General features: G+C 71.3%; 52 protein-coding genes and 2 pseudogenes (1 of these 54 running past the window's edge). 25 read left to right on the top strand and 29 right to left on the bottom strand.

Annotated features, from left to right (window positions below):
• Both ACFXAE_RS24870 and metG read left to right on the top strand, forming a co-directional pair.
• Positions 1–1,472: VWA domain-containing protein (locus ACFXAE_RS24870; RefSeq protein WP_384718591.1), on the top strand; the 1,472-nt coding region annotated here is incomplete at its 5' end.
• Positions 1,473–1,571: 99 nt separating this feature from the next.
• The gene (metG, locus tag ACFXAE_RS24875; RefSeq protein WP_384718593.1) at positions 1,572–3,188 is read left to right on the top strand and encodes a methionine--tRNA ligase; all 1,617 of its coding nucleotides are present in this window, start codon (positions 1,572–1,574) and stop codon (positions 3,186–3,188) included.
• Between the two features lie 66 nt (positions 3,189–3,254).
• Here metG and ACFXAE_RS24880 read toward each other — a convergent pair whose 3' ends face one another.
• On the bottom strand, positions 3,255–3,464 hold the full coding sequence (locus ACFXAE_RS24880; RefSeq protein WP_384718595.1) for a DUF397 domain-containing protein: 210 nt from the start codon (positions 3,462–3,464) through the stop codon (positions 3,255–3,257).
• Positions 3,461–4,341, bottom strand: a pseudogene (locus ACFXAE_RS24885) (helix-turn-helix domain-containing protein). The gene ACFXAE_RS24880 and the pseudogene ACFXAE_RS24885 overlap by 4 nt, the downstream one beginning before the upstream one ends.
• A gap of 157 nt (positions 4,342–4,498) precedes the next feature.
• Here ACFXAE_RS24885 and ACFXAE_RS24890 point away from each other — a divergent pair.
• From ACFXAE_RS24890 to ACFXAE_RS24910, 5 genes and pseudogenes are all read left to right on the top strand, one after another.
• Positions 4,499–4,729, top strand: a pseudogene (locus tag ACFXAE_RS24890) (ATP-binding protein); the annotation flags it as partial.
• 74 nt (positions 4,730–4,803) lie between these two features.
• Positions 4,804–5,253 carry a hypothetical protein gene (locus tag ACFXAE_RS24895; RefSeq protein WP_384718700.1) on the top strand — a complete coding sequence of 150 codons (450 nt, stop codon included), beginning with the start codon at positions 4,804–4,806 and terminating at the stop codon, positions 5,251–5,253.
• Between the two features lie 89 nt (positions 5,254–5,342).
• Positions 5,343–5,690: a hypothetical protein gene (locus ACFXAE_RS24900; protein WP_384718597.1), complete on the top strand. Its 348-nt coding sequence runs from the start codon at positions 5,343–5,345 to the stop codon at positions 5,688–5,690.
• Positions 5,687–5,944: a hypothetical protein gene (locus tag ACFXAE_RS24905; protein WP_384718599.1), complete on the top strand. Its 258-nt coding sequence runs from the start codon at positions 5,687–5,689 to the stop codon at positions 5,942–5,944. The genes ACFXAE_RS24900 and ACFXAE_RS24905 overlap by 4 nt, the downstream gene beginning before the upstream one ends.
• Before the next feature lie 5 nt (positions 5,945–5,949).
• A complete protein-coding gene (locus ACFXAE_RS24910; protein WP_384718601.1) occupies positions 5,950–6,303 on the top strand; it encodes a hypothetical protein in 354 nt (117 codons plus the stop codon).
• 190 nt (positions 6,304–6,493) lie between these two features.
• Here ACFXAE_RS24910 and ACFXAE_RS24915 read toward each other — a convergent pair whose 3' ends face one another.
• A complete protein-coding gene (locus ACFXAE_RS24915; protein WP_384718603.1) occupies positions 6,494–7,837 on the bottom strand; it encodes a polysaccharide lyase family 1 protein in 1,344 nt (447 codons plus the stop codon).
• Between the two features lie 442 nt (positions 7,838–8,279).
• Between ACFXAE_RS24915 and ACFXAE_RS24920 the strand changes: the two genes are divergently transcribed.
• Positions 8,280–8,645: a PH domain-containing protein gene (locus tag ACFXAE_RS24920; RefSeq protein ID WP_384718605.1), complete on the top strand. Its 366-nt coding sequence runs from the start codon at positions 8,280–8,282 to the stop codon at positions 8,643–8,645.
• Positions 8,646–8,710: 65 nt separating this feature from the next.
• Positions 8,711–9,625, top strand: a complete 915-nt coding sequence (locus ACFXAE_RS24925; RefSeq protein WP_384718607.1) for a hypothetical protein — start codon at positions 8,711–8,713, stop codon at positions 9,623–9,625.
• Positions 9,626–9,695: 70 nt separating this feature from the next.
• Here ACFXAE_RS24925 and aspS read toward each other — a convergent pair whose 3' ends face one another.
• On the bottom strand, positions 9,696–11,459 hold the full coding sequence (gene aspS / locus ACFXAE_RS24930; protein WP_384718609.1) for an aspartate--tRNA ligase: 1,764 nt from the start codon (positions 11,457–11,459) through the stop codon (positions 9,696–9,698).
• A gap of 144 nt (positions 11,460–11,603) precedes the next feature.
• Between aspS and ACFXAE_RS24935 the strand changes: the two genes are divergently transcribed.
• Entirely contained in the window at positions 11,604–13,727 is a 2,124-nt protein-coding gene (locus ACFXAE_RS24935; RefSeq protein WP_384718611.1) for a SpoIIE family protein phosphatase, read from the top strand.
• Positions 13,728–13,747: 20 nt separating this feature from the next.
• Here ACFXAE_RS24935 and ACFXAE_RS24940 read toward each other — a convergent pair whose 3' ends face one another.
• From ACFXAE_RS24940 to ACFXAE_RS24950, 3 genes are all read right to left on the bottom strand, one after another.
• Complete coding sequence (locus tag ACFXAE_RS24940) at positions 13,748–14,383, bottom strand: hypothetical protein (RefSeq protein WP_384718613.1); 636 nt, start codon at positions 14,381–14,383, stop codon at positions 13,748–13,750.
• Between the two features lie 91 nt (positions 14,384–14,474).
• Positions 14,475–15,467, bottom strand: coding sequence for a pirin family protein (locus ACFXAE_RS24945; RefSeq protein WP_384718615.1), 993 nt, complete (start codon positions 15,465–15,467; stop codon positions 14,475–14,477).
• Between the two features lie 115 nt (positions 15,468–15,582).
• Positions 15,583–16,047, bottom strand: coding sequence for an SseB family protein (locus ACFXAE_RS24950; protein ID WP_189557349.1), 465 nt, complete (start codon positions 16,045–16,047; stop codon positions 15,583–15,585).
• 163 nt (positions 16,048–16,210) lie between these two features.
• On the opposite strand from ACFXAE_RS24950, the gene ACFXAE_RS24955 reads away from it, so the two are divergent.
• From ACFXAE_RS24955 to ACFXAE_RS24965, 3 genes are all read left to right on the top strand, one after another.
• Complete coding sequence (locus ACFXAE_RS24955) at positions 16,211–18,037, top strand: acyl-CoA dehydrogenase (RefSeq protein ID WP_384718693.1); 1,827 nt, start codon at positions 16,211–16,213, stop codon at positions 18,035–18,037.
• Between the two features lie 128 nt (positions 18,038–18,165).
• On the top strand, positions 18,166–19,464 hold the full coding sequence (locus ACFXAE_RS24960; RefSeq protein WP_384718617.1) for a M18 family aminopeptidase: 1,299 nt from the start codon (positions 18,166–18,168) through the stop codon (positions 19,462–19,464).
• 81 nt (positions 19,465–19,545) lie between these two features.
• A complete protein-coding gene (locus ACFXAE_RS24965) occupies positions 19,546–19,797 on the top strand; it encodes a DUF6458 family protein (protein WP_384718619.1) in 252 nt (83 codons plus the stop codon).
• Positions 19,798–19,882: 85 nt separating this feature from the next.
• Here the strand turns inward: ACFXAE_RS24965 and ACFXAE_RS24970 are convergent, their stop codons facing one another.
• Positions 19,883–20,275, bottom strand: a complete 393-nt coding sequence (locus ACFXAE_RS24970; protein WP_384718621.1) for a cupin domain-containing protein — start codon at positions 20,273–20,275, stop codon at positions 19,883–19,885.
• A gap of 51 nt (positions 20,276–20,326) precedes the next feature.
• On the opposite strand from ACFXAE_RS24970, the gene ACFXAE_RS24975 reads away from it, so the two are divergent.
• Together ACFXAE_RS24975 and ACFXAE_RS24980 are read left to right on the top strand one after the other, a co-directional pair.
• Positions 20,327–21,331: a GlxA family transcriptional regulator gene (locus tag ACFXAE_RS24975; protein ID WP_384718623.1), complete on the top strand. Its 1,005-nt coding sequence runs from the start codon at positions 20,327–20,329 to the stop codon at positions 21,329–21,331.
• Positions 21,328–21,822 (top strand): LURP-one-related/scramblase family protein, encoded by a 495-nt coding sequence (locus ACFXAE_RS24980; protein ID WP_384718625.1) that lies wholly within the window; start codon positions 21,328–21,330, stop codon positions 21,820–21,822. The genes ACFXAE_RS24975 and ACFXAE_RS24980 overlap by 4 nt, the downstream gene beginning before the upstream one ends.
• A 7-nt stretch (positions 21,823–21,829) precedes the next feature.
• On the opposite strand, the gene ACFXAE_RS24985 is transcribed toward ACFXAE_RS24980, so the two are convergent.
• Entirely contained in the window at positions 21,830–22,624 is a 795-nt protein-coding gene (locus ACFXAE_RS24985; protein ID WP_384718627.1) for a carbon-nitrogen family hydrolase, read from the bottom strand.
• A 221-nt stretch (positions 22,625–22,845) separates the two neighbouring features.
• Between ACFXAE_RS24985 and ACFXAE_RS24990 the strand changes: the two genes are divergently transcribed.
• A complete protein-coding gene (locus tag ACFXAE_RS24990; protein ID WP_384718629.1) occupies positions 22,846–23,670 on the top strand; it encodes a maleylpyruvate isomerase family mycothiol-dependent enzyme in 825 nt (274 codons plus the stop codon).
• Between the two features lie 139 nt (positions 23,671–23,809).
• Here ACFXAE_RS24990 and ACFXAE_RS24995 read toward each other — a convergent pair whose 3' ends face one another.
• Together ACFXAE_RS24995 and ACFXAE_RS25000 are read right to left on the bottom strand one after the other, a co-directional pair.
• On the bottom strand, positions 23,810–25,123 hold the full coding sequence (locus ACFXAE_RS24995; RefSeq protein WP_384718631.1) for a nitrate/nitrite transporter: 1,314 nt from the start codon (positions 25,121–25,123) through the stop codon (positions 23,810–23,812).
• Positions 25,120–25,773, bottom strand: a complete 654-nt coding sequence (locus tag ACFXAE_RS25000; protein WP_384718633.1) for a GntR family transcriptional regulator — start codon at positions 25,771–25,773, stop codon at positions 25,120–25,122. The genes ACFXAE_RS24995 and ACFXAE_RS25000 overlap by 4 nt, the downstream gene beginning before the upstream one ends.
• A 244-nt stretch (positions 25,774–26,017) precedes the next feature.
• Here ACFXAE_RS25000 and ACFXAE_RS25005 point away from each other — a divergent pair, with 244 nt between their 5' ends.
• Both ACFXAE_RS25005 and ACFXAE_RS25010 read left to right on the top strand, forming a co-directional pair.
• Positions 26,018–26,866, top strand: a complete 849-nt coding sequence (locus ACFXAE_RS25005; protein WP_384718694.1) for a D-alanyl-D-alanine carboxypeptidase family protein — start codon at positions 26,018–26,020, stop codon at positions 26,864–26,866.
• 201 nt (positions 26,867–27,067) lie between these two features.
• The gene (locus ACFXAE_RS25010; protein ID WP_384718635.1) at positions 27,068–28,051 is read left to right on the top strand and encodes a Bro-N domain-containing protein; all 984 of its coding nucleotides are present in this window, start codon (positions 27,068–27,070) and stop codon (positions 28,049–28,051) included.
• Between the two features lie 95 nt (positions 28,052–28,146).
• Here ACFXAE_RS25010 and ACFXAE_RS25015 read toward each other — a convergent pair whose 3' ends face one another.
• Together ACFXAE_RS25015 and ACFXAE_RS25020 are read right to left on the bottom strand one after the other, a co-directional pair.
• Positions 28,147–28,410 carry a hypothetical protein gene (locus ACFXAE_RS25015; protein WP_384718637.1) on the bottom strand — a complete coding sequence of 88 codons (264 nt, stop codon included), beginning with the start codon at positions 28,408–28,410 and terminating at the stop codon, positions 28,147–28,149.
• Between the two features lie 130 nt (positions 28,411–28,540).
• On the bottom strand, positions 28,541–29,044 hold the full coding sequence (locus ACFXAE_RS25020; RefSeq protein ID WP_384718639.1) for a CGNR zinc finger domain-containing protein: 504 nt from the start codon (positions 29,042–29,044) through the stop codon (positions 28,541–28,543).
• Between the two features lie 107 nt (positions 29,045–29,151).
• On the opposite strand from ACFXAE_RS25020, the gene ACFXAE_RS25025 reads away from it, so the two are divergent.
• Positions 29,152–30,033, top strand: a complete 882-nt coding sequence (locus tag ACFXAE_RS25025; protein ID WP_384718641.1) for an alpha/beta fold hydrolase — start codon at positions 29,152–29,154, stop codon at positions 30,031–30,033.
• A gap of 96 nt (positions 30,034–30,129) precedes the next feature.
• On the opposite strand, the gene ACFXAE_RS25030 is transcribed toward ACFXAE_RS25025, so the two are convergent.
• From ACFXAE_RS25030 to ACFXAE_RS25045, 4 genes are all read right to left on the bottom strand, one after another.
• On the bottom strand, positions 30,130–31,527 hold the full coding sequence (locus ACFXAE_RS25030) for a dihydrolipoamide acetyltransferase family protein (RefSeq protein ID WP_384718643.1): 1,398 nt from the start codon (positions 31,525–31,527) through the stop codon (positions 30,130–30,132).
• 11 nt (positions 31,528–31,538) lie between these two features.
• A complete protein-coding gene (locus tag ACFXAE_RS25035; protein WP_384718645.1) occupies positions 31,539–32,531 on the bottom strand; it encodes an alpha-ketoacid dehydrogenase subunit beta in 993 nt (330 codons plus the stop codon).
• Between the two features lies 1 nt (position 32,532).
• Positions 32,533–33,735 (bottom strand): pyruvate dehydrogenase (acetyl-transferring) E1 component subunit alpha, encoded by a 1,203-nt coding sequence (pdhA, locus tag ACFXAE_RS25040; RefSeq protein WP_384718647.1) that lies wholly within the window; start codon positions 33,733–33,735, stop codon positions 32,533–32,535.
• 354 nt (positions 33,736–34,089) lie between these two features.
• A complete protein-coding gene (locus tag ACFXAE_RS25045) occupies positions 34,090–35,733 on the bottom strand; it encodes a protein kinase (protein WP_384718649.1) in 1,644 nt (547 codons plus the stop codon).
• Between the two features lie 349 nt (positions 35,734–36,082).
• Between ACFXAE_RS25045 and ACFXAE_RS25050 the strand changes: the two genes are divergently transcribed.
• Positions 36,083–37,723, top strand: coding sequence for a protein kinase (locus tag ACFXAE_RS25050; RefSeq protein ID WP_384718651.1), 1,641 nt, complete (start codon positions 36,083–36,085; stop codon positions 37,721–37,723).
• Between the two features lie 102 nt (positions 37,724–37,825).
• On the opposite strand, the gene ACFXAE_RS25055 is transcribed toward ACFXAE_RS25050, so the two are convergent.
• Positions 37,826–38,371 carry a bacterial proteasome activator family protein gene (locus tag ACFXAE_RS25055; RefSeq protein ID WP_384718653.1) on the bottom strand — a complete coding sequence of 182 codons (546 nt, stop codon included), beginning with the start codon at positions 38,369–38,371 and terminating at the stop codon, positions 37,826–37,828.
• Between the two features lie 431 nt (positions 38,372–38,802).
• Here ACFXAE_RS25055 and ACFXAE_RS25060 point away from each other — a divergent pair, with 431 nt between their 5' ends.
• Complete coding sequence (locus tag ACFXAE_RS25060; protein ID WP_384718655.1) at positions 38,803–39,204, top strand: hypothetical protein; 402 nt, start codon at positions 38,803–38,805, stop codon at positions 39,202–39,204.
• A gap of 186 nt (positions 39,205–39,390) precedes the next feature.
• Here the strand turns inward: ACFXAE_RS25060 and ACFXAE_RS25065 are convergent, their stop codons facing one another.
• The gene (locus tag ACFXAE_RS25065; RefSeq protein WP_384718657.1) at positions 39,391–40,374 is read right to left on the bottom strand and encodes an NAD(P)H-quinone oxidoreductase; all 984 of its coding nucleotides are present in this window, start codon (positions 40,372–40,374) and stop codon (positions 39,391–39,393) included.
• Positions 40,375–40,651: 277 nt separating this feature from the next.
• Between ACFXAE_RS25065 and ACFXAE_RS25070 the strand changes: the two genes are divergently transcribed.
• Entirely contained in the window at positions 40,652–41,674 is a 1,023-nt protein-coding gene (locus ACFXAE_RS25070; RefSeq protein ID WP_384718659.1) for an ATP-binding cassette domain-containing protein, read from the top strand.
• A complete protein-coding gene (locus tag ACFXAE_RS25075) occupies positions 41,671–42,519 on the top strand; it encodes an ABC transporter permease (RefSeq protein ID WP_384718661.1) in 849 nt (282 codons plus the stop codon). The genes ACFXAE_RS25070 and ACFXAE_RS25075 overlap by 4 nt, the downstream gene beginning before the upstream one ends.
• Positions 42,520–42,541: 22 nt before the next feature.
• On the opposite strand, the gene ACFXAE_RS25080 is transcribed toward ACFXAE_RS25075, so the two are convergent.
• The 6 genes from ACFXAE_RS25080 to pdhA (ACFXAE_RS25105) form a co-directional block, all read right to left on the bottom strand.
• Entirely contained in the window at positions 42,542–43,636 is a 1,095-nt protein-coding gene (locus ACFXAE_RS25080; protein WP_384718695.1) for a potassium channel family protein, read from the bottom strand.
• Complete coding sequence (locus ACFXAE_RS25085) at positions 43,633–44,991, bottom strand: molybdopterin molybdotransferase MoeA (RefSeq protein WP_384718663.1); 1,359 nt, start codon at positions 44,989–44,991, stop codon at positions 43,633–43,635. The genes ACFXAE_RS25080 and ACFXAE_RS25085 overlap by 4 nt, the downstream gene beginning before the upstream one ends.
• The gene (locus ACFXAE_RS25090; protein ID WP_384718696.1) at positions 44,991–45,926 is read right to left on the bottom strand and encodes a DUF6457 domain-containing protein; all 936 of its coding nucleotides are present in this window, start codon (positions 45,924–45,926) and stop codon (positions 44,991–44,993) included. Before ACFXAE_RS25090 ends, ACFXAE_RS25085 begins: the two co-directional genes overlap by 1 nt.
• A 231-nt stretch (positions 45,927–46,157) precedes the next feature.
• Positions 46,158–47,594 carry a dihydrolipoamide acetyltransferase family protein gene (locus ACFXAE_RS25095; protein ID WP_384718665.1) on the bottom strand — a complete coding sequence of 479 codons (1,437 nt, stop codon included), beginning with the start codon at positions 47,592–47,594 and terminating at the stop codon, positions 46,158–46,160.
• Positions 47,594–48,598, bottom strand: coding sequence for an alpha-ketoacid dehydrogenase subunit beta (locus ACFXAE_RS25100; protein WP_384718667.1), 1,005 nt, complete (start codon positions 48,596–48,598; stop codon positions 47,594–47,596). The genes ACFXAE_RS25095 and ACFXAE_RS25100 overlap by 1 nt, the downstream gene beginning before the upstream one ends.
• Positions 48,595–49,737, bottom strand: a complete 1,143-nt coding sequence (gene pdhA / locus ACFXAE_RS25105; RefSeq protein ID WP_384718669.1) for a pyruvate dehydrogenase (acetyl-transferring) E1 component subunit alpha — start codon at positions 49,735–49,737, stop codon at positions 48,595–48,597. The genes ACFXAE_RS25100 and pdhA (ACFXAE_RS25105) overlap by 4 nt, the downstream gene beginning before the upstream one ends.
• Positions 49,738–49,922: 185 nt before the next feature.
• Here pdhA (ACFXAE_RS25105) and ACFXAE_RS25110 point away from each other — a divergent pair, with 185 nt between their 5' ends.
• The gene (locus tag ACFXAE_RS25110) at positions 49,923–50,408 is read left to right on the top strand and encodes an Lrp/AsnC family transcriptional regulator (protein ID WP_384718698.1); all 486 of its coding nucleotides are present in this window, start codon (positions 49,923–49,925) and stop codon (positions 50,406–50,408) included.
• Positions 50,409–50,440: 32 nt separating this feature from the next.
• On the opposite strand, the gene ACFXAE_RS25115 is transcribed toward ACFXAE_RS25110, so the two are convergent.
• Together ACFXAE_RS25115 and ACFXAE_RS25120 are read right to left on the bottom strand one after the other, a co-directional pair.
• A complete protein-coding gene (locus ACFXAE_RS25115; protein ID WP_384718671.1) occupies positions 50,441–51,031 on the bottom strand; it encodes a TetR/AcrR family transcriptional regulator in 591 nt (196 codons plus the stop codon).
• Positions 51,028–52,542, bottom strand: coding sequence for a 3-hydroxyacyl-CoA dehydrogenase (locus ACFXAE_RS25120; RefSeq protein ID WP_384718673.1), 1,515 nt, complete (start codon positions 52,540–52,542; stop codon positions 51,028–51,030). Before ACFXAE_RS25120 ends, ACFXAE_RS25115 begins: the two co-directional genes overlap by 4 nt.
• A 159-nt stretch (positions 52,543–52,701) precedes the next feature.
• On the opposite strand from ACFXAE_RS25120, the gene paaN reads away from it, so the two are divergent.
• Entirely contained in the window at positions 52,702–54,393 is a 1,692-nt protein-coding gene (gene paaN / locus ACFXAE_RS25125; protein WP_384718675.1) for a phenylacetic acid degradation protein PaaN, read from the top strand.
• Here paaN and ACFXAE_RS25130 read toward each other — a convergent pair.
• Both ACFXAE_RS25130 and ACFXAE_RS25135 read right to left on the bottom strand, forming a co-directional pair.
• Positions 54,390–55,169 carry a TrmH family RNA methyltransferase gene (locus tag ACFXAE_RS25130; protein WP_384718677.1) on the bottom strand — a complete coding sequence of 260 codons (780 nt, stop codon included), beginning with the start codon at positions 55,167–55,169 and terminating at the stop codon, positions 54,390–54,392. The genes paaN and ACFXAE_RS25130 overlap by 4 nt on opposite strands.
• Positions 55,170–55,179: 10 nt before the next feature.
• Positions 55,180–55,508, bottom strand: the 3' portion of a protein-coding gene (locus ACFXAE_RS25135) for an HTTM domain-containing protein (protein WP_384718679.1). It continues 913 nt past the right edge of the window; the window shows 329 of its 1,242 coding nt (coding positions 914–1,242); its start codon lies off the right edge, out of view; it ends in the stop codon at positions 55,180–55,182.

Here is a 55,508-nt window from a genome sequence, read left to right on the forward strand (position 1 = left end):
CGGAGCCGGTGGCCGAAGCGGAAGCCGAGCCGGAGGCCGCCGTCGAACCCGAAGCGAAGCCCGAGTCCGCCGAGGCGGAGCCGGCGGCCGAGGTCGAGGCGGAGACCAAGCCCGAGCCGGTGGCCGAAGCGGAAGCCGAGCCGGAGGCCGCCGTCGAGGTCGAGCCGGAAGCGAAGCCCGAGGCTGCCACCAAGGCCGAAGCGGAGCCGGTGGCCGAAACGGAAGCCGAGCCGGAGGCCGCCGTCGAGGTCGAGCCGGAAGCGAAGCCCGAGGCTGCCACCAAGGCCGAAGCGGAGCCGGTGGCCGAAGCGGAAGCCGAGCCGGAGGCCGCCGTCGAACCCGAAGCGAAGCCCGAGTCCGCCGAGGCGGAGCCGGCGGCCGAGGTCAAGGCGGAGGCCAAGCCGGAGCCGGTGGCCGACGTCGAAGAGAAGTCCGACGCTGCCGCCGAGGGCGAAGCGGAGCCGGAAGCCGAGCCCGAGGCCACGGTCGAACCGAAGACCGAGCCCGAAGCGAAGCCCGAGGCTGCCACCAAGGCCGAAGCGGAGCCGGTGGCCGAAACGGAAGCCGAGCCGGAGGCCGCCGTCGAACCGAAGACCGAGCCCGAGGCCGCCGAGGCGGAGCCGGTGGCCGAGGTCGAGGCGGAGGCCAAGCCGGAGCCGGTGGCCGACGTCGAAGAGAAGTCCGACGCTGCCGCCGAGGCCGAGGTCGAGGCCGAGCCCGCAGCCGCCGACGGCGAGGACGCCCCGCAGGGGCCACCCGCAGCCGACGACGAGAGCCGCACGGGTGGTGCGGGTGGGAACGGATCCCCGGCCGAAGGCGACGCCGAGGCCGAAGCACCTGCAATCCCCACCACCCTCACCACCGCCTACAACGCCGCCGGTACCGCCCTCGCGCAAAAAACCCTCACCGGCACCCGCGCCAAGGTCTACCTCGTCCTCGACCGCTCCGCGAGCATGCGCCCGTACTACAAGGACGGCTCCGCCCAGGCCCTCGCCGAGCAGACCCTCGCCCTCGCCGCCCACCTCGACACCGAGGCCACCCTCCACGTCACGTTCTTCTCCACCGAACTGGACGGCACCGGCGAACTGACCCTCACCGATCACGAGAACAAGATCGACGAGCTGCACGCCGGCCTCGGCCGCATGGGCCGTACCAGCTACCACGCGGCCGTCGAGGCCGTCCTCGCACGACACGCCGACGAGCCGGCCGGCACCCCCGCCCTGGTGGTCTTCCAGACGGACGGCGCCCCCGACGCCAAGACCCCCGCCACCCAGGCCCTCACCGACGCCGCGAAGAACCACCCCACCGTGTTCTTCTCCTTCGTCGCCTTCGGTGAGCACGACAACAAGGCCTTCGACTACCTCCGCAAGCTGAAGACGGAGAACACCTCCTTCTTCCACGCGGGCCCCACCCCCCGCGAGCTCACCGACAGGGAGCTCTACGAGGGCGTCCTGGCGGCCTGGCGCCCGTAGCCGCCGCCTCGGCACTCCCCCCGGGGGGCGGACGGGATTCCCGTCCGCCCCCCGGAACGCAGGTGAGCCGACCTCTCCGGGGCCAGTAGGATTTCGACCATGGCGGCCACTGGATCCGAGAAGCAGGGGGCGAAGGCGTACTACGTCTCGACCCCCATCTACTACGTCAACGACGCTCCTCACCTGGGCCACGCCTACACGACCGTCGCAGGCGACGTGCTCACCCGCTGGCACCGCCAGCGCGGCGAGAAGGTGTGGTACCTCACCGGCACGGACGAGCACGGTCAGAAGATCATGCGCACGGCCGAGGCGAACGGGGTCACCCCGCAGGCCTGGGCCGACAAGCTCGTCACCGAGGCCTGGAAGCCCCTGTGGGAGCACCTCGACGTCGCGAACGACGACTTCATCCGCACCACGCAGAAGCGGCACACCGACCGCGTCCAGGAGTTCGTGCAGGACCTGTACGACAAGGGCGAGATCTACAAGGGCGGCTACGAGGGCCCGTACTGCGTGGGCTGCGAGGAGTACAAGCTCCCCGGCGAGCTGCTCGACGGCGAGGGCGAGTACGCGGGCCAGAAGCTGTGCCCGATCCACAAGAAGCCGGTGGAGATCCTCAGCGAGGAGAACTACTTCTTCAAGCTCAGCGAGTACGGCGAGAAGCTCCTCGACCACTACGAGGCCAACCCGGGCTTCATCCAGCCCGAGTCCGCGCGCAACGAGGTCGTGAACTTCGTCCGCCAGGGCCTGCAGGACCTCTCCATCTCCCGCTCGACGTTCGACTGGGGCATCCCGATCCCCTGGGACGAGAAGCACGTCATCTACGTGTGGGTCGACGCTCTGCTGAACTACGCCACAGCGGTCGGTTACAACGAGAACCCGGAGAAGTTCGAGGCCACCTTCCCCGCCGACGTGCACCTGGTCGGCAAGGACATCCTCCGCTTCCACGCGATCATCTGGCCGGCCATGCTGATGGCGCAGGGCCTCCCGCTGCCCGGGAAGGTCGCCGCGAACGGCTGGCTGATGGTCGGCGGCGAGAAGATGTCGAAGTCCAACCTGACCGGCATCAAGCCGCAGGACCTGACCTCGCACTTCGGCGTGGACGCGTACCGCTGGTACTTCCTGCGGGCGATCGCCTTCGGCCAGGACGGCAGCTTCTCGTGGGAGGACTTCTCCGCCCGCTACACCAGCGAGCTGGCGAACGACTACGGCAACCTCGCCTCCCGCGTCGCGGCGATGGTCGGCAAGTACTTCGGCGGCGAGCTGCCGGCGTCGACGGCCGACGGCGAGGCGGAGCAGGCGATCCACGACGGTCTGGCGAAGGCCGTCACGGAGGCGGACCGCCGCATCGGCGAGGAGCTGGACTTCCAGGGCGGCATCCTGGCGGTCTTCGACTTCGTGAAGCAGGTCAACGGCTACATCACGGAGCAGGAGCCGTGGAAGGTCGCGAAGGACGACTCGCCGGAGGGCAAGGCCCGCCTGGCGACGATCCTCTACACGGCCGCGGAGTCCCTGCGCGCGGTGGCTGTCCTGCTCAACCCGATCATGCCGGAGACCTCCCAGAAGCTCTGGGACTCCCTCGGCGCGGAGGCCGGCCTCGGCGCCCTGGCGGACCAGAAGGTCCAGGAGTCCGGCACCTGGGGCCTGCTCCCCGCCGGCTCCACGGTCACCAAGGGCGCGGTCCTCTTCCCGCGTCTCGAGGAGAAGCCGACCGCGTAGCACACACTGACGTACGCCCAGAGGCCCGGAAACGACTTGTTTCCGGGCCTCGGCACAATTGAAGGTTCAGCTTCCCGACGCGTGTGTCGCAAAGTCGGCCCATGCCCGGCGCGTAAGCGCAAGCTGGGGGCCACCTATGTTCTTGGAATCGCGGACGCGCACCACATCAGGGTCCGTGGCGATCTCGATGCAGTCGTTGCCGTCGCCGCTGCTGCTGTAGCTGCTCTTGAACCAGACCAGCGCAGAAGCGTCGTGGCCGGTGGAGGTGCTGGTCATGTCTCTCCAAGCATCTGCTCGATGAGGGCCCGCGACTCTCGGGGCGTGAGAGCCTGCGCCCGGATCATGCCATAGCGCAGTTCAAGGATCCTGAGCTGCTTCGGCTCGGACACCGGGCGACCGCTGGACGCCCCCTCGGTGCGCCCCACCGCCGTGCCGTCCGGGAACTTGAGCACCTCGATCAGTCCGCCCGTGCCGAAGTGATCCTCGCAGTCGGTCGGCATCACCTGAATCGAGACGTTCCTCAACTGCCCGAGCTCCAAAAGGCGTTCGAGCTGCCGCCGCCAAACCATTCCGCCCCCGACCGGGCGCCGCAGCGTCACCTCTTCCTGGACAAAACTCAGCGTCGGTGCCGGTGACCGCTCGAAGATCGAACGACGGGCCATCCGCGCGGCCACCATGCACTCCGTTTCCTCATCCGAGTAGGCAGGAAGCCACGCTTCGAAGAGCGCCCGCATATGCTCCTCGGTCTGCAACAAACCGTGGATGTTGTGGTTGCTGTACAACGCAGCCTCAACCGCCTGCGCCTCCAACTTCCCCAGCGCCCGAACACTCTTCGGGTACCGGACCTTCCTCACGTCCTCCCACGCCGCCGCGATGAGCCCGCCCGCGCCCAACACCTCGTCGGCCCTGCACAGATACTCCTGCTGGGGAATCCGCTTCCCACCCTCGACTTTGCAGACCAGGTCGTCCCCGTACCTGACCGCCGCCGCGAAGTCGACGACCCGCATGCCCATCGCCTCCCGCCGCAGCCTCAACTGACGCCCCACGGTGGTGAGAACGGCCACCCCCACTCGTCCTCCGGGTCCACCTCCCACCCCGGCTCGTCCTCCTCGGCCTCGGTCCGGAGCCGTACCGCCTCGCCGTCCACCGACATGCCGCACCCCTCTGTCGTACCGCCGTGCTGTGCAACGCCCGTACTCGTAGGCCGGTTTTTCCGACGACTCGGACAGCGGCCGACAAGCTCCGACAGTCACCCTACGTATCGGTACTGTCACTGTTCACGGTAAGCACGTCCGGCCACGCTCGGTCCCGTGAACAGCGAAAAGTCCACCCAACTTCTGTCACCCGCCGACCACTTCAGCGTGCTCCTGTCACCCACACCCCGCGGCGCCCGCCTCGCCCGACTGCTCGCCACGGACTGGATGCGCGGCCGGGACCTGCCCCACCGCACCACCGAGGCCGCCGAGCACCTCGTCGCCGAACTCGCCGCGAACGCGGCCACCCACGGCCGGCTCGCCGGACGCGACTTCCGCCTCGCCCTCCGGCCCGCCCCCCGACCCGCCGCGCGGCCACCGCCCCGCATCAGGAACCCGCCCGCCGCCGCGCCCTCCCCGCCGTGCCGAAGCCCGCGTACACCTCCCCCGACCTCCTCCGGGCGGCCACCGACGTCCTCGCCGGCCTCCGTCGCGAGGACCCCCGCCTGCTGCTCTCCGCCGCCGACGCCGAACACCTCGCCCCCGGCGTCGTCGCCTGGCTGGAGCGCGACCTCACCCCCACCGCCGTACGCAAGGCCCTGGCCGACGACCTGCCGATGGAGCCCCTGATCCGGCCCGCCGCCTTCCTGGCCCACCGCCTGACGGCCAAACTGCCGCCCCTCCCGCCGTACCGCGCACCCGAACAGCCCTCACCCGTCCGGCACCCCCTGCGCAACTGCGACACCTGCGACCACGCCTACCGCGGTCCCGACCCCCACCACTGCCCGGGCTGCGCCTCAGCCGGTGTCGGTTCCGGTGCCCCCGACACCGGAACCGACAAGCCGTCCCTCGCTGAACAGGGCCGACCGTGACAGGCCGCTCGCGGCCTGCCCGGTTCCCGGTCCGGCTTCTCCGCGGCCCCGTCCGGATACCCTGGCCGGGGCACCCTGTGGAGGACACCATGAGCACTCAGGCCGATCACGGACACGAGCTGATCCCACGTCCCGAGCAGACTCCTGACGCCCTGCGCACGGCTCTCGCCTTGGTCGATCCGGGGCGCTTGGACGAGATGCAGGCCACAAAGGACGACGCCTTCTCCAAAGCCGTGGAGTGGCAGTCCTTGAGCCCTGTGCGGAGCTGGGTCCTCACCTGGGCCCGAGACATCGAGATCGCCCGGCGCCCTGCTCTGTCCTCCCGCTTCGCGCAGGCACAGAGCAGGCTGGAGCACGAAAATCCCGCCATCGCCGGGGAGGCTTTGCGGGAGCTGAGCGCCGTCCTGGACGAAGCCATGAAAGCAGTGCGCGCTTGAGCTGGAAGTGGGAGTACGCCTTCGGTGCGGAGGAAACCGCCCGCACCGCACCCGCAGCCTTCCTCGCCGGTGTGAAGAGGAAGGCGGACGAGCTGGTCAGAGCCGCCGAAGCCGTCCACATTCACGGCCGGGCCCACGAGGACATCGACCCGAAGGGGGGCGACGTCATCGTCCCCGGCGGCATGTTCAGATACCAGGTCGTCGTACGCAGCGAACGTGTCTACGTCGTCCAGATCACCTACCTGGGGTACTGAGATCCATGACGACCGTTCTGCGGGACACCCCGCAGAACATCGCCGGCCCGATCATCGAACTCATCGCACAAGGCCTGGGCAAGCACCCGGCCGCACAACTGTGGAGGAAACCGGTGGCCGTGGACCTCTCCTTTTACAAGTCACCCCTCTCCGAGGAGATCCGCGACGAGGGCCGGGCCGAAGGCGAGGCGCGCCGCGCCGCCGAGGACATCCTGGACATCCTGGAAGTGCGCGGCATCGACATCCCCGAAGCGGCCCGGGAACGCATCACCGGTTGCGGCGACCCCGAGATCCTGCGCCGGTGGCACCGCCGTGCCGTCACGGCCCCGACGGCGGTGGAGATCTTCGAGGACGAGTAGTCACGGCTGCCGGAGGGAGCTCCCCGCGCCGCCTGCCGGGGATGCGCGTCCTCGGACTGCCCGGCGGACGCCGTGAGGGGCCCGGAAACGCGTCCCCGGCCCCGCACGGTCCGCGGCGCGGCGGGCCGCGCGGTGTGGGTGCGCGAGGGCCGGGGGCTCGTGGTCTCCCGGCCCTCGCGCGTCTCGGGTGCTACTTGAGCACGCCCGCCCCCGTCGTCGTCGCCAGCGACGTCGGCAGGTTGCCCGCCGAGGCCTCCAGGCCCGCCGTGAGGGACGGGGTCCAGTTGACCGTGGTCTTCAGGTCCTTGGACGAGGCGGCGTTGTAGGCGGCGACGAGGTCGGTCACCGTGCCGTTGACGAGGTTGCCGGAGCCCTTGACCGAGCCGGTGCCGTCACCACTGAGGAGCTTGGCGGCCTTCACGCCGGACGGCAGCTTCCAGTAGTTGTTCTCCGCGACGACCTGGGCCTTGGCACGGGAGTTGATGCTGTACTGCGGCGCGTACCCGTTGAGGGGCGTGACGTCGTAGTAGTTGTTGTAGATGTGGATCTGGCCGATGCGGGCCAGCGGGGCGCGCTGCATGATGCCCTTCCACACGTTGTGGTGGAGGGAGACGCGCAGCTTGCCGACGCTGTCGGTGTCGCTGCCGCCGATCAGCATCGTCTTGTCGTGGTGGGTGAACTGGTTGCGCGAGACGGTCACCAGGTCGGAGCCCTTGGTGATGTCGAGTGCCCCGTCGTGGATCTGGTACTCGCGGCCGAAGTACTCCGGGTTGGCGCTGTCGAAGTGCGGCGCGTCGGTGAACGTGTTGTGGTCCGCCCACACGTGGGTCGCGCCGCGCAGGGACACCGAGTCGTAGTCGGAGTTCCAGTTGCCGTCGTCGCCGTCGGTCGGGTCCCACTGCGGGAAGCAGTCCTCGGTGGCGGCGAAGGTCAGGTTGCGGACGATGACGTTGTCCACGTTCTGGATCTGGAGCATGGCCCCGGTGAGGCCGGCGTTCGTGCCGGGCACGCCCACGATCGTCGTGTTGGCGGGGACCTTGAGGACGATGTTCTTGCCCTGCTCGGCCTGGGCGGCGGCGCGCGCCGTCTCCTGGGTGCCGGAGGGCAGCTTGGAGCGGCCGTAGGTGGCCGGGTCGTAGGCCTTGAGGTAGGCCGACAGCGAGTAGCCGGTGCCGGAGGCGTAGTCGGCGCAGGTCAGCTTCTTTCCGCTGTCGTCGGTGTTGGCGTCGATCATGCCGTTGACCTTGATGATGCGGGGCGTGGTGTCGGACACCGAGCCCAGTGCCTTCACGAGCTGCGCGCGGGTGGAGACGGTGAAGGTGTGGGCGGCGTCGGCCTTCGCGCCGCCGGTGGTTCCCGTACCGGAGGACGCCCAGCCGTCCTTCGCGGCGAGCGTCTGGTGGTACAGGTCGACGGTCCCGGCGTTGGCGTTCATCACGAAGACACCGGCACCGACGCCCGCGGCCGCGACGGCCGCGCAGACGACGGCGGCACGACGGGAGCGGAGGGACCTGCGGTGGGAACGAGCAGCCACGGGGCTTCCTTACGCGGGAGGAGCGGGGTTACGCCCTGTCAGTGGCCGCCGCGCGGTGAAGGGTTGCCGCGTGCGGGGATTTTTCTCTCCCCGCCTCTCGCCCGCCGTCGGGCCCTGGGCGTCGCCGTCGAGCGGGAAGGCGTTGGTCCCGCCGGTACCGGGCTCGTCGGCAGGAGCATGACGACGCGGTTCCACGCCGGGCGCGCCCGGCGGCCGGAAGGGCCAGGAGGCCGGCGCCCGGGGCGTCCTGCCCGCCGGTTCGACGGTCACCAAGGGCGCGGTCCTCCTCCCACGTCTCGAAGAGAAGCCGACCGCGTAACGCGCTCGCCACAGCAGGGGCCCAGGGCGGGGGAAAACCTTCTCCCGAGCCCTTCCGTTTGCGAAGATCACGTGAAGGCGGCCGGGGTCCGGCCGTCACCGCTCACGTGGGGGGATTTCGTCCATGGCACTCTTCGGCAACGCGCACACCGTCGACCCGGCCCAGGCGCAGCAGGACTACGCCCGTCTGCTGGGCCACGGCGAGCAGGTGCACGCCGCGTTCCTGCTGATCCGCGACACCATGCTGTTCACCGACCGCCGCCTGATCATGGTCGACAAGCAGGGCATCACCGGCAAGAAGGTGGAGTACCACTCCATTCCCTACCGCAGCATCACCCACTTCGCGGTGGAGACGGCCGGTACCTTCGACCTCGACGCCGAGCTGAAGATCTGGATATCCGGTTCCCCGACCCCCGTCGAGAAGACCTTCACCAAGGGCGTCGACATCTACGAGGTCCAGGCGATTCTCACCCAGTTCGTGGCCCGCTGACCCGATCGGGTGAATGCGTCACATATGCCCGGCGCATAGACCATGAGCGCACCAGGCTTGCGCTCATGGTCACAGCAACACACGAGGCCTCCCACCGGCTCTTCCAGGAGCACCCGGAGGCCCTCGCCCCCGTCTTCGAGGCACTGGGCCTGCCGCCGCCCGTGAAGACGGACTTCCACGAGCTCTCCACCGACGTCACCGAGATCCGTCCGGTCGAGCGCCGCGCGGACACGGTCCTCATGTTCGAGCCCGACATGGGTGAGCACTTCGTCCTGGCCGTGGAGGCCCAGACGAAGAAGGACCCGGACAAGGCGAAGAGCTGGTCGTACTACGTCGCGTACCTGCACGCCAAGTACGACCTGCCCGTACTGCTGGTCGTGGTCTGCCGCGACCGGTCCACCGCGTCCTGGGCGATGGGCCCCTTCGCATGCACCGCCGGTCCCTGGACGACCCAGGTCACCCGCCCGTTCGTGCTCGGCCCGCAGACCGTGCCGGTGATGGCCGACGAGGCGGTGGTGGCCCGGCAACCGGCCCTGGCGGCACTCTCGGCCATCGTTCACAGCCAGAGCCGGAGGGCGGAGGCCATACTGGAGACGGTCGCCCGCGGGCTCGTCTCCTTTGAGCCCGACGTCACGAAGTACTGGTTCGAAGTGGTGGAAGTCGGTCTGGAGTCCACGCCGAGCAGGGAAAACTGGAGGAAGCTGATGCAGAACGTCGTCACCCACTTCCCGGGACACAGGACTCTCTTCGAGGAGAAGTACCTGAAGGGCGTAGCCGAGGGCAAGGCTGAGGGCAAGGCCGAAGGCAAGGCAGAGGACATCCTGCGCGTCCTGTCGGTACGCGGGCTCACGGTCTCCGACGACGCCCGCGAACGCATCACCACCTGCACCGACCTCGAGGCGCTCACCACCTGGTTCGACCGCTCCCTGACGGCCACCGCGACCGAGGACCTCTTCGCCGAGGAGCAGTCGGCTTCCTGAGCAGCACCACGGTGAAGGGGCCTGGAACCGGTGTCGACACCGGTTCCAGGCCCCTTCACCACTGCCGGGGCTACTTCGGCTGCGGCTTGCGCACCGTCAGGTGGAGCTCCTTCAGGCGGGTCTCCTCCAGCTCCGTCGGCGCGCCCATCATCAGGTCCTGGGCGTTGCCGTTGAGCGGGAAGGCGATGGTCTCGCGGATGTTGGGCTCGTCGGCGAGGAGCATGACGATCCGGTCGACGCCGGGCGCGATGCCGCCGTGCGGCGGGGCGCCGAAGCGGAACGCGCGGAGCATGCCGGCGAACTTCTCCTCGACCGTCTCGCGGTCGTAGCCCGCGATCTCGAACGCCTTGAGCATGATCTCCGGCTCGTGGTTCCGGATCGCGCCGGAGGACAGCTCGACGCCGTTGCAGACGATGTCGTACTGCCAGCCGAGGATGTCCAGCGGGTCCTGGGTCTCCAGGGCCTCCAGGCCGCCCTGCGGCATCGAGAAGGGGTTGTGCGAGAAGTCGATCGCGCCGGTCTCCTCGTCCTTCTCGTACATCGGGAAGTCGACGATCCAGCAGAAGCGGAAGACGTTCTCCTCGAAGTGACCGGCGCGCTTGGCGGCCTCGACCCGCACCGCGCCCATGATCTTGGAGACCTCGTCGAACTCGCCCGCGCCGAAGAACACCGCGTGGCCGGAGGCCAGGGAGAGCCGCTTGGTCAGCTCGGCGACGTTCTCCTCGGTGAGGAACTTCGCGATCGGGCCGCTCAGCGAGCCGTCCTCGCCGACGCGCACCCACGCCAGGCCCTTCGCGCCCTGGGAGACCGCGTAGTCGCCGAGCTGGTCGAAGAACTTGCGGGGCTGCCCGGACACGTCCGGCACCGGCAGCGCGCGCACGTGCTTGCCGGCGAAGGCCTTGAACTCCGAGCCCTCGAAGATGTCGGTGATGTCGACGAGCTCCAGCTGGGCACGCAGGTCCGGCTTGTCGGAGCCGTACTTCAGCATCGCCTCGCGGAACGGGATGCGCGGGAACGGGGACGTCACGTGACGGCCGTTGCCGAACTCCTCGAACAGCTCGGTCATGAGCTTCTCGATCGGCCGGAAGACGTCCTCCTGCTCGACGAAGCTCATCTCGACGTCGAGCTGGTAGAACTCGCCCGGCGAACGGTCCGCGCGGGCGTCCTCGTCACGGAAGCAGGGCGCGATCTGGAAGTAGCGGTCGAAGCCGGAGATCATCAGCAGCTGCTTGAACTGCTGCGGCGCCTGCGGCAGCGCGTAGAACCTGCCCGGGTTCAGGCGCGAGGGGACGACGAAGTCACGGGCGCCCTCCGGGGAGGTGGCGCTCAGGATCGGCGTCGCCATCTCGTTGAAGCCCAGCGCCGTCATCTTCTGGCGGATCGCCGAGATGACCGACGTACGCAGCAGGATGTTGCGGTGCATGCGCTCGCGACGCAGGTCCAGGAAGCGGTACTCCAGGCGCCGCTCCTCGTTGACACCGTCCTCGGCGTTGATGGTGAAGGGGAGCGGGGCGGCGGCGCCCAGCACCTCGACCGCGGAGACCTCGACCTCGACCTCACCGGTCGGCAGCTCGGCGTTGACGTTCTCCGTACCGCGCGAGACGACCTTGCCGTCGACGCGGACCACGGTCTCCTTGGAGAGCTTGTCCAGCGCCTCGTACGCCTCGGTGCCCGGACGGGCCACGAGCTGCGTGATGCCGTAGTGATCGCGCAGATCGATGAAGAGGATGCCGCCCAGGTCGCGCCGATTGTGCAGCCAGCCACTCAGCCGGACGTCGGTGCCGACGTCAGAGGCGCGGAGCTCGCCGCAGGTGTGGGACCTGTACCGATGCATCGTCGTTCATCCAGCCTTCGCGGATCGGGGTCGTTGTTTCACGTGAAACTCCCCCAAGCCTACCGGCCGGCCCGAGATCGCTTCTCCGTCCTTACCGGTCGGGCGCAGTGGCAGTTTTCGGCACCCTCTTCCTAAAGTGGTGCAATGCGCACTGGTGAGCCCCTGCCCGCCCTGGGGGACGTCCTCGCCGCCCTCGACACCGGCCTGTGGCACTGGGACACCGCGTCCGGACTGGTCACGGTCGACGCCGTGGCGGCACGGCTGCTCGGGCTGCCCGCCGAACAGGTCACCCTCACGGAGGCCCAGGTCCGCGCCCGGCTGCACCCCGTCGACTGGAACGAGATCACCGGAGTGGTCCAGCTCGCCGTCACCGAGGGCACCCTCGCCGAGGTGCGGATCCGGATCATGGACGACCGGAACCGGGTCACCCGGGTGGTGCGCAGCCGCTCCAAGCCCTCCTTCGACCGCACCCGCAAGGCGTACGTCCTCACCGGCACCCTCCAGGAGGTCGCCGAGCCCCGGCCGGGAACACCCGCCGCGCGCAGCGCGGTCACCGGCGACTGGCGGCGCTCCCGCGAGGCGTTCCTGCTGGACGCCGGCCGGGCGCTGGCGGAGGCCCGGTCGACGCAGGAGGTGCTGCGGGTCGCGGCCAACCTGTCGATGCCGGGCTTCTCGCCGGACGGCCTGGCCGTGTTCGGCGTGGAGGGCGACCACCTCACGATCATCGGCCACCACGGACACGAGTCCGGTTCCGACCCCCCGTTCACCTACATGCCGCTGGACACCGACTACCCGGCCACCGAGGTGGTGCGCACGGGCCGCGCGGTCTACCTCTCCTCCCCGGAGCAGTACCAGGCCCGCTACCCGCTCACCTGGCCGCTCGCCCAGCGCTTCGGACGGCAGTCCTGGGCCTTCCTGCCGCTGACCGCGTCCGGCCGCACGATGGGCGCCTGGCTGGCGGCCTTCTCCTACCCGGTCGCCTTCACCCCCGACGAGCGGTCCGTGCTGACCACGGTGGCCCGGATGCTGGCCCAGGCGCTGTCCCGCGCGGGCACCGCCGAGAGCGAGCGGGCGCTGAGCGAGGGACTGCAGCGCACGATGCTGCCGAAGCTCGGCTCCGGCATTCCGGGCATGAGCCTCGCCGCCCGCTACGTCCCCACCGGCGGCGGCCTGCAGGTCGGCGGCGACTGGTACGACGTGATCCCGCTGCCCTGCGGACGGTTCGCGCTGGTCATCGGGGACGTCCAGGGCCACGACGTGCGGGCGGCGGGGCTGATGGGCCAGCTGCGGATAGCCCTGCGGGCGTACGCCTCGGAGGGGCACCCCCCCGACGCCGTCCTGTCCCGCGCCTCCCGCTTCCTGCACGGGATCGGCGAGGCGGACCCCGCCGAGCTCCGCTTCGCGACCTGTCTGTACATCGAGGTCGACCCGGTGAGCGGGGTGCTGGAGGCCGCCCGCGCCGGGCACCCGGAACCGGTGATCCGCATGGCCGACGGGACGGTGCTGGCCCGGCCGACGGCGGGCGGGCCGCCGCTGGGCGTCGACCCGGACGCCGACTACCCGACCATCCGGTTCGTCCTGGAGTCCGGCGAGACGATGCTGATCTGCACGGACGGGCTGATCGAGACCGGCGGCCACGACCTGGAGACCGGCTGGCGGCGGCTGCGCGGCATCCTCGAGGACCACAAGGGCACCCAGGAGGAACTGGCCGACGCCCTGGTGCAGGCGGTGCACGGCCCCTCCTCGCACCACACCACCGGCCCGCTCGCCGACCGCCGCGAGGACGACATCGCCATGATGCTGCTGTCCCGGCAGGGCGAGGGCTGCGGCTGCGGCGCGGAGACGGACGCGCCGGCACCGCCGATGCGCCGCACGGCGCTGACGGTGGCGCAGGCCGAGCCCGAGCGGATCTCGGTGGCCCGGCAGCAACTGCGCGAGCTGCTGCACGACTGGTCCTCGCCGGACCAGGTGGACTCGGCGGTGCTGCTGCTGTCGGAGACGCTCACCAACGTCCTCGTGCACACCGACACCGACGCCCTGCTGCTCGCCGAGGTCACCGACGGGCGGGACGGCCGCCGGATGCGCATCGAGGTCACCGACTCCGGCGACGACCTGCCGCACCTGCGCAGACCGGGCGAGCTGGCGTCCTCCGGACGCGGCCTGGTCCTGATCGAACTCCTCGCCCACGCCTGGGGCGTCGCCCCGCGCGGCACGGGCAAGAGCATCTGGTTCGAGCTGTACGAGACGGAGGAGGCCGACCCCCGCTGAACGGGGAACGGGCCGGTGGTTCAGCCGGCGAGGGGGTTCCCGTGCCCGGGAAGCCGGCCGCCCGCCGGCAGGTACCGCACCCGGCCCTGCCGGTCGGTCACCGGCGTGAAGCCGGCGGCCCGGAGGATGGCGGTGTACCTGGCCTTGTAGCGCCGGTTGGCGGCGAGCCCGAGGGGGAGGAAAGCCATCATCGCGGCCCAGAAGACGCCGGTGAGGACGGCGGCCGAGGCGCCCGAGCCGATCAGCAGGCCGAGAGGCAGGGCCAGCGGCACGGCGGCGATGCCGGTGAGCAGGATCAGCTGCTTGTCGGTGTACATCGTGGCGATGTCGAACGTGATGCGGGCCTTGAGGAGCTCGACCGCCTCGGGCGCGATGCGCGGCAGCTCGCCGCCGTCGGCGGCCCTCGGATACCGTGCCCGGTTCCGCTCGGCCCGCGCACGGGCCTCGGGGGAGGGGTCGGGCACGATCACTATCAGGTACCCGTCGCCCCGGGGACCGCCGCCCTGTCGCACATCCGCGTACTCGTATCCGAACCGCTGGGCCACGGCGCCGAGCCGGGCGAGCCTCGTCGTGGTCGCCAGGGCGCGCGAGACCCGGACGGGCTCCCCGCTCTCCATCCGCCGCAGCATCTTCCGTACAACCCGGCGCTCACCCATCGGTACCCCGCCCTCTCCTCAGCGATCCGGCCGCGTACGGACATCATCACGTCCGTACGCGGCCGGGATCACTGCCGGAGCCGGGCAGTCTTCAGACGCCGTCGTTGCCGACCGCGGGTCCGCCCTCGGACATGCCGTGCACGGCCGGAACCGTTCCGAGCCGGCCCTTCTGGAAGTCCTCGAAGGCCTGCTGGAGCTCGTCGCGGGTGTTCATCACGAACGGGCCGTAGTGCGCCATCGGCTCACGGATCGGCTTGCCGCCCAGCAGCACGACCTCCAGGTCCGGGGTGTGCGCATCCTGCTTCTCGTCCGCGCGGACGGTCAGCGAGGAGCCCGCGCCGAAGACCGCGGTCTGGCCCAGGTGGACCGGACGCCGCTCGGCGCCGACCGACCCGCGCCCGGCCATGACGTACGCCAGGCCGTTGAACTCCTCCCGCCAGGGCAGGGTGATCTCCGCGCCCGGCGCCAGCGTCGCGTGGACCATCGTGATCGGGGTGTGCGTGATGCCGGGACCCTCGTGACCGTCCAGCTCACCGGCGATGACGCGCAGCAGCGCGCCGCCGTCGGGGGAGGTGAGCAGCTGGACGCTGCCGCCGCGGATGTCCTGGTAGCGCGGGGCCATCATCTTGTCCTTGGCGGGGAGGTTCACCCACAGCTGGAGCCCGTGGAAGAGGCCGCCGGACATGACGAGCTGCTCCGGCGGCGCCTCGATGTGGAGCAGCCCGCTGCCGGCCGTCATCCACTGGGTGTCGCCGTTGGTGATCGTGCCACCACCGCCATTGGAGTCCTGGTGGTCGAAGATCCCGTCGATGATGTAGGTGACGGTCTCGAAGCCGCGGTGGGGGTGCCAGGGCGTTCCCTTCGGCTCTCCGGGGGCGTACTCCACCTCACCCATCTGGTCCATCATGATGAACGGGTCGAGATGGCGGTAGTTGATCCCGGCGAACGCCCGGCGCACCGGGAAGCCCTCGCCCTCGAAACCGCTCGGCGCGGTCGTGACGGTGAGCACGGGGCGTGCCACGGCGTCGGCGGGCGCGGTCACGCGGGGCAGCGTCAACGGGTTCTCGACGGTCACTGCAGGCATGTCGGTACCTCCTCGGGTACGCCCACTTTAGTTGAGCGTTGAACTTCTTTCCACTCCGAACGAAGAAAGCCCGGAGGACATTCCCTCCGGGCCCGGCGTTCAGGAGTGGCAGGGGTCAGCCGTACATACGACGCATCGCGAACTCGACCATCTGCTCCACGGCCTTCGCGTCGAACACCATCCGGTGCTCGCCCTCCATGTCGAGCACGAAGCCGTACCCCGTGGGCAGCAGGTCGATCACCTCGGCGCCGGTGATCACGAAGTACTTGGACTCCTTGCCCGCGTACCGCCGCAGCTCCTTGAGCGAGGTGAACATCGGGATCACCGGCTGCTGGGTGTTGTGCAGGGCGAGGAATCCGGGGTTGTCGCCGCGCGGGCAGTAGACCTTGGACGTGGCGAAGACCTGCTGGAAGTCCTCGGCCGCCAGCTGCCCGGTGGTGAACGCGCGCACCGCGTCGGCGAGCGAGGGCGCGGACGGCTCCGGATACAGCGGCGCCTGCTGCCCGTACCCGCCCGGCATCTGCTGCTGCGGCGGGACGTAACCCTGCTGCGTCCCCGCGCTCTGGTCGTAGCCGTACATGCCGCACAGACTACTGACCCGGCGGGAGGGCTGGGTCACAGATGTCCGGATCGGGGTTGCTTCTTATTACCGACGGGTAGCATCATCGGAGCTACTTGCCGGTACGTGAATCAGTTGCGAGGAGTCAGTGCCTCGCCGATACCTCTCCAACGGAGCCGTCGCCATGGGGCACTACAAGTCGAATCTCCGCGACATCGAGTTCAACCTCTTCGAAGTACTCGGGCGCGACAAGCTGTACGGCACGGGCCCGTTCGAGGAGATGGACGTCGACACCGCGAAGAGCGTCCTCGACGAGCTGACCCGGCTCGCGGAGAACGAGCTGGCCGAGTCCTTCACGGACGCCGACCGCAATCCGCCGGTGTTCGACCCCGGGACCAACACCGCGCCGGTCCCGGCGTCCTTCAAGAAGAGCTACCAGGCCTTCATGGACTCCGAGTACTGGCGCCTGGGCCTGCCCGAGGGAATCGGCGGCACCACGGCTCCCCCGTCGCTGATCTGGGCGTACGCGGAGCTGATCCTGGGCGCCAACCCGGCCGTGTGGATGTACTCCTCCGGTCCGGCCTTCGCCGGGATCCTGCACGACGAGGGCAACGAGACGCAGAAGAGGATCGCGCGGATCGCCGTCGAGAAGCAGTGGGGCTCCACCATGGTCCTCACCGAGCCGGACGCCGGCTCGGACGTGGGCGCCGGCCGCACCAAGGCCGTGCAGCAGGAGGACGGCTCCTGGCACATCGAGGGCGTGAAGCGGTTCATCACGTCCGGTGAGCACGACATGTCGGAGAACATCCTCCACTACGTGCTCGCGCGCCCCGAGGGCGCCGGACCCGGCACCAAGGGCCTGTCCCTCTTCCTCGTCCCGAAGTACCTCTTCGACGTCGAGACCGGCGAGCTGGGCGAGCGCAACGGCGTCTACGCCACCAACGTCGAGCACAAGATGGGCCTGAAGGCGTCCAACACCTGCGAGATGACCTTCGGCGACCGGCACCCCGCCAAGGGCTGGCTGATCGGCGACAAGCACGACGGCATCCGCCAGATGTTCCGCATCATCGAGTTCGCCCGCATGATGGTCGGCACGAAGGCGATCTCCACGCTGTCGACGGGCTACCTCAACGCGCTGGAGTACGCCAAGGAGCGCGTCCAGGGCCCCGACCTGGCGAACTTCATGGACAAGAGCGCGCCCAAGGTCACCATCACCCACCACCCCGACGTGCGCCGTTCGCTGATGACGCAGAAGGCGTACGCGGAGGGCATGCGCGCGCTGGTGCTGTACACGGCGTCGGTGCAGGACGCGATCGCGGTGAAGGAGGCGGCGGGCGAGGACGCGAAGTCCGAGCACGCCCTCAACGACCTCCTCCTGCCGATCGTCAAGGGCTACGGCTCCGAGAAGGGCTACGAGCAGCTCGCCCAGTCGCTGCAGACCTTCGGCGGCTCCGGCTTCCTCCAGGAGTACCCGATCGAGCAGTACATCCGGGACTCCAAGATCGACACCCTGTACGAGGGCACCACCGCGATCCAGGGCCAGGACTTCTTCTTCCGGAAGATCGTCCGCAACCAGGGCGCGGCGCTGAACTCGCTGGCCGAGGACATCAAGAAGTTCCTGGCGCTCGGCGAGGGCGGCGAGGAGCTCGGCACGGCCCGCGAGCACCTGGCCGAGGCGGCCGTCGAGCTGGAGGCCATCGTCGGCCTGATGCTCACCGACCTCGCGGCCACCGAGCAGGACGTCAAGAACATCTACAAGGTGGGCCTGAACACCACCCGCCTGCTGATGGCCTCCGGTGACGTGATCGTCGGCCACCTGCTCCTCAAGGGCGCCGCGGTCGCCGCCGAGAAGCTCCCGACGGCCTCCGCCAAGGACAAGGCCTTCTACACCGGCAAGATCGCGGCGGCGAAGTTCTTCGCGGCCAACGTCCTGCCCGGCGTCGCCCTGGCCCGCAAGGTCGCCGAGGGCGTCGAGCTGGACCTGATGGAACTGGACGAGGCGGCGTTCTAGCCCCTTTCGGGACCTCCCGGGCCCCTCCCGGACCTCCCCGGACAGACCCCACGAGATCCAGCCGGACCCCCGCGAGGGCCCGCTCCCATACACGGGAGCGGGCCCTCGCCCTCGTTAAGGTGAACCCCATGAGCGAACCCCCCCGCTTCGACCGCGGCCACACCGACGACCTGATGTCCTTCCTGGCGGCGAGTCCCACGCCGTACCACGCCGTGGCGAACGCCGCCGAGCGGCTGGAGAAGGCGGGCTTCCGGCAGGTCGCGGAGACGGACGCCTGGGACGGGTCGTCGGGCGGCAAGTACGTGCTGCGCGGCGGCGCGATCATCGCCTGGTACGTCCCCGAGGGCGCAGGCGCGCACACCCCCTTCCGGATCGTCGGCGCCCACACCGACTCCCCCAACCTGCGCGTCAAGCCCCGGCCCGACAGCGGGGCGCACGGCTGGCGCCAGGTGGCCGTGGAGATCTACGGCGGGCCGCTGCTCAACTCCTGGCTCGACCGCGACCTGGGCCTGGCCGGCCGGCTGTCGCTGCGGGACGGCTCCACCCGCCTGGTCAACGTCGACCGTCCCCTGCTGCGGGTCCCCCAGCTCGCCATCCACCTGGACCGCTCGGTCAACTCCGACGGCCTCAAGCTCGACAAGCAGCGGCACATGCAGCCGGTCTGGGGCATGGGCGACGACGTCCGCGACGGCGACCTCATCGCCTTCCTGGAGGAGACCGCCGGGCTCCCGTCCGGCGAGGTCACCGGCTGGGACCTGATGGTCCACTCCGTCGAAGCACCCGCCTACCTGGGCCGCGACCGCGAGCTGGTGGCGGGCCCGCGCATGGACAACCTGCTCTCCGTGCACGCCGGCACGGCCGCGCTCGTCGCCGTGGCGGGCAAGGGCTCCGGCCTCTCCTGCATCCCCGTCCTCGCCGCCTTCGACCACGAGGAGAACGGCTCCCAGTCCGACACCGGCGCGGACGGACCGCTGCTCGGCGGCGTCCTGGAGCGTTCGGTGTTCGCGCGCGGAGGGTCGTACGAGGACCGGGCCCGCGCCTTCGCCGGCACCGTCTGCCTCTCCTCCGACACCGGTCACGCCGTCCACCCCAACTACGCGGAGCGGCACGACCCGACGCACCACCCGCGCGTCGACGGCGGCCCCATCCTCAAGGTCAACGTCAACAACCGCTACGCCACGGACGGTTCCGGCCGGGCGGTCTTCGCGGCGGCCTGCGAGAAGGCGGGCGTCCCCTTCCAGTCCTTCGTCTCCAACAACGCGGTGCCGTGCGGCACCACCATCGGCCCGATCACCGCGGCCCGGCACGGCATCCGGACCGTGGACATCGGCGTGGCCATCCTGTCGATGCACAGCGCACGCGAACTGTGCGGCGCGAAGGACCCGTTCCTGCTGGCGAACGCCCTCGTCGCGTTCCTCGACGGCTAGTCAACTGCCGTACGGCGCATGGGTGGCGCCCGCCCGGGTACCCGGTTCGGACCGGAAACACCGGACAGGGAGGCGACACTCATGGGCCTCGGCGGATGCATCATCCTCATCGCCGCGGGAGCAATCCTCACGTTCGCGACCGACTGGGACATGCAGGGTGTCAACCTTGACCTGGTCGGCGTCATCTTCATGATCGTCGGTCTGATCGGCGTCGCGACGTTCAGCAGCATCGCCCGGCGTCGGCGGGTCGTCGTACCCCCCGCCACCCCGGTCGTCGACGACACCACCCGCCCGCGCACCCGTGACGGCTACAGCGACGGGTACGGGGTCTGACCGGACATCTGCCACACCGAAGGGCGCGGGAGAGGACTCCCGCGCCCTTCTCTTCCTCGCTGTGCCGTCGTGGTGCCTCCGGCCGTCAGCCGAGCGCGTGTCCCGTCGTCGTGTCCACGTGGGCCGGAACCTCGTCGTGACGGTCGCCGGTGGTGAGGGTGCCGGTGGGCTCGAGGAGGAGGATCGCGGTGGGGACGGGGGCGTAGGGCTTGTGCTCGGTGCCGCGGGGGACCGTGAAGACGGAGCCCTTCGGCAGGACGACCGTCCGCTCGCCGCCCGCCTCGCGCAGGGCGATGCGCAGTTCGCCGTCGAGGACGAGGAAGAACTCGTCGGTGTGGTCGTGCGCGTGCCAGACGTGCTCGCCCTCCACCCTGGCGATGCGCACGTCGTAGTCGTTGACGGTGGTGACGATACGGGGGCTCCACCGCTCCGTGAAGGAGGCGAGGGCCCGGTCGAGGGAGAGGGGTTCCTGTGCCATGCCGTCAGCGTCGGTGATGCGCCGGCACCGGGCCAGTGCTAGAAATCGCGTATGCCGCAAGGATCCTCTCAGCCCTCGCGCACCCACCGCGTCGCCGTGATCGTCGACGAGGGCACCAACCCGTTCGAGGTCGGCGTGGCCACCGAGCTGTTCGGGCTGCCCCGGCCCGAACTGGGGATGCCGTGCGCGCCGTACCGGGTGACGCTGTGCACGCCCACGCCCGAGGTGCCCATGAACCACGGGTTCTTCACGATGACCGGCGTGGCGGGGCTGGACGCCGTGGACGAGGCGGACACCCTCGTCGTGCCCGGACGGCCGGACAACGTCGTACCGCGCGCAGAGGCGGTCCTCGACGCGATCTCGCGCACCCACGCGCGGGGCGCCCGTCTCGTCAGCTTCTGCACCGGCGCCTTCGCGCTCGCCGAGGCGGGTCTGCTCGACGGGTGCCGCGCCACGACGCACTGGATGTGGGTGGACGCCTTCCGCGAACTGCATCCGAAGGTGCTGCTGGAGCCGGACGTGCTGTTCGTGGACGACGGGAACGTCCTCACCGCCGCGGGCAGCTCCGCCGCGCTGGATCTGGGACTGCACCTGTGGCGCCGGGACCACGGGGCCGATGTCGCCAACGCGGTCTCCCGGCGTCTGGTGTTCGCCGCCCACCGGGACGGCGGGCAGCGGCAGTTCGTGGAGCGTCCGGTCCCTCCGGTGCCGGACGAGTCGCTGGGTCCGCTGCTGGCCTGGGCGCAGGAGCGCCTGGACGAACCGCTGACGGTGGCGGACCTCGCGTCCCGCGCCGCGGTCAGCCCGGCGACCCTGCACCGGCGGTTCCGCGCGCAGCTCGGTGCGACACCGCTCGCGTGGCTGACCGGGGAGCGGGTCGCGCTGGCGTGCCGGCTCATCGAGCGGGGCGAGGTACGGCTGGACGTCGTGGCCGCGCGCAGCGGCCTGGGGACGGCGGCGAACCTGCGGGCGCGGCTGCGGCGCGAGACGGGACTCAGCCCGTCGGCCTACCGGCGGCGTTTCGGAACGCCCGGCGGGGAAGCCCTCGTGTCATGAGATTCCTTGTGCGGGACCGGATCCTCGGGATCGGGGACGACTACTGGATCGAGGACGACCGCGGGAACAAGGTCTTCCTCGTCGACGGCAAGGCGATGCGGCTGCGGGACACCTTCGAGCTGAAGGACACCGGGGGGCGCGTCCTCGTCGACATCCGGCAGAAGATGTTCGCCCTGCGGGACACGATGGTGATCGAGCGCGGCGGGGAGCCGCTGGCCACGGTCCGGCGCAAGCGGCTGTCACTGCTGCGCAACCACTACCGGGTGGCGCTGGCGGACGGCGGCACCGAGCTGGACGTCAGCGGCCGGATCCTCGACCGGGAGTTCGCCGTCGAGTACGACGGCGAACTGCTCGCCGTGATCTCCCGGCGTCTGCTGACCGTACGGGACACCTACGCCGTCGACGTCGTGCGCGAGGACGCGGACCCGGCGCTGCTGATCGCGGTGGCGGTGTGCGTGATCCACCTGGCGGAGAAGGAACGGGAGGAGTAGGCCCTGGTCAGTGCCGGGGGCGGTCCAGGCCCAGGACGCGGTCCTTGAGGGCCGGGAAGCGTTCGCGGGTGCCCGCCACCGTGGCCGGGTCGAAGTCGACGGTGAGGACCTCCTCGCCGGGGCCCGCCTCCGCCAGGACCTCGCCCCAGGGATCGACCACGATCGAGTGACCCGCCTGCGGAACTCCGGCGTGCGTCCCGGCCGTTCCACACGCGAGGACGAACGCCTGGTTCTCCACCGCCCGTGCCCTGGCCAGGAGCGTCCAGTGGGACCGGCGGCGCTCCGGCCAGCCCGCCGGGACGACGAAGGTCTCGGCGCCGGCGTCGACGAGGCCGCGGAAGAGTTCGGGGAAACGGAGGTCGTAGCAGGTCGCCACACCGACGACGGTGTGCGGCAGGCGGACCGTCACCAGTGCGTCACCCGCCCCCATCAGCACGGCCTCGCCCTTGTCGAAGCCGAAGCGGTGGATCTTGCGGTAGGCGGCGGCCAGGTCACCGGAGGGGGAGAAGACGAGCGAGGTGTTGTAGAGAGGGCCGTCCGGGTCACGCTCCGGGACGGACCCCGCGTGCAGCCACACGCCCGCGTCACTCGCGGCCTTCGCCATCGCCTCGAAGGTCGGCCCTTCGAGCGGTTCCGCCTCGCCGGAGAACTCCTCGTACGCGAACGCGCCCGTGGTCCACAGCTCCGGAAGCACGACCAGGTCGGCCCCGGCCTGTTCCCGTACCATCCCGGCGACCCGGCGCCGACGCGATTCGACCGATTCGCCCTCGTTCACGGCGACTTGGAGCAAGGAAGCGCGCACACTACCACCGTCCTGGCATTCGACCCGCGCACACGGGCCTACGATCGTCACACGAAAGCACTGCCGGGGTGCCTCACAGCAGCGTAACTTGGGGGTCCCCCCTGTTCGAGCGCAGCCGAGAACCTGGGGGAGTCCCGAGACACCCGCCGAGTGCAGCCACCGCCCACTGGCACCGCCGCCACAACCTGCCCGTGTACCGACCGCCGAGGGGTCCCGTTTCCGTGAGTCTGCATCCCACCCTCCAGCCCTACGCCGACGCCTGGACCCACTCCATCGAGGCGATATCCGAGCTGGTGCAGCCGCTCCCGGAGGCCGACTGGAACCGGCGGACACCGTGCCCGGGCTGGTCGGTCCGTGACATCGTCTCGCACGTCATCGGCCTGGACTCCGAGATGTACGGCGACCCCCGCCCCATCCACACGCTGCCGCGCGACCTGTTCCACGTCACCAACGACCACCAGCGGTACATGGAGATGCAGGTCGACGTGCGCCGCCACCACACGGCGCCGGAGATGACCTCCGAGCTGGAACTCATGATCATCCGCCGCAACCGCCAGCTGCGGAACGAGAACCGCGAGCCCGGCACCGCGGTGCGCGGCCCGCTCGGCACGGAGCTGACGCTGGAGGAGTCCATGCGCCGGCACGCCTTCGCCGTGTGGGCGCACGAGCAGGACCTGCGCACGGCCCTCGGCCGCCCCGGCAACCTCGACTCCCCGGGCGCGCACGTCGCCCGTGACGTGCTGCTCGACGAGCTGCCGCGCGTGGTCGCCGAGCTCGCGCAGGCGCCGCGCAGCTCGGCCATTGTCATCGACGTCCACGGTCCGGTGGAGTTCCTGCGCACGATCCGCGTCGACATCCAGGGCCGGGGCACCCTGGAAACGGCCCCGGCCCTCGGCCCGGCCGCCTCCCTCACCCTCGACTGGGAGACCTACGTCCGCCTGGCCTGCGGCCGGGTGACGGCGGAAGCGGTGCCGGACCGGGTGAAGACGGAGGGCGACCTGGACCTGGCGGCGGCGATCCTGCGCCACTTCGCGGTCACCCCGTAGCGACCGCGGGCAGTCGTGCCGCGGGGGCGATGGGGCCCCCGCTCGAGCGAAACCGAGAGTGGGGGAGGGTGGGCGCGACGGCACCCGGCAAGCGCCGGCCACGCGACCCACCCCCGCCCGGCCCCACCCCCGGGCACCGTCACACGGGCACGTGCACCGACGTCACCCGGCTCGCGACCGACCGCTCCCGCTCCGCGCGAGCCGCCCGCCTCCGCAACCGCAGAATCTGGGTGACGCCCACCACCTGAAGCACGAACACGGACGAGAAGGCGACGGCATAATCGCCCCCCGTCGCATCCAGCAGCACCCCGACCGCGAACAGCGTCGTCATGGAGGCGACGAAGCCCCCCATGTTCGTGATCCCCGACGCCGTCCCCTGCCGCTCGGCCGGATTCGCCGGCCGCGCGAAGTCGAACCCGATCATCGACGCCGGCCCACAGGCCCCCAGCACCGCGCACAGCAGCACCAGCAGCCACATCGGCGCCGTATCCGCCGGATGGACCAGGGTCGCCGCCCACACCACCGCCGTCGCCCCCACCGTTCCCAGCGCCAGCGGCAGCCGCGCCCCGTGATGCCGGGCGATGACCTGGCCGTAGACGAGTCCGAAGACCATGTTGGACAGCACGACGAGGGTGAGCAGCTCACCGGCGGCGGCCCGGGACAGCCCCTGCGCCTCCACCAGGAACGGCATGCCCCACAGCAGCAGGAACATCATCGCCGGGAACTGGGTGGTGAAGTGCACCCACAGCCCGAGCCGCGTTCCCGGCTCCCGCCAGGAGGCGGCGATCTGACGGCGCACGTAGGCGGCGCCCTGGTGCGGAACGGGCTCCGGCCCGTGCCCCTCGGGGTGGTCCTCGAGGAAGAACAGAAGCAGCACGAACACCACGACACCGGCCACCGCGCTGCCCGCGAACGCCGCCGTCCAGCCGATGCCGTGCAGCAGCCGGGACAGGACCAGCGTGGAGACGAGATTGCCCGCCATGCCGGCCAGCCCCGCCATCTGCGCGACCAGCGGCCCGCGCCGGGCCGGGAACCACCGGGTGCCCAGCCGCAGCACGCTGATGAACGTCATCGCGTCACCGCAGCCGAGCAGCGCCCGCGAGGCGAGCGCCGTGCCGTACGACGGTGAGAACGCGAAGCCCAGCTGCCCGGCCGTGAACAGCACGACGCCGATGCCCAGCACCCTCTTGGTGCCGAGCCGGTCGACCAGCAGCCCGACGGGTATCTGCATGCCCGCGTAGACCAGCAGCTGGAGGATGGAGAAGGTGGACAGGGCGGAGGCGCCCACGTCGAAGCGGTCGACGGCGTCGAGGCCGGCCACGCCCAGCGACGTACGGAAGATGACGGCGACGAAGTAGACGGAGACGCCGATCCCCCACACGGCGAGGGCGCGCCGTCCGCCGGGAGGGTCTCCTGGCGTCGTGCCGGACGCCTCCGTACGCGCGCCGCTCATCGCACCTCACCCCGGGCCAGGTGGGAGAACCAGCCGACGTGCCGGTGGACGACGCCGACGGCCGCCTCCGCGTCACCGGAGCGCAGCGCCTGAAGGATCTCCCCGTGCTCGGCGAGGGTCTTGGCGATCCGGTCGGGGTGGGAGTGCATCACGGCGACTCCCATCCGCAGCTGGCGGTCGCGGAGCTGGTCGTAGAGACGGGAGAGGATCTCGTTGCCGCCGCTGCGGACGATCTCGGCGTGGAAGCACCGGTCGGTGACGGAGGCCGCGGCGAAGTCACCGGCGGCGGCCTGCTCCTTCTGCCGGGCGAGCAGCTCCTCCAGACGCTCGATGAGCCCGGCCGGCGCGGGTACGGCCTTCCTGGCGGCGTGCTCCTCGACGAGCAGCCGGGTCTCGACGACGTCGGCGATCTCCTGCGCGGAGACGGGCAGGACGAGGGCGCCCTTCTTCGGGTAGAGCTTGATCAGCCCTTCGGCCTCCAGCCGCAGCAGCGCCTCGCGCACGGGGGTCCGCGAGACCCCCACGGCCTCCGCCAGCTCGCCTTCGGTGAGCAGCGTCCCGCCCTCGTAACGGCGTTCCAGGACGCCCTGCTTGACGTGGGTGTAGACGCGGTCGGTGGCGGGTGGTTGCTTCACTGCGGCCATGCTCATGCGGACAGGATAGATACAACACGCACGCATGGAAGAATCCATCCACGATGCGGACTCGAAGAAGTCGGAAGTGCCCCCGGTTCACGCACAACCATCCGCACGCTCCGCGAGTCAGACAGATGCGGCTCCCTTATGGACCGCGTCTCAACTTGGCCGCAGGACAAGGCCATTCCAGGTAATCGGGGTATTCGACTTGAAGATCGACACGCAGGGCTTCCGCCTCCGCAGAGCCGTCGGCGTCGCCATGACCACCGGCGCCGTGATCGCCTCCGGAGTTCTCTACGCGGCGCCCGCGCAGGCCGCCGCCGCACCCACGATCGTCGCCAAGGGCGGCTACGTGATGAACAACGCGAACGGCAAGTCGCTGTACACGAAGGCGGCGGACACGCGTCGTTCGACCGGCTCGACGACGAAGATCATGACCGCGAAGGTCGTGCTGGCGCAGAAGAACCTGAACCTGGACGCCAAGGTCACGATCCAGATGGCGTACAGCGACTACATCGTGAAGAACAACGCCTCGTCGGCACGGCTGATCGTCGGTGACAAGGTCACCGTGCGCCAGCTGCTGTACGGGCTGATGCTGCCGTCGGGCTGCGACGCGGCGTACGCGCTGGCCGACAAGTTCGGCACGGGCTCGACGCGTTCGGCCCGCGTGAAGTCGTTCATCGGCAAGATGAACACCGAGGCGAAGAACCTGGGCCTGAAGAACACCCACTTCGACTCCTTCGACGGCATCGGGAAGGGCAGCAACTACTCGACGCCGCGCGATCTGACGAAGATCGCGAGCAGCGCGATGAAGAGCTCCACGTTCCGCTCGATCGTGAAGACGAAGAAGTACACGGCGAAGACGACGACGAAGACGGGCAGCACCCGCACGATGGCGCCGTGGACCAACACGAACACGCTGCTCAGCAGCTACAGCGGCACGATCGGCGTGAAGACCGGCTCGGGCCCGGAGGCCAAGTACTGCCTGGTCTTCGCCGCGACCCGCAACGGCAAGACGGTCATCGGCACGGTCCTCGCCTCCTCCTCGTCCACCCAGCGCGAGACGGACGCGAAGAAGCTCCTGGGCTACGGCTTCGGCAAGATCTGACCCACGCGGACACACATGCGCAAGGGGCCCGCCGATATCGGCGGGCCCCTTGCGCATGTCTCGACTCCGACGTCCGCCATACACGTGTCCGCCGGTCGGCACAGCCGTTTCGGCCGACTTCGCTCGCAGTCGTGAACATCATCGAACCGGCTGGCATATGCGTTCCGCCTCGCTCTACGTTCCGCAGCGGAGGTAATTCACATGAACGAACCCAGCAAACGGCAGAACTCTGCCGAGCAGCACGAGGCGATCGACGTCAGCGACTTCGTCTACGCGGCGACCGGCGCCCGGGTGCGGAGGCTGACGATGCCGGACGGGACGCACTGGTTCCCGGCGGTGGACGTCTGCAAGGAACTCGGCCACACCAACTCCCGGAAGGCGCTCTCAGACCACGTTCCGGACGAGCATCGAGAGATTCTCGAGACCGTAACTGGAGGTTACGGTCTCAGCGTTCCCGCAGGTAGAGAGTGGCGTCGAGACTTGCAAGTCATCTCTCTCCAAGGTCTCGTCCTCCTCGTCAACGCCTGTACCAAATCGGCCTGCGCCCCCTTCAAGCAGTGGGTCGCCGAAGTGATCGAGACCGTTCAGCGCGAGGGTTCCTACTCTCTCGACGAAGCCGAGGTGCAGCCCTCCGAGCCTGGTGCGCCCGTCGCCTACGCCATGCCGGAGCAGGTCGCCGATGCCATCGTCCGGCTCGAAGCGCACAACCTTCAGCTGGACGAGGAACTGGCCGGCGGGCAGCGTGAATCGATCGCTTTGCAGAAGGAGACGTTGGCCATGCAGCGGGAACTGCTGGCCACGCAACAGGCCACCCTCGCCGTGCAGCAGGCCATGGTCCGGGCGATGGAACGCATCGCGGACCGGTTCGACACTCTCGTCCTCGCGCGCCGGACGCCCCCTGGCCACCGCACCGCGCTGCCCACCACCGAGTCGGTGCTGGCCGACTGGCGACAGCGGTTGTCCGTGACGGAGGACGTATGGACGGTGGCCGTGGCCATCGCCCCCGTGCTCGTCGAACAGGGAGAGCTGCGCGAGCCGCTGGAGTCGATCGCCACCCGTACGGGGCTCTCCGTGCGCCGCGTCAACGACTGCCTCCGGCTGCTGCGCAAGCACGCCTGCATCCGCTCGCGGGGCGGGGACGGGGGCGGGGGCGGGGCTCCGGTGTACGTGCTCCATCGGGGCTGAGTGGACCGGCACGGCAGGAGGGGCGTCGCAATCCGAATTTGCGGCGCCCCTCCCGCGCTGAACCTAGCGGTTCACCGGGCCTCACGCCCAGTCGGTCAGCCGTTCCGGGTCGTCCGGATCGCGGCCTCATCGCCCTCGGCGCCGGACACGAAGCCCAGCGCCTTCCGGAGACCGGAGGGCTCGCGGTAGTGCACACCGGTCGTCCCGCGTGCGATGGCCGCCCCGACGTTCTCCAGCCGGGCCTCCACGAACGGCTCGATCTCGCCGGGGTCCTCCCACGAGCCGGCACCGCCCTGCGCATCGCCGTCACGGACCCGAGGGGAGCGGCTGCCGCAGTGCAGCGCCTCGGATCCCGACACCCGGTTCAGGCGCGGTCTCCTGGTCGTCCGGGCGGATGTGCGGGCCGTGGAGCGGCTCACCCTGGGAAAGACGGTCCGGGCGGAACCGGCCGTGCCGGGGAGGGTCGGCGTGTGGACCGACCGGCCTTCGTCAGGGCGCCGGAAACCGACGGGCGCGTTCCTGGTGGCGGCGGGCCTTGAGGCGATTGCCGCAGGTCCTCATCGAGCACCAGCGGGCGGTGTTGGCGCGGCTGCGGTCGAGGAGGAAGAGGCGGCACTCGTCGTTGCCGCAGGGGCGCAGCCGGCCGGGCCTGCGTTCTTGGACGTCGTACCAGGCGAGCACCAGCTCCACCGCGAGCAGCCGCTCGGGCGGCGCTTCGAGACGCCACCGCAGACCCGGCTCGCCGACCTCGGGAATCCGGTACGCGCCGGCCAGCACGTCCCGCAACTCCGCCTCGGGCACGGTGCCGCGGGTGGCGGTCTGGAGCGCGTCCCTCGCCGTCCGCAGCCAGTCGGCCGCCGCCGCGTCACCGGGGACGCCGTGCTCCTCGGCCCACCGCCGCAGCACGGCGTCATCGGCCCACAGATCCCGCGGCCGGCCGTCCACCACCGGGGTGCTGTTCAGCGCCTCCAGCAGCGCTCCCTCGTCGATCATGTCCATTCACCTCCTCGGCTAACCCCCTCAGCTCACTTGACAGGTTACCTCACATCCGGTCCACTGGAGGCACTGGTAACCACCAAAAGCCCTCTGGAGGGTTAGTCGTGATCGAGATCCGTCACCAGTACGCCACCGTGCGCGGACACCGCGTCTTCTACCGGGAGGCCGGCCCCGCCGACGCACCGGCCCTGGTGCTCCTGCACGGATTCCCCACCAGCTCGCGCATGTTCCGCCGGCTGATCCCGGAACTCGCCGACCGGTTCCGCGTCATCGCCCCCGACCACCTCGGCTTCGGCCACTCCGACACCCCGCCCGCCGACGCGTTCCGGTACACCTTCGACGCGCTCACCGACATCACGGAGGAACTCCTGGCCGGGCTCGGTGTCACCCGCTACGCCGTGTACGTACAGGACTACGGCGCTCCCATCGGGTGGCGACTCGCGCTGCGCGACCCGAAGGCGGTCACCGCGGTGATCACCCAGAGCGGCAACGCCTACGAGGACGGCTTCGTCCCCGAGTTCTGGGCGCCGCTGTGGGCCTACGCGAACGACCCGGGGCCCGGGACGGAGCCGGCGGTCCGCACCGCCCTCGACCTGGACGCCATCCGCTGGCAGTACCTCCACGGGGTGGACCGCCCCGAACTGGTCGACCCCGACACCTGGACGGCCGACCACCGTGACGTCAGCCGTCCCGGCAACGACCTCGTACAGCTCGCCCTCTTCCGCGACTACGCCACCAACCGGCCCCTCTACCCGCGGCTGCACGCGTACTTCCGGGAGAGCCGTGTCCCGCTCCTGGCCGTATGGGGAGCCGAGGACCTCATCTTCGGCCCCGACGGCGCGCGCGCCTTCGCGCGGGACCTGCCGGACGCCGAGATCCACCTGGTGCCCGGAGGCGGCCACTTCCTGCTCGAGAGCCACCTGGAGAGCACGGCCGACCGCATCCGGGACTTCCTGACCCGTACGCTGCCGACGGCTCGATCGTGACGCACCGCCTTCCGGTGGTGGACGTCCGCGCGGGAGGGGCGCCGCGATCCGATGTCGCGACGCCCCTCCCGTGCCGAACCCGGCGGTTCGTGGGCCTCAGGCCCAGCTGATCAGCCGCTTCGGCTGTTCCAGGACCGCCGCCACGTCCGCCAGGACCTTGGAGCCCAGCTCCCCGTCCACCAGGCGGTGGTCGAAGGAGAGGGCCAGGGTGGTGACCTGGCGGGGCTTGACCTTGCCCTTGTGGACCCACGGCTGGAGCTTGATCGCGCCGACCGCGAGGATCGCGGACTCGCCGGGGTTGAGGATCGGCGTGCCCGTGTCGACGCCGAAGACGCCGACGTTGGTGATCGTGACCGTGCCCGCCTGCATCGCGGACGGGGAGGTCTTGCCCTCCCGCGCCGTGGACACCAGTTCGCCCAGGGACTCGGCCAGTTGCGGCAGCGTCTTGGCGTGGGCGTCCTTGATGTTCGGGACGATCAGGCCGCGCGGGGTGGCCGCCGCGATGCCCAGGTTGACGTAGTGCTTGACCACGATCTCCTGGGCCGCCTCGTCCCAGGAGGCGTTGATCTCCGGGTTGCGCCTGATCGCCACCAGCAGGGCCTTGGCGATCAGCAGCAGGGGGTTCACGCGCAGGCCCGTGAACTCCTTGTCCTGCTTCAGCTCCTCGACCAGCTTCATCGTGCGCGTCACGTCCACCGTCACGAACTCCGTGACGTGCGGTGCCGTGAACGCCGAGCCGACCATCGCCGCCGCCGTGGCCTTGCGGACCCCCTTGACCGGGACGCGGGTCTCGCGGGCGGTGTCGTACGACACCGGGGCCGCGGCGGCAACCGGTACGGCGGCAGCCGGGGCGGCCTCCTGCGGAGCCGGAGCCTGAGGCGCCACCGCCGCGTGGACGTCCTCACGGGTGATGATGCCGTCCGGGCCGGTCGGGGTGACCGTCGTCAGGTCGACGCCCAGGTCCTTCGCCAGCTTGCGCACCGGGGGCTTGGCCAGGGGGCGTTCCAGGGGAGCGGCGGGGGCGCCGTGACCGTTCAGTTCCGCCTGGACGGCCACCGCCGCCTGCCGGGCCGCGGTGTCCGGGGCCGCCTGCTTGCGCGGGCGGCGGCGCGTCGAGGACGTCGCCACGCCGTAGCCGACCAGGACCGGCTGGCGGGCCGCCGGCTTCTCCTCGGGCTCCGCGGCGGGGGCGGGAGCGACGGCGGGAGCCGGGGTCTCCTCCGGGGCCGCGCCACCCGTGATGTCCACCGCGATGATGGACGTGCCCACGTCCACCGTGGTGCCCTCGGGGAAGTGCAGCGCGCGGACCACACCGTCGTAGGGGATGGGCAGTTCGACGGCCGCCTTCGCCGTCTCGACCTCGCAGACCACCTGGCCGTCGGTGACCGTGTCACCGGGCTGGACGTACCACTTGAGGATCTCGGCCTCGGTGAGGCCCTCGCCCACGTCCGGCATCTTGAACTCGCGTACGGACGCGTTCGTCATCGTCGTCACGACCCTCTCCCTCAGTACGCCAGCGAGCGGTCGACGGCGTCGAGCACCCGGTCCAGGTCCGGGAGGTAGGACTCCTCCAGGCGGGCCGGCGGGTACGGGGCGTGGTAGCCGCCCACCCGCAGCACCGGGGCCTCCAGGTGGTAGAAGCAGCGCTCCGTGATCCGGGCGGCGATCTCCGCGCCGGAACCGAAGAACACCGGTGCCTCGTGGACGACGACCAGCCGGCGCGTCTTCTCCACCGACCTCTGGATCGAGTCGAAGTCGAGCGGGGAGACCGAGCGCAGGTCCAGCACCTCCAGGGAGCGGCCCTCCTCGGCCGCCGCGTCCGCGGCCTCCCGGCAGAGCTTCACCATCGGGCCGTACGCCGCGAGGGTGAGGTCCGTGCCCTCGCGCACCACGCGCGCGGTGTGCAGCGGGCCCGGGATCGCCTCGGTGTCGACCTCGCCCTTGTCCCAGTAGCGCCGCTTGGGCTCGAAGAAGATCACCGGGTCGTCGCTCTGGATGGCCTGCTGCATCATCCAGTACGCGTCCGACGCGTTCGACGGGGAGACCACCTTCAGGCCCGCCACGTGGGCGAACAGCGACTCCGGGGACTCGGAGTGGTGCTCCACCGCACCGATGCCGCCGCCGTAGGGGATGCGCACGACGACGGGGAGCTTGACCTTCCCCAGCGAGCGGGCGTGCATCTTCGCGAGCTGCGTGACGATCTGGTCGTACGCCGGGAAGACGAAGCCGTCGAACTGGATCTCCACCACCGGCCGGTAGCCGCGCAGGGCCAGGCCGATCGCCGTGCCGACGATGCCCGACTCGGCGAGCGGGGTGTCGATGACGCGGCTGTCGCCGAAGTCCTTCTGCAGCCCGTCCGTCACCCGGAACACGCCGCCGAGCTTGCCGACGTCCTCTCCCATGACGAGGACCTTCGGGTCCGTGTCCAGGGCATGCCGCAGCGACTCGTTGATCGCCTTGGCCAGGGCCATGTTCTTGGATGTCACGGTCTCCGCCATCTCACTTACCCCCGTCCGCGTCCGCGAACGACGCCTGGTAGGCGGCGAACTGCGCACGCTCCTCGTCCACGAGCGCGTGTCCGTCCGCGTACACGTTCTCGAAGATGGCGAAGTGGTCCGGGTCCGGCATGGCACGGACCGCTTCGCGCACTCGTTTGCCCAACGCCTCGCTCTCGGCCTCCAGTTCCGCGAAGAATCCCTCGTCCGCGTGGTTCGAGGCTTCGAGGTAGCGGCGAAGACGGAGGATCGGGTCCTTGGCCTCCCAGGCCAGGCGCTCCTCGTCGCCCCGGTAGCGGGTCGGGTCGTCGGAGGTGGTGTGCGCGCCCATGCGGTAGGTGAACGCCTCGACCAGCGTCGGGCCCTCACCGGCGCGCGCCCGCTCCAGGGCCCACTTGGTGACGGCCAGGTTCGCCAGCACGTCGTTGCCGTCCACGCGGACGCCCGGGAAGCCGAAGCCCTGCGCGCGCTGGTACAGCGGCACGCGGGACTGCTTCTCGGTCGGCTCGGAGATCGCCCACTGGTTGTTCTGGCAGAAGAACACCACCGGGGCGTTGTAGACCGCGGAGAAGGTGAAGGCCTCGGCCACGTCGCCCTGGCTGGACGCGCCGTCGCCGAAGTAGGCGATGACCGCGCTGTCCGCGCCGTCCTTGGCGACGCCCATCGCGTAGCCCGTGGCGTGCAGGGTCTGCGAGCCGATGACGATCGTGTACAGGTGGAAGTTGTTGCCGTTCGGGTCCCAGCCGCCGTTGTTCACGCCGCGGAACATGCCGAGCAGATTGGTCGGGTCCACCCCGCGGCACCACGCGACGCCGTGCTCGCGGTAGGTGGGGAAGACGTAGTCGTCGTCGCGCAGCGCCCGGCCGGAGCCGATCTGCGCCGCCTCCTGCCCGAGCAGCGAGGCCCACAGGCCCAGCTCGCCCTGACGCTGCAGGGAGGTGGCCTCGGCGTCGAAGCGGCGGGTGAGCACCATGTCGCGGTACAGACCGCGCAGGTCGTCGGCGGTGATGTCGGCGACGTACTTGTCGAACTCGGCGTTCTTGACGCGCTTGCCCTCGGGCGTCAGCAGCTGGACGAGGGCGGGCTCGGCGCTCTTCCCGGCACCGGTGGCCTTCTCGGCGCTGGTGGTGCGCTTGGTGCCGGTGGTGCCGGCCTTCGTTCCGGCGCTGCGTCGCGGTGTGCGCGCGGCAGTGCTCTCCACGGTCACGTGTGCTCCTCCGTCGGTCCGGCCCCCGGGGTTGCCGGTGGGCCAGTGCGGCTCACCTGTTCTCGACCACCGGGCACGGGGTGGGTGCCACTCGACCGGGAACAGGCGTGACAGGTGCCCCGGCGAGCGCCCTGCAAGAGGCACGTTACCCAGTGCTCCACATCTCTGTGAAACCCTTCTGACCTGCGATTTTGCTTGGATTTCCAAGTAAATCGGGGAAGGACCTGAAGGTGCGCTGGTCACAGCCTCGCAGGAGGCCGGAGCAACGGCACGTTATCCCGGCCACCCCGGGCACGGGAAGAGTCGAGTTTCGTGCCGCCCGTGAGGGCGGGGCCATGCCGTAGGGAGCGCGGGTCAGCCGCCCGTGTTCCCGAGAGTGGTCCCGGTGTCGGTGCCGCCCACGTCGGTACCACCGGCGTCCGTGCCGCCCGCGTCGGTACCACCGGCGTCCGTGCCGCCCGCGTCGGTACCGCCCGCGTCCGTTCCACCGGTGTCGGTACCGCCCGCGTCCGTTCCACCGGTGTCCGTACCGCCCGTACCGGTCGGCTGAGTGGCGGTCGGCTGGTCGCTCGGCTCTTCCGTCTCCGTGTACGTCGGCTCCTGGGACGGCGTGTACGGCTGGTCCCAGTTCCCACCGCCGGATCCCGTGCCCGGGTCGGTCCCGGTCTCCGTGCCCGGGTCGGTGGTCTCCTCGGGGGCCTCGTCGCTCGGGCTCTCGCTGGCCTTCTCGTCCTCGGTGGTCTGCGTCACGGACGGGGATGTGTCGGGCTTCTTCCCGCCCTCGCCACCGCCGCCGTTCATCGCCAGCGCCACACCCGCCGCGACGGCGATCACCGCGAGCACCGCGAGGATCCACAGCTTGCCGCGACCGCTGCCCTTGTTGCCGTGGCCCTCGAAGCCGCCGTCGTCGCCGCCGTACCCGGCGGGCAGGATCGGCTGCGGGATCGCCGCCGTGCCGGAGGCGTCCGGGTGCGGCATCGCGGTGGTGCCCGCGAAGCCGGCCGCCGGGGTGCGCGGGCCCTCGTGCATGACCACCGGGCCGGTGTTCCAGGTGCCGGTGTGACCGCCCTGGTCGTAGAGCATCTGCAGCGCGTACTGGATCAGTCCGCGCATCTCCTCGGCCGTCTGGAACCGGTCGTCGGGCTCCTTGGCGAGGGAACGCATGACCAGGCCGTCCAGCTCCGGCGGGCAGGCGTCCGAGGCCTCCGAGGGGGGCGTGGGGATGTCCTGGACGTGCTGGTAGACCACCGACAGCGGCGTCTCACCGGTGAAGGGAGGCCGCAGCGCCAGCAGTTCGTACAGCAGGCAGCCGGTGGCGTACAGGTCGGACCGGTAGTCGACGGCCTTGCCGAGGGCCTGCTCGGGGGAGAGGTACTGCGGGGTGCCCATGACCATGCCGGTCTGGGTCATCGTCGTGGACGCGCCGTGCAGCGCGCGGGCGATGCCGAAGTCCATCACCTTCACGGCGCCGTTGTGGGTGATGATGACGTTGGCCGGCTTGATGTCGCGGTGCACGATGCCGTGCTGGTGCGAGTAGGCGAGCGCCTCCAGGACACCGGAGACGATGATCAGCGCCTGCTCGGGGCCCGGGGCCTCGGCGTTCATCAGCAGGTCGCGGATGGTGCGGCCCTCGACGATCTCCATCACGATGTACGGCACCGACTGGCCGCCGACGACGTCCTCGCCGGAGTCGTACACGGCGACGATCGCGTGGTGGTTGAGACCGGCCACCGACTGCGCCTCGCGCGTGAAGCGCGCCTTGGACACGGGGTCCTCGGCGAGGTCGGCGCGCAGCAGCTTGATGGCGACCGTGCGGCCGAGGCGTACGTCCTCGGCCGCGAAGACCTCGGCCATGCCGCCCCGGCCGAGCCTGTGGGTCAGCCGGTACCGGCCGTCGCCGACGAGCCCGCCGTTGCCCCAGTTGTCCGGCGCGTCCGAGATGCCGCCGCCAGTCGCCTCGGGGTCGGACGGGCCCTGGGCGCGCTGCTGCTGTGCCATCAGTCCTCGCCGTCGTTTCTGCCCGCGGTGCGCGCGGTGTTGTCACGGTCTTCGTCGGCCACGCTACAGCCTCGGCGTGTGCCCCCGGCCCGGGACGGGCTGCCAGGACCGGCACGAGACGGACCGGCCATGAAACCCGCACTCCGTACTGTCGTGCAAATTCCGTGTACCGGTAGGACGACCGCTGTAACGCTTCCGCGACGCTTCCTTCGCGTACGGTCACGGAACGGGCACCGCGCTTGACGTGTCGGTGGCCTGGGGCAGACTTGGCCGGGAATAGCGCATGGGATCTACGACGGATCGGCCACCGACGGCGGCGGCGCCGGAGAGGCTACGGGGGACGCGGAACATGAGCCAGCACGGCGCACAGGGCCACCACGCGGGACGGGCGCTCGCCGGCGGACGTTACCAACTGCGGGACCTGCTCGGCCAGGGCGGCATGGCCTCGGTCCACCTCGCCTACGACAGCGTGCTCGACCGCCAGGTCGCGATCAAGACGTTGCACACGGAACTCGGCCGGGAGCCGGCCTTCCGCGAGCGCTTCCGCCGCGAGGCCCAGTCCGTGGCGAAGCTCACGCACACCAACATCGTCTCGGTCTTCGACACCGGCGAGGACGACGTGGACGGCATGACGACGCCGTACATCGTCATGGAGTACGTCGAGGGCCGCCCGCTGGGGTCCGTGCTCGACGAGGACGTGCGGCAGCAGGGCGCGATGCCCGCCGACAAGGCGCTGAAGATCACCGCGGACGTCCTGGCGGCCCTGGAGATCAGCCACGAGATGGGGCTGGTCCACCGCGACATCAAGCCGGGCAACGTGATGATGACCAAGCGCGGCGTGGTCAAGGTCATGGACTTCGGCATCGCCCGCGCCATGCAGTCCGGCGTGACGTCGATGACGCAGACCGGCATGGTCGTCGGCACCCCGCAGTACCTCTCCCCGGAGCAGGCGCTCGGCCGGGGCGTGGACGCCCGCTCCGACCTGTACTCGGTCGGCATCATGCTGTTCCAGCTGGTCACCGGGCGGTTGCCGTTCGACGCGGACTCGCCGCTGGCCATCGCGTACGCGCATGTGCAGGAGGAGCCGCCGGTCGCGTCCTCGATCAACCGTTCGCTGCCGCCGGCCGTGGACGCGCTGATCGCCCGCGCGCTGAAGAAGAATCCGAACGAGCGCTTCCCCAGCGCGGAGTCCATGCGCGGGGAGTGCCTGCGGGTGGCGCAGTCCTTCCACGCGGCCCCGCCGAGCATCGTCCCCGGCGCGCAGGCGCAGAGCGGCGCGGGCGTCGGCTCCGCGGTGTTCCCGCCGGTCGACCGGGCGACCCCGGCGCCCACGGGCAACGTGCAGACGCCGTACCAGCCGACGCCCCATCCCTACGGCACTCCGGCTCCGCCCACGCCCTCCCCGGCGTACGGCTATCCGCAGCAGGGCGGCGCCCCGTCGCCGTACGCGCCGCAGCCGGGGCCGCAGACCCCTCCGCCGTACGACATCACGCCCCAGCCGTCCGGCTCGGGCGGCTCGGGCGGCAGTCGGAACAAGCCGGTGGTCATCGGGTCGATCGTCGTCTCGCTCGTCGCCGTCGGCGGCCTGATCACGGCGCTGATGATGAACGGCGGCGAGAAGGACCCGCAGGCCGGCGGCGGAAGCGGCGGCGCTTCGGCCTCGGCGTCGGCACCGGCGGCCAAGGCGGAGGGCTACCGCGGGCCGGACACGTCGAAGAAGATCGACAAGGAGGAGTGCGAGGAGCCGCAGGAGTCGTACAACGACCCCGAGAAGATCCGGATGCCGAACTTCAAGTTCAAGTACATCGGGTCGGTCAAGGAGTGCTTCCAGGCCGCCGGCTGGGGTGACATCAAGATTCTCGACGTGGACGAGAACACCTACGGCGAGGGCTCCGTCCGGGACCAGTTCCCGCCGGCGGGCACGGACGTCGACCCCGAGGACATGCCGCAGATCACGCTCAAGGTCTCGACGGGCAACCCTCCGTCCTGATCCCGGCCGTACGCGACACGGCGAAGGGGCCCGGCATCCGATGCCGGGCCCCTTCGTGCCGTACGTGTCGTTCTTTTCGTTCGGGCAGGGACAGTGGGGCGGTTACAGGTACGGGCCGCCCGAGCGGCCGCCCGTCTGCGGGTCCTCCAAGCCGTCGCCGACGCCGGGCGGGAGGGCACGGCGCATCTGCTCCAGCTGAGCGCGCGCGGCCATCTGCTGGGCGAAGAGCGTGGTCTGGATGCCGTGGAAGAGGCCCTCCAGCCAGCCCACCAACTGGGCCTGCGCGATCCGCAGTTCGGCGTCGCTCGGGGTGGTCTCGTCCGTGAAGGGCAGGGAGAGCCGCTCCAGCTCCTCGACCAGCTCCGGGGCCAGACCGTCCTCCAGTTCCTTCACCGAGCTGGCGTGGATCTCCTTGAGCCGGACCCGGCTGGCCTCGTCCAGGGGAGCCGCGCGCACTTCCTCCAGCAGCTGCTTGATCATGCTGCCGATCCGCATGACCTTCGCCGGCTGCTCCACCTGCTCCGTGAGCGGGGTCTCGCGGGAGTCCTCGTCTCCGGCGCCGGCGCCGGCGCCGAGCGCCATGCCGTCCTGGCCGACGACCAGGATCTGCGGATTCTCCGGCGACCGTTCGTTCCTCGGCATCTCCATGCCGCCATTGTCGCGCACGGCCGTGTGCCGTTTCGGCGGTGCCCCCGGAAGCGGGGTTCTCCGGGCGGGTCCACCCGACGGACGTATCCGGAATGCCGGGAACATCCGGTGATGACAGGCTGTTGGGCGTCCATCCGGCCCATCTTGCCGACGGTGTGACCGAGCACCGGCCGGCGCGGGAGGTCACGGTCGTGACTCCATGGCTGCGTGTAGTGGGAGCGACGGTTGTCCTGGTCACGGGGGCGGCGGTGATGCCGTACGGCCCTGTCGCGGCGCCCCTCGGCGCCGGGGCGGCGTACGGGGTCGGCGCCGACCCCTCTTCGCCGTCCCTCTCGTCCCCCTCGTCCTCGTCGTCGCCCTCGCCCTCCGGGGAGCCGTCGAGGGCCGGGAGCCGGCCGGGCGAGGACCGGGACCGGCCGGGGCGGCACGGGATGACCGAGGGAGAGCCGCGGGAGCGTGAGCGCGGCGACCGGGACGGTGCGGACGACCGGGACGGTGCGGACGACGGGGGCGCCGGTGCCGTACCACGGAGGCCGGGGCGCGCCGAGGACGTGAGCGGGCGGCCGGACGCGGCCGGCGTGCCGCGCCCGGGGGACGACGACACCGTGTCCCGGGCACCCGGCGGGGGCGACACCGTCCCGCGGACACCGGCGTCACAGGCGGCGGTCCCGGTGCCCTCCGCGACCTCACGGGCGGCGGAGCCGAACGCGGTCGCCTCCACCGAGCCCGTCCTGCGCATCCTTCCGCTCGGCAGCGGTCTGATGCTCATCGGACTCGGCTTCGGCCTCGCCTTCGTGGCCCTGCGCATGCGCCAGGGGCGCGGCACGTCCTGAGAACCGGGCGGGGTCCTGCCGGGAGTTTCCTGACGGGCCGTGGAAGGGCTCGCGCGCCACGGGAACACGCGCAGGGCGGTGCTGTACTCGGGTGGGAACCCGCACCCGGTGGACGCGGCCGGCGTGCCGTGCCGGGAGCGGGGGCGGGCTCCGGTGGACACGGCCGGCTGACCCGGCCGTCCGGGCTCAGCTCGGCGTGACCAGCAGGACCTTGCCGATGTGGCCGCTGTCCTCCACGACCCGGTGGGCGGTGGCCGCGTCCGGCATCGGGATCTCGCGGTCGATGACGGGGCGGACACGGCCGTCGGCGACGAGCGGCCAGACGTGTTCGCGTACGGCCGCCACGATCGCCGCCTTCTCCTCCAGGGGCCGGGCGCGCAGCGAGGTCGCGCTGATGGCGGCGCGCTTGCCGAGGAGGGCGCCGATGTTCAGCTCGCCCTTCACACCGCCCTGCATGCCGATGATGGCGAGCCGGCCGTTGACGGCGAGGGCCTGGACGTTGCGGTCCAGGTACTTGGCGCCCATGTTGTCGAGGATGACGTCCGCGCCGGCGCCGCCGGTGGCCTTCTTCAGCTCGGCGACGAAGTCCTGCTCGCGGTAGTTGATCAGGATGTCGGCGCCGAGTTCGGCGCAGCGCTCCAGCTTCTCCGTGGTGCCGGCGGTGACGGCGACCCTCGCTCCGACGGCCTTGCCGAGCTGGATCGCCATGGTGCCGATGCCGCTGGAGCCGCCGTGCACGAGGAGGGTCTCGCCGGGGCGGAGGTGGGCGACCATGAAGACGTTCGACCAGACCGTGCAGACGACCTCCGGGAGCGCCGCGGCCTGATCCACGGTGAGCCCCTCGGGAACGGGCAGCAGCTGCCCGGCCGGGACGACGGCCTTCTCCGCGTAGCCGCCGCCGGCGAGCAGCGCGCAGACCTCGTCGCCGACGGCCCACCCGCTCACCCCGTCACCGAGCGCGGCGATCCGTCCGGAGCATTCGAGACCGGGGTGGGGGGAGGCGCCGGGCGGGGGGTCGTAGAAGCCCTGCCGCTGGAGGATGTCGGCCCGGTTGACGGCACCGGCCACCACCTCGACCAGGACCTCGCCGGGGCCGGCCACGGGGTCGGGGACCTCGTCCCACACCAGCGCCTCGGGCCCACCGGGTTCGGGAATCGTGATCGCATACATGAGGGGGACGGTACTCCTGGGGTGCGGCGGGCCCGGTGCACCGCGTCCCACGACCGCCCGGTGCACGGCGTCCCACGACCGCCCGGTGCACGGCGTCCCACGACCGCCCGGTGCACGGCGTCCCACGACCGCCCGGTGCACGGCGTCCTACGACCCGGGGCGCCCCTTTCTCGGTCGTGGGACCGGTCTCCCGGAAAATCTCGTGCGGGAGCGATGAGTTTGCGCGACGGTGACGGTCTCTCCATGCGTAGCCCAAGCATGCGGAAGGACCCGAAGCATGAGCACGCAGACGTCCGGCCTGGCGATCGAGACCGCCGGCCTGGTCAAGACCTTCGGTGAGACACGGGCCGTCGACGGCGTCGACCTCGCCGTGCCGGCCGGCACGGTGTACGGGGTCCTCGGACCGAACGGCGCCGGCAAGACCACCACCGTGAAGATGCTCGCCACCCTCTTGCGGCCCGACGGCGGCGAGGCCCATGTCTTCGGTCACGACATCGTGCGCGAGGCCGACGAGGTGCGCGGCCGGGTGAGCCTCACCGGCCAGTACGCGTCCGTGGACGAGGACCTCACCGGCACCGAGAACCTGGTCCTGCTGGGCCGGCTCCTCGGCCACCGCAAGCCCGCCGCCCGCACCCGCGCCGCCCAGTTGCTGGAGGCCTTCGGCCTCACGGACGCGGCCGGGAAACAGGTCAAGCACTACTCCGGCGGCATGCGGCGCCGTATCGACATCGCCGCGTCCATCCTCAACACCCCCGACCTGCTGTTCCTCGACGAGCCGACCACCGGCCTGGACCCGCGCAGCCGCAACCAGGTGTGGGACATCGTGCGCGCGGTCGTCGCCCAGGGCACGACAGTGCTGCTGACCACGCAGTACCTGGACGAGGCCGACCAGCTGGCGTCCCGGATCGCCGTCATCGACCGCGGCAAGGTGATCGCCGAGGGCACCAAGGGCGAGCTGAAGGCGTCCGTCGGCGCCGGATCCGTCCATCTGCGGCTGCGGGACGCCGAGCAGCGGCCGCTCGCCGCCGACCTGCTGCGCCGCGCCCTCGACGCGCGGGTGCAGCCCGAGCCCGACCCGGTGGCGCTGACCGCCCGCCTCACCGCCGCCGCGAGCCGCGACACGGCCGCCGAGCAGGCCGCCCGCGCGCTGAGCGAGCTGGCCCGCGCCGGTGTCACCGTCGACAACTTCTCACTCGGCCAGCCCAGCCTGGACGAGGTGTTCCTGGCCCTCACCGGCCACGACACCCGCGCATCCGACCAGGACGACTCCCACGACCCGAAGGACGAGGTGGCGGCATGAGCACCACGACGACCACCGAGAGCGCCGAACTCGCCCCGGTGCGCACCGACTCCCTCGCCGAACTGCTGGTCACCAAGGAGCGCCCGCCGCGGCCCAGCGCCTGGTCGGCCTCGCTTACCTTCGGCTGGCGGGCGATCCTGAAGATCAAGCACGTGCCGGAGCAGCTGTTCGACGTGACGGCGTTCCCGATCATGATGGTGCTGATGTACACGTACCTGTTCGGCGGGGCGCTGGCCGGGTCACCGAAGGAGTACATCCAGTTCCTGCTGCCGGGAATCCTGGTGATGTCGGTCGTGATGATCACCATGTACACCGGTGTCTCGGTCAACACGGACATCGAGAAGGGCGTCTTCGACCGGTTCCGCAGCCTGCCGATCTGGCGGCCGTCCACGATGGTCGGCTATCTGCTCGGCGACGCCCTGCGCTACACCATCGCGTCGGTCGTGATGCTGACCGTCGGCATGATCCTCGGTTACCGCGCCGACGGCGGGGTGGCCGGAGTGCTCGCCGGGATCGCGCTGCTGGTGCTGTTCTCGTTCGCCTTCTCCTGGATCTGGACCATGTTCGGGCTGATGCTGCGCACCGAGAAGTCGGTGATGGGCGTCAGCATGATGGTGATCTTCCCGCTCACCTTCCTGTCCAACGTCTTCGTCGACCCGCGCACCATGCCGGGCTGGCTCCAGGCGTTCGTCAACAACAGCCCCGTCACCCACCTGGCGTCCGCGGTGCGCGGACTGATGGCGGGCGACTGGCCGGCCGACGAGATCGCCTGGACGCTGGGCTGGGCCGGACTGTTCGTGGTGGTCTTCGGACCGGTCACGATGCGGCTCTACAACAGGAAGTAGACGGCAGCCGGAAGCAGCCTGCCTAGCTGCGGAGCGGGCGGAAGTCGGGCGCGATCTGCGTGCCCGGCGTCGCCCGCACGATCGTGATCAGCCGGTCCGTCAGCTCCAGCGTCCCGACGTCCGCGTCGTCGTAGCCGAGCACCCGGTGCCCGCGTACGACGCTCACCACCAGGTCGCCGACCTCGCGGGGCGTCTTGCCCACTTCGGCCTTTATGACCGGCCGTTCGACCATGTCGAGCCCGGTGCCCTGCTGGATGAGGTCCTCCATGACCATGCCGGCCGAGGGGCTGAGCACGGACAGCCCGAGCAGCCGTCCGGCCGCGCTGGCGCTGGTGATGACCGCGTCGGCACCCGACTGCTTCAGCAGCGGGGCGTTCTCCTCCTCGCGCACCGCGGCCACGATCTTCGCGCCCCGGTTGAGCTGCCGCGCCGTCAGCGCCACGAGGACGGCCGTGTCGTCGCGCTGCGTCGCGATGATGATCTGCCGGGCCCGCTGCACCTCGGCCCGCTTCAGCACCTCGCTGCGCGTGGCATCCCCTATGACACCCGCGTAGCCGTCCGCCGTGGCCGCCTCGATCGCCTTCGCGCTGGGATCGACGACCACGACCTGCTCCTTCCTGAGCCCGGTCGCGCAGACGGTCTTGATCGCGGACCTGCCCTTGGTACCGAACCCGACGACGACGGTGTGATCGCGCAACGTGGACCTCCAGCGGTTCAGTCGCCACTCCTCCCGCGTGCGTTCGGTGAGGGCCTCGAGGGTGGTGCCGACCAGGATGATCAGGAACAGCACGCGCAACGGCGTGATGACGAAGATATTGGTGAGCCGGGCGGCGTCACTGACCGGAGTGATGTCGCCGTACCCGGTGGTGGAGAGGGTGACGGTCGCGTAGTAGAACGCGTCGAGGAGATCGAGGGATCCGTCGGAGTTGTCGTTGTAGCCGTCGCGGTCGGCGTACACGATGAACGCCGTCACCACCAGCACCACCAGGGCCCACGACAGTCGTTTGGCGACCTGGCGGATCGGATGCTCCACCAGTTTCCTCGGGAGTTCCACCCGATGGGTCACCAGATGTTCGTCCGCCTGGCGAGCGATGGCGTCCTGGCCCGGAAGTTTCACGTGAAACACACCCCGATTCCTCCGGACGCCCAGGGCAGGTCGAGCAGTTCCGCCTCCTGTCCGGGCCGTGCTCCACCGGGGGGTACGACGGCGAGCGCGTCGGCCGCCGCGACGCCGCGCAGCATGGCCGGGCCGTTGTAGAGCAGCGGCAGCGCCCGGTCACCGCGCAGGGCGACCGGGATCAGCCGGGTGTCGTGCGGGTGCCCCTGCACCCCGTCCCGCAGCGGCAGCGCGTACGGCTCGGGGGCGGGGCGGGCCGCGAGGGTGCGCAGCAGCGGCTCGGCGAGCGTGAGCAGACCGGATACGGCGGCGAGGGGGTTGCCGGGCAGGCCGACGAGGTGCTGGTCGTCCTTGGTACGGGCCAGGAGCATGGGGTGGCCGGGGCGCACCTTGACGCCGTCCACGAGGAGTTCGGCGCCGATGCGGCGCAGCGCGGGGTGCACGTGGTCGACCGGGCCCGCGGCGGTGCCGCCGGTGGTGACGACGACATCGGCGTCGGACGTCGTGATGGCCTCGTACAGCGCCTGTTCGTCGTCGCCGACCCGGCGTACGACGGTCACCTCCGCGCCGAGCACGCGCAGCCAGGGCGGCAGCAGCGGGCCGAGCGCGTCCCGGATCAGCCCGTCATGCGGCAGGCCCTCGCCGAGCAGTTCGTCGCCGAGGACGAACACGTCGGCGCGGGGGCGGGGGACGACGGTGAGCGTGTCGTATCCGGCGGCGGCGGCCATGCCCAGGACGGGCGGGGTCACCGGGGTGCCCACGGGCAGCAGCTGGTCACCGCGGCGGCACTCCTGGCCGCGGGGGCGGATGTCCTGGCCGTGGGTGACCGTGTGCGGCGGCCGGGTGGCGTCGGTGACGTGCAGCCGGCCCTTGTCGTCGGTGCGGCCGTGCTCGCTGCGGAGTACGGCGGTGGTGTCCGGGGGGATGCGGGCGCCGGTGGCGATGCGGACGGCCTCGCCGTCGGTGAGCGGCGGGTGCGCGGCGTGCCCGGCGAGGACACCCTCGTCCCGTACGGACCAGGGGCCGGGGCCGGAGACCGCCCAGCCGTCCATCGCGGAGGTGTCGAAGGAGGGCAGGTCGGTGAGGGCGGTGAGGGGAGCGGCGAGGGTGAGGCCCAGGGCGGAGGCGAGGGGGACGGCGACCGGGGTCAGGTAACCGGTGCGGCCGCCGGTGCCGTGGCGCGGGGCGCGTTCGGCGATGGCGCGGGCGTCGGGCCAGGCGGTGGCATCGTGGTGCGGGTGCGGGTGGCGGGGGGTGTCCGTGGTGCCGCCGGGGTGTTTCCTCACGAGGGCGAGCGCCTCCTCGACGTCGAGGTCGTCGGCGTTCCTGTCGGCCCGGGCGGCGCGCGGGGTCATCAGGCGTCCGGGCGGGTGTCGGGGGCTTCGGGGGTTCCGGGAGTGGCGTGAGGGGCTTTGGGGGTTCCGGGAGTGGCGCCAGGGGCTTCGGGAGTGGCGTCAGGGTCTTCGGGAGTGGCGTCAGGGGTTTCCTCGTCGGCCCAGCGCAGGGCGAGTGCCGCGGCCTTGCGGGCCGCCTCGGCGACGGCCTCCCGGTCGCCGCCCGCTTGTGCGGCCGCGTAGCCGACGAGGAAGGTGGTCAGCGGCGCGGCGGGCCGGGCCACCCCGTGGGCGGCGTCGCGGGCCAGGTCGAGCAGTACGCCGGTGTCGACGTCCAGGTCGATGCCCAGCTCGTCCTTGACTGCGGAGATCCATTCGTCCAACACGTGTCCATGCTCCCTGATGCGTGCCCTGGCGGTGGCGATGTCGTCCCAGGTGTCGCAGTCGAAGGACGCCACCGGGTCGGAGATACGGGTGAGATCGAGCGAACCGGTCAGCCTGCGCAGGGGCAGCCCGGCCAGCTCGCCGTGCCGGCCGGTGAGCACGGCCAGTTCGCGGCGCAGGGGCCCGGTCCGGTACGCGGCGACGAGCGGCTGGTCCCGGCCGTCGGAGTCGGTCAGCAGCACGCCGTCGGTGGTGGTGCCGTGACGGAGGGGTGTCAACAGCCCCCGTACCGTGCGGTGACCGAGGAACGGCAGGTCGGCGGAGAGCACGACGACATGGTCGGCCGTGGTGTGCCGGAGCCCGGCGGCGAGCGCGGCCAGGGGCCCGCCGCCCGGGGGTTCCTCGCGGGCCCAGATCACGGGCCGTGCGGTGGGGCGGGGGCCGGCGACGACCACCGTGGTCCGGGCACCGGCGCAGGCCGCGAGCACCCGGTCGAGCAGCGCCCGTCCGCCCACCCGCACGCCGGGCTTGTCCGCGCCCCCGAGCCGCCGGGCGGCGCCACCGGCGAGCACGACGGCGTCGTACGCGGAGCCGGGATCCCCGGAGGGACCGCCGGGAGGATCGCCGGAGGGACCGCCAAGAGGGTCACCGGAGGGACCGCCGGGAGGATCGCCGGCGAGATCGCCGGAAGGACCGCCGGGTGGCTGATACTCGGTCACCCTCCGAGTATGCGTGCCCCCACGATCACAGGGAACGCGGGGGCACCGGGATACGGCCGGGGAGACCGGTGACTCGAAGCGGACTCACAGCGTCCGCAGCAGCACCGCCGGTTGTTCGACGCAGTCCGCCACGTACCTCAGGAAGCCTCCCGCGGTGCCGCCGTCGCAGACCCGGTGGTCGAAGGTGAGCGAGAGCTGCACGACCTGCCGCACCGCCAGCTCGCCCTCGTGCACCCATGGCTTGGGGACGATGCGGCCGACGCCGAGCATGGCGGCCTCGGGGTGGTTGACGATCGGGGTGGAGCCGTCGACGCCGAACACGCCGTAGTTGTTCAACGTGAAGGTGCCGCCCGTGAGTTCCGCGGGCGTCAGCGTGCCGGTGCGGGCCGCCTCGGTCAGCCGGGCGAACTCGGCCGTGAGCGACTCGGCGTCCCGCGTGTGCGCGTCCCGGACGACGGGGACGACCAGCCCCCGGTCGGTCTGCGCGGCGAAGCCGAGGTGCACGTCCGCGTACTGGACGATCTCCCTGGCCTCGGTGTCCACCGAGGAGTTGAGCTCGGGGAAGCGGGCGAGTGCGGCGGTGCAGATGCGGGCCAGCAGGGCCATGACGGAGATCTTCGGCCCGCCGGCCGCGTTCATGGCGGCCCGCGTGCGCATCAGTTCGGTCGCGTCGGCGTCCACCCAGCAGGTCGCGTCGGGGATCTCGGTGCGGCTGCGGGAGAGCTTGTCGGCGACGGCCCCGCGGATGCCCTTGAGGGGGACACGGGTCACGCCCGGGGTGCCCGCGGCCGGTGCCGGCGCGCCCGTACGGTCGGCCCGCGCGCGCGGTTCGCCGGCCGTCGCGCCCGTACGGCCCTGGGCGGCGGCGGCACGCAGGGCGTACTCCACGTCCGCGCGGAGGATCAGGCCCTCGGGTCCGGAGCCGGTCATCTCCCGCAGGTCCAGGCCGTTCTGCCGGGCCAGCCTGCGCACCAGGGGCGAGATCACGGGGACGGGGCCGTCCACCGCGCCCGGGGTGCGGGCCTGCGCGGCGGCGGGCCGCGCGGTCCTGGGCCGTCCGTTCGCCACGGGTGCGGAAGGGGCGGAAGGTGGCGCGGGTGCGGCGGGGGTCGCGGGGGTCGCCTGCGGCGGACGGACGCGGCGGCGCCGGGCCGGTGCCTCCGCGGTGCCGTAACCGACCAGGACGTTGCCGGAGCCCTCGGCGGCCGGGGCCCGGTCGCGCGCGCCCTCGGATTCCGCGGGGCGCGTGTCCCCGGCCGGGCGGCCGTCGGCCGGCTCGCCCACCGCCACCGTCAGCAGCGGAGCGCCGACGGGCAGTTCCGTGCCCTCCGCGCCGAAGCGGGCCGTGACGACACCGCCGTAGGGGCAGGGCACGTCCACCATCGCCTTGGCCGTCTCGACCTCGACGACCGGCTGGTCCACGGCGACGACGTCACCGACCTCGACCAGCCAGCGCACGATCTCCGCCTCGGTGAGCCCTTCACCGAGGTCGGGCAGCTTGAACTCCAGCACCTGTGCCATCAGCTCTCGGCCTCCCATTGCAGGCGCCCCACGGCGTCCAGGATCCGGTCCACTCCGGGCAGGTGGTGGCGCTCCAGCATCGGCGGCGGGTACGGCAGGTCGAACCCGGCCACACGCAGCACCGGCGCCTCCAGGTGGTGGAAGCAGCGCTCCGTGACCCGGGACGCGATCTCCCCGCCCGGGCCGCCGAAGCCACCCGACTCGTGGACGACGACCGCGCGTCCCGTCCGCCGTACCGAGGCGCACACCGTCTCGTCGTCGAACGGCACCAGGGAGCGCAGATCGACGACTTCGAGGTCCCAGCCCTCGGCCCGGGCCGCCTCGGCCGCCTCCATGCAGGCGGGCAGCGACGGCCCGTACGTGATGAGCGTGGCGCTCCGCCCCGAGCGCCGCACCACCGCACGGCCTATCGGTTCAACGGCCGTCGGCTGCTCCGGGTTCCAGGAGTCCTTCGACCAGTAGAGCCGCTTGGGCTCCAGGAAGACGACCGGGTCGTCGGAGGCGATGGCGGCGCGCAGCAGCCCGTAGGCGTCGGCGACGGTGGCGGGCGTGACGACATGGAGCCCCGGAGTCGCCATGTAGTACGCCTCGGAGGAGTCGCTGTGGTGCTCGACCCCGCCGATGCCGCCGCCGTAGGGGACGCGGATGGTGAGCGGCAGGGGCATCCTCCCGCGCGTGCGGTTGCGCGTCTTCGCGACGTGCGAGATCAGCTGCTCGAAGGCCGGGTAGGCGAACGCGTCGAACTGCATCTCCACGACCGGGCGCAGCCCGTACATCGCCATGCCGACGGCCGTGCCGAGGATGCCGGCCTCGGCCAGCGGGGTGTCCGTGCAGCGGTCCTCGCCGAATTCCTTCGCGAGTCCGTCGGTGACCCGGAAGACCCCGCCGAGGGTGCCGACGTCCTCGCCCATGACGTGCACCGACGGGTCGGCGGCCATGGCGTCGCGCAGGGCGCGCGTGAGGGCCTGCGCCATGGTGGCCGGCTTGACGGCGACGGTGGTCATCGCTGTGCCCCTTCCGGCTCGGCCCCGGCCGCCAGCTCGGCCCGCAGTTGCTCCCGCTGCTCCAGCAGCTGGGGGGTGGGCTCGGCGTAGACGTGGGCGAAGAGGTCCATGGGGTCGAGCGCGGGGTCCTGGTTCATGCGGGCGCGCAGGTCCGCGGCCATGGTCTCGGCGTCCTGGCGGGCGGTCTCGACGCCGGCCCCGTCGAGCAGCCCGCGCCCGGTCAGCTCGCGCTCGAGGAGCGCGATCGGGTCGTGCTGCTTCCAGGTCTCGACCTCGGCGTCGCCGCGGTAGCGGGTGGCGTCGTCGGCGTTGGTGTGGGCCTCCACACGGTACGTGATCGCCTCGACCAGGGTCGGGCCGCCGCCCGTGCGGGCGCGGCGTACGGCGTCGGCCAGGACCTCGTGCACGGCGGCGGCGTCGTTGCCGTCGACCAGGCGGCCGGGCATGCCGTAGCCGACGGCCTTGTGGGCCAGCGACGGGGCCGCGGTCTGCTTGGCGAGCGGTACGGAGATCGCGAAGCCGTTGTTCTGGACGAGGAAGACCACCGGGGCCTGCCAGACGGCGGCGAAGTTCAGCGCCTCGTGGAAATCGCCCTCGCTGGTGCCGCCGTCGCCGACCATGGCGAGCGCGACCACGTCGTCGCCCTTGAGGCGGGCGGCGTGCGCGAGACCGACGGCGTGCGGCAGCTGGGTGGCGAGCGGGGTGCTCAGCGGGGCCACGCGGTGCTCGTGGGGGTCGTAGCCGGTGTGCCAGTCGCCGCGCAGCAGGGTGAGGGCCTCGACGGGGTCCACCCCGCGCGCGACGACGGCGAGGGTGTCGCGGTAGCTCGGGAAGAGCCAGTCGCGCTCCTCGAGGACGAACGCGGCGGCGACCTCGCAGGCCTCCTGGCCGGTGCTGGAGGGGTAGACCGCGAGACGGCCCTGCTTGGTGAGGGCGGTGGCCTGCGCGTTGTAGCGGCGGCCCTTCACCAGCTCCGCGTACAGCCGGCGCAGCAGCTCCGGGTCGGCCTCGGCGGCCGCCTCGGTGCCGAGCACGCGGTACGGCTCCGCGTCCGGCAGCAGCGGCGCGGGGTCGGTACGGGGCTGCCAGGCGGGCGGCGGGGTCGGCCGGTAAGCCCCCCGCTGCTCCATGACCGTCATGACGGCACCTCCTCGTGGGATGTCGGAGGCACGGCGTCTGTGACGCGCCTCACCAACCGATTGTTCGGTCGTCGGCACATTTTGGCTACGGGTGGCACCAGGCTGTGGACAAACGGTTCTCCACAACTTGAGATGGATGCAGGACGTCCACGGCGGAGAGGTGGGGGCGGGTGGCATCTGAACAAATGGCCGAGGGCCAGGAGGGGATCGGGCCGCTCGCTCCCGCGCGGCCCCTGGACGCCATCGACCAGGACATCCTGCGGATGCTCCAGGCGGACGGCCGGGCGTCCGTACGCTCGGTCGCCGAGCGGGTCCACGTCTCCCGCGCGAACGCGTACGCGCGCATCAACCGGCTGGTCGAGGACGGTGTCATCCGCGGCTTCGGGGCTCGCGTCAACCATGAGCGGGCCGGTCACGGGACGTCCGCGTACATCACCCTGAAGATCGTCCAGAACACCTGGCGCACGGTCCGCGAGCAGCTCCGGCAGCTCCCGGGCGCCTCGCACATCGCGCTGGTGGGCGGCGACTTCGACGTCCTGCTGCTGGTGCACACGCCCGACAACCGGGCGCTGCGCGAGCTGGTGCTCACCCGGCTCCAGGCGATCCCCGAGGTGCTCAGCACGCGCACGCTGCTGGTGTTCGAGGAGGAGGACCTGGAGCCGCAGGGGTGAGCGGCCCCCGGCCGGAGGCGCCGGGAAAGGTCTCAGGGCGCCTTGCGCAGCCCTCCGAAGGCCAGCTGGACCACCGCGTCGGCCACCTCGCGCTCGCTCATGCCGCGCCCGTCCGGCCGGTACCACTCCACGATCGAGTTGATCATGCCGAAGACCAGCCGGGTCACCAGGCGCACCTCTATGTCCTCGCGCACGTCCCCGTCGGCCGCCGCCGCCTTCAGCAGCGCCGCCACCCGGTGGTCGAACTCGCGCCGCCGCTCCAGCGCCCACCGCTCGGTTCCCGTGTTGCCGCGCACCCTCAGCAGCAGCGTCACGTACGGCAGCTCGGCGGTCAGCACCTCGACCATGCGCCGTACGACGTACTCCAGCCGCTCGGCGGCGCGCCCCACGCGCGCGTGCTCCTCGTCGAGGATGGCGAAGAGCCCGTCCAGGGCCCGGCTCACCGCGCGGCGCAGCAGTTCCTCCTTGCCGGCCACGTGGTGGTAGATCGACGACTTGGAGATGCCGGCGGCCTTGGAGAGGTGCTCCATGGAGGTGCCGTCGTAGCCGCGCTCGTTGAACACCTGGACGGCGACGGACAGCAGCGTCTCCGGGGTGTACGTGTCGCGCCTGGCGGTGGTCACGGGGTGTCCTCCCGCTTGCGGGTGGCGCACGCGTACCGGTGGAGCGCGAGGGACGGCGCGTAGCGGCCGGACGGATCGATCTCGTGCAGTTCGTCCAGCAGGGCGCCGGCCCAGCCGCGGCCGAGGCGGCGGCTCCACTCGAAGGGCCCCAGGGGGTAGTTCACACCCAGTCTCATCGCGGTGTCGATGTCCTCCTCGGTGGCGACGCCCTTGGCGACGGCGTCGACCGCGAGGTCGATGATCCGCGCCACCGTCCGCGCGACGATCATTCCGGGGACGTCCCCGATGACGCTGACCTTCTTGCCGAGCGCCTGGAACAGTCCGGTGGCCTCGGCGACGGTCACCGGGGAGGTGTCCTGGGCGTGGGACAGGGCGACGCGTGTGGCCGCGCGGTAGTCGAGGGCGAGGTCGAAGTAGACGACGTCGCGGTACTCCGCGGAGGTCCGGCCGTCGGCGAGCACCAGTTGGCCGCCGCCGGGCAGCACCAGACGGGTGCCGTTGTCCTCGTCCTCCTCGCGCACCTCGATGCCGGCCTCGCGGATCAGGGCGAGCAGCTCCGAGGCGGGTCCCAGATCGCCCTCGGCGACCACGTACGCGGGCGGCTCGGCAGGCTCCGCGGTGTGCGGCTCGGGGCGCTCGGCGCCGCCGCTGTGGTCGTACCAGCCCTGGCCGCTCTTGCGGCCCAGGCGGCCCGACTCGACCAGGCGGCGCTGGGCGAGCGAGGGGGTGAAGCGCACGTCCTGGAAGAAGGACTGCCACACCGAGTGGGTGACGGACTCGTTGACGTCCTGGCCGATGAGGTCGGTCAGCTCGAAGGCGCCCATCCGGAAACCGCCGGACTCGCGCAGGACCGCGTCGATGGTGGCCGGGTCGGCGCCCTGGGACTCGTACACCGCGAAGGCCTCGGCGTAGAAGGGCCGGGCGACGCGGTTGACGATGAAGCCCGGGGTGTCGGCGCAGGCGACGGGCGTCTTGCCCCAGGCGCGGGCCGTCTCGTACGCGCGCGTGGCGTACGAGACGTCGGTGGCGAAGCCGGAGACGACCTCGACGAGCGGCAGCAGCGGCGCGGGGTTGAAGAAGTGCAGACCCACGAAGCGGCCGGGCACGCGCAGGGCACCGCCGATCGCGGTGACCGACAGGGAGGAGGTGTTGGTGGCGAGCAGGCAGTCGTCGGAGACGACGTCCTCCAGCGCGCGCAGCAGCTCCTGCTTGACGTCGAGACGCTCCAGGACGGCCTCGACGACCAGGGCGCAGCCGGCGAGCCCGGTGAGCTCGTCGACGGGCCGCAGACGGGCACGCGCCGCGTCCCGCTCGTCGGCGGTCAGGCGCTCCTTCTCCACCAGCCGGTCGAGCCGGGCGCCGATCGCGTCGGCCGCCTGCCGGGCCCGGCCGTCGGCGGCGTCGTACAGCCGCACGGGATGGCCCGCGACCAGCGCGACCTGGGCGATTCCCTGACCCATGGTGCCGGTGCCGACCACGGCCACGGGACTGCTGAGGTCGAGTGCTGTCATGTGCGCGATCCTCCCGCACGGGGTTGTCCACAGATGCGGCGGACCCCCTTGTCCCGACCGATCGTTCGGTTACTCTAACTCTGACCGCCCGTTCTGACTACGTTTCCGCACAGGTCCATGAGCTCGACGAAGAGTTCCGAGACGAGGAGTTGGTCCCGCATGGCCGCCGAACTCACGGCGCACGAGCTGATCGCCCGGCACCGTCCCACCCTGGACCAGGCGCTGGAAGCGATCCGCACGCGCGCGTACTGGTCCCCGCACCCCGAGCACCCCAAGGCCTACGGGGAGAACGGCAGCCTGGACATGGCGGCGGGCAAGGCCGCCTTCGACGCCCTGTCCGGCACCCGCCTCGACCTCGGCCAGCCGGGCACGGACGGCTGGGTGGACGGCGAGACCTCCCCGTACGGCATCGAGCCGGGCGTCAGCTACCCGCACGCGGACCTCGACGAACTGCTGCCCGCCATGAAGGCCGGGATGCGGGCCTGGCGCGACGCGGGCGCGGAGACCCGCGCGGTGGTCTGCCTGGAGATCCTCAAGCGGATCAGCGACCGGACGATGGAGTTCGCCCAGGCGGTCATGCACACCTCCGGCCAGGCGTTCATGATGGCGTTCCAGGCGGGCGGCCCGCACGCACAGGACCGCGGCATGGAGGCGGTGGCCTACGCGTACGTGGAGCAGATCCGCACGCCCGACACGGCGGAGTGGACCAAGCCGCAGGGCAAGCGCGACCCGCTCGCGCTCACCAAGGAGTTCACGCCGGTCCCCAGGGGCATCGGCCTGGTCATCGGCTGCAACACCTTCCCGACGTGGAACGGCTACCCGGGCCTGTTCGCCTCGCTCGCCACCGGCAACGCGGTCCTGGTCAAACCGCACCCCCGCGCGGTGCTGCCGCTCGCCCTCACCGTCCAGGTCGCCCGCCAGGTGCTCGCCGAGGCCGGCTTCGACCCGAACCTGGTGGCGCTCGCCGCCGAGCGGCCCGGCGAGGGCATCGCCAAGACGCTGGCCACCCGCCCGGAGATCCGGATCATCGACTACACCGGCTCCACGGAGTTCGGCGACTGGCTGGAGAGCAACGCGCGCCAGGCGCAGGTGTACACCGAGAAGGCCGGCGTCAACACGGTGATCGTGGAGTCGACCGGCGACTACAAGGGGATGCTGGCCAACCTGGCCTTCTCCCTGTCGCTCTACAGCGGTCAGATGTGCACCACCCCGCAGAACCTGCTGATCCCGCGCGACGGCATCACCACCGACCAGGGCCCCAAGTCCTTCGACGAGGTCGCCGCCGACCTCGCGAAGGCGGTCGACGGCCTGCTCGGTGACGACGCGCGAGCCAACGCGCTGCTGGGCGCGATCGTCAACCCGGACGTCAAGGCCCGCCTGGAGGCCGCCACCGGTCTCGGCGAGGTCGCCCTCGCCTCCCGTGAGATCGCCCACCCGGAGTTCCCGGGCGCGGTGGTGCGCACGCCGGTGATCGTGAAGCTCGACGGCGCCAAGCCGGACGCCGAGGCCGCCTACATGAGCGAGTGCTTCGGCCCGGTCTCCTTCGCCGTCGCGGTCGACTCGGCCGCCGACGCCGCGGAGCTGCTGCGGCGCACGATCCGGGAGAAGGGCGCCATGACGGTCGGCGCCTACACGACCTCCCCGGAGGTCGAGAAGGCCGTCCAGGAGGTCTGCCTGGAGGAGGCCGCCCAGCTCTCCCTGAACCTCACCGGCGGGGTGTACGTCAACCAGACGGCCGCCTTCTCCGACTTCCACGGCTCCGGCGGCAACCCGGCGGCCAACGCCGCCCTGTGCGACGGCGCCTTCGTGGCCAACCGGTTCCGGGTGGTCGAGGTGCGCCGGGAGGCCTAGGAGGCGTGAGGTGCGCCCCCGGTGGCGCTCCAGTGGTACAGCGTCATGGCCACACTGGTCGCGAGGTTGTAGCTGGAGACCTGGGGGCGCATCGGCAGCGCCACCAGATGGTCGGCCCGCGCGCGGAGCTCCGCCGACAGTCCGCTGCGCTCGGAGCCGAAGGCGAGCAGCGCGTCGTCCGGCAGCTTCAGCGAGCGGATGTCCTCGCCCTCCGGGTCGAGCGCGAAGACCGGCCCGGGCGGCAGCTCGTCGACGGTCAGCCGTTCCACGGCGGTGGCGAAGTGCAGCCCCGCCCCGCCGCGTACGACGGTGGGGTGCCAGGGGTCGAGCGTGCCGGTGGTGACGACCCCGCTCGCCCCGAAACCGGCGGCCAGCCGGATCACCGCGCCCGCGTTGCCGAGGTTGCGCGGATTGTCCAGGACCACCACGGGGGCGGTGCGCGGGGTGTGCGCCAGCTTCTCGAGGTTGCCCGCGCGGGAGGGGCGTACGGCCAGGGCGGCCACGGCGGTGGGGTGCGTACGCGGCACGAGAGCGGCGTACGTCTCATGGGGCACCTCGGTCAGCAGCTCCGCCAGTGTGTCCCGCACGTCCCCGGCCAGCTCGTCGGCGAGCGCGAGCGCGCCGGCCCGGTCCGCGGTGAGCGCCACCCGGACCTCGGCCCCGAAGCGCACGGCGTGCTTGAGGGCGTGGAAGCCGTCGAGCAGCACGGCGGTGCCGGCCAGACGGTGCCAGGCGGACACGAGGCCGGCCGGGGTCTCGGGAGCGGGGTCGGTCATGGCGTGCAGCCTACGTGCGCGGGCCCGGCACTCCGCCGGGGGCCGGGGCGGCCTCCACCGGGTCCTCCCCGGCCGGCCGGTCGGCCGGGGGCCGCGGCCGCGGAACCCACGTCCCGCGCGGGCGCAGCCGCCCACACGCGCGTGCCGCGAGGTTCCCGAGGCGGCGCAGGAAGGCCGTCGGCAGGAAGACCGCGTCCGCCGCGATCATCGCCAGGGAGAAGAAGGGCAGTCCGAGCACGACGGCGATGACCGCGTGCTCCATGATCATGAAGGCCAGCAGGACGTTCTTGACCCGCCGGTTGAACAGCGTGAACGGGAAGGCGACCTGCATGGCGACCG

Source organism: Streptomyces sp. NPDC059454, from assembly GCF_042749965.1.
In the GTDB taxonomy this organism is placed as follows: Bacteria; Actinomycetota; Actinomycetes; order Streptomycetales; family Streptomycetaceae; genus Streptomyces.

Coding starts and splice junctions, on each gene's coding strand:
- ACFXAE_RS25100 (WP_384718667.1), bottom strand. CDS start 48,598: ATGACCACCGTCGCCGTCAAGCCGGCCACCATGGCGCAGGCCCTCACG.
- ACFXAE_RS25085 (WP_384718663.1), bottom strand. CDS start 44,991: ATGACCCCGCGCGCCGCCCGGGCCGACAGGAACGCCGACGACCTCGAC.
- ACFXAE_RS24995 (WP_384718631.1), bottom strand. CDS start 25,123: ATGAGCGGCGCGCGTACGGAGGCGTCCGGCACGACGCCAGGAGACCCT.
- ACFXAE_RS24950 (WP_189557349.1), bottom strand. CDS start 16,047: ATGTACGGCTACGACCAGAGCGCGGGGACGCAGCAGGGTTACGTCCCG.
- ACFXAE_RS25130 (WP_384718677.1), bottom strand. CDS start 55,169: ATGACCGACCCCGCTCCCGAGACCCCGGCCGGCCTCGTGTCCGCCTGG.
- ACFXAE_RS25120 (WP_384718673.1), bottom strand. CDS start 52,542: ATGACAGCACTCGACCTCAGCAGTCCCGTGGCCGTGGTCGGCACCGGC.
- ACFXAE_RS25045 (WP_384718649.1), bottom strand. CDS start 35,733: ATGGCACAGCAGCAGCGCGCCCAGGGCCCGTCCGACCCCGAGGCGACT.
- ACFXAE_RS25005 (WP_384718694.1), top strand. CDS start 26,018: ATGACCACCGGCGCCGTGATCGCCTCCGGAGTTCTCTACGCGGCGCCC.
- ACFXAE_RS25075 (WP_384718661.1), top strand. CDS start 41,671: ATGAGCACCACGACGACCACCGAGAGCGCCGAACTCGCCCCGGTGCGC.
- ACFXAE_RS24965 (WP_384718619.1), top strand. CDS start 19,546: ATGGGCCTCGGCGGATGCATCATCCTCATCGCCGCGGGAGCAATCCTC.
- ACFXAE_RS25000 (WP_384718633.1), bottom strand. CDS start 25,773: ATGAGCATGGCCGCAGTGAAGCAACCACCCGCCACCGACCGCGTCTAC.
- ACFXAE_RS25095 (WP_384718665.1), bottom strand. CDS start 47,594: ATGGCACAGGTGCTGGAGTTCAAGCTGCCCGACCTCGGTGAAGGGCTC.
- ACFXAE_RS25055 (WP_384718653.1), bottom strand. CDS start 38,371: ATGGAGATGCCGAGGAACGAACGGTCGCCGGAGAATCCGCAGATCCTG.
- ACFXAE_RS24935 (WP_384718611.1), top strand. CDS start 11,604: ATGCGCACTGGTGAGCCCCTGCCCGCCCTGGGGGACGTCCTCGCCGCC.
- ACFXAE_RS24900 (WP_384718597.1), top strand. CDS start 5,343: ATGAGCACTCAGGCCGATCACGGACACGAGCTGATCCCACGTCCCGAG.
- ACFXAE_RS25070 (WP_384718659.1), top strand. CDS start 40,652: ATGAGCACGCAGACGTCCGGCCTGGCGATCGAGACCGCCGGCCTGGTC.
- metG (WP_384718593.1), top strand. CDS start 1,572: ATGGCGGCCACTGGATCCGAGAAGCAGGGGGCGAAGGCGTACTACGTC.
- ACFXAE_RS24945 (WP_384718615.1), bottom strand. CDS start 15,467: ATGCCTGCAGTGACCGTCGAGAACCCGTTGACGCTGCCCCGCGTGACC.
- ACFXAE_RS24960 (WP_384718617.1), top strand. CDS start 18,166: ATGAGCGAACCCCCCCGCTTCGACCGCGGCCACACCGACGACCTGATG.
- ACFXAE_RS24910 (WP_384718601.1), top strand. CDS start 5,950: ATGACGACCGTTCTGCGGGACACCCCGCAGAACATCGCCGGCCCGATC.
- ACFXAE_RS24980 (WP_384718625.1), top strand. CDS start 21,328: ATGAGATTCCTTGTGCGGGACCGGATCCTCGGGATCGGGGACGACTAC.
- ACFXAE_RS24955 (WP_384718693.1), top strand. CDS start 16,211: ATGGGGCACTACAAGTCGAATCTCCGCGACATCGAGTTCAACCTCTTC.
- ACFXAE_RS25010 (WP_384718635.1), top strand. CDS start 27,068: ATGAACGAACCCAGCAAACGGCAGAACTCTGCCGAGCAGCACGAGGCG.
- ACFXAE_RS24880 (WP_384718595.1), bottom strand. CDS start 3,464: ATGACCAGCACCTCCACCGGCCACGACGCTTCTGCGCTGGTCTGGTTC.
- ACFXAE_RS24925 (WP_384718607.1), top strand. CDS start 8,711: ATGGTCACAGCAACACACGAGGCCTCCCACCGGCTCTTCCAGGAGCAC.
- ACFXAE_RS25060 (WP_384718655.1), top strand. CDS start 38,803: ATGACCGAGGGAGAGCCGCGGGAGCGTGAGCGCGGCGACCGGGACGGT.
- paaN (WP_384718675.1), top strand. CDS start 52,702: ATGGCCGCCGAACTCACGGCGCACGAGCTGATCGCCCGGCACCGTCCC.
- ACFXAE_RS25035 (WP_384718645.1), bottom strand. CDS start 32,531: ATGGCGGAGACCGTGACATCCAAGAACATGGCCCTGGCCAAGGCGATC.
- ACFXAE_RS24975 (WP_384718623.1), top strand. CDS start 20,327: ATGCCGCAAGGATCCTCTCAGCCCTCGCGCACCCACCGCGTCGCCGTG.
- ACFXAE_RS24940 (WP_384718613.1), bottom strand. CDS start 14,383: ATGGGTGAGCGCCGGGTTGTACGGAAGATGCTGCGGCGGATGGAGAGC.
- ACFXAE_RS25110 (WP_384718698.1), top strand. CDS start 49,923: ATGGCCGAGGGCCAGGAGGGGATCGGGCCGCTCGCTCCCGCGCGGCCC.
- ACFXAE_RS24970 (WP_384718621.1), bottom strand. CDS start 20,275: ATGGCACAGGAACCCCTCTCCCTCGACCGGGCCCTCGCCTCCTTCACG.
- ACFXAE_RS25050 (WP_384718651.1), top strand. CDS start 36,083: ATGAGCCAGCACGGCGCACAGGGCCACCACGCGGGACGGGCGCTCGCC.
- ACFXAE_RS25065 (WP_384718657.1), bottom strand. CDS start 40,374: ATGTATGCGATCACGATTCCCGAACCCGGTGGGCCCGAGGCGCTGGTG.
- ACFXAE_RS24920 (WP_384718605.1), top strand. CDS start 8,280: ATGGCACTCTTCGGCAACGCGCACACCGTCGACCCGGCCCAGGCGCAG.
- ACFXAE_RS25020 (WP_384718639.1), bottom strand. CDS start 29,044: ATGATCGACGAGGGAGCGCTGCTGGAGGCGCTGAACAGCACCCCGGTG.
- pdhA (WP_384718669.1), bottom strand. CDS start 49,737: ATGACGGTCATGGAGCAGCGGGGGGCTTACCGGCCGACCCCGCCGCCC.
- aspS (WP_384718609.1), bottom strand. CDS start 11,459: ATGCATCGGTACAGGTCCCACACCTGCGGCGAGCTCCGCGCCTCTGAC.